56 protein-coding genes and 1 riboswitch (2 of these 57 running past the window's edge) are annotated in these 57,671 nt (G+C 39.1%); of the genes, 47 read left to right on the plus strand and 9 right to left on the minus strand.

Annotated features, from left to right (window positions below):
* Both JYB65_RS01735 and JYB65_RS01740 read right to left on the minus strand, forming a co-directional pair.
* A protein-coding gene (locus JYB65_RS01735; protein ID WP_206580847.1) for an ATP-binding protein crosses the window boundary here: on the minus strand, window positions 1-57 show its 5' portion. 381 nt of this gene lie to the left of the window's left edge; only the first 57 of its 438 coding nucleotides appear in the window; its start codon is at window positions 55-57; the stop codon falls past the left edge of the window.
* Window positions 50-403, minus strand: a complete 354-nt coding sequence (locus JYB65_RS01740) for a hypothetical protein (protein ID WP_206580848.1) — start codon at window positions 401-403, stop codon at window positions 50-52. The genes JYB65_RS01735 and JYB65_RS01740 overlap by 8 nt, the downstream gene beginning before the upstream one ends.
* 226 nt (window positions 404-629) lie before the next feature.
* Between JYB65_RS01740 and JYB65_RS01745 the strand changes: the two genes are divergently transcribed.
* From JYB65_RS01745 to JYB65_RS01805, 13 genes are all read left to right on the plus strand, one after another.
* Window positions 630-1,130, plus strand: coding sequence for an NADH-quinone oxidoreductase subunit NuoE family protein (locus JYB65_RS01745; RefSeq protein ID WP_206580849.1), 501 nt, complete (start codon window positions 630-632; stop codon window positions 1,128-1,130).
* 8 nt (window positions 1,131-1,138) lie between these two features.
* On the plus strand, window positions 1,139-1,696 hold the full coding sequence (locus tag JYB65_RS01750; RefSeq protein ID WP_206580850.1) for an ATP-binding protein: 558 nt from the start codon (window positions 1,139-1,141) through the stop codon (window positions 1,694-1,696).
* Window positions 1,697-1,721: 25 nt separating this feature from the next.
* Window positions 1,722-2,093 (plus strand): (2Fe-2S) ferredoxin domain-containing protein, encoded by a 372-nt coding sequence (locus JYB65_RS01755; protein WP_206580851.1) that lies wholly within the window; start codon window positions 1,722-1,724, stop codon window positions 2,091-2,093.
* Window positions 2,094-2,104: 11 nt separating this feature from the next.
* Window positions 2,105-3,895 carry an NADH-quinone oxidoreductase subunit NuoF gene (nuoF, locus tag JYB65_RS01760; RefSeq protein WP_206580852.1) on the plus strand — a complete coding sequence of 597 codons (1,791 nt, stop codon included), beginning with the start codon at window positions 2,105-2,107 and terminating at the stop codon, window positions 3,893-3,895.
* 10 nt (window positions 3,896-3,905) lie between these two features.
* Complete coding sequence (locus JYB65_RS01765) at window positions 3,906-5,651, plus strand: NADH-dependent [FeFe] hydrogenase, group A6 (RefSeq protein ID WP_206580853.1); 1,746 nt, start codon at window positions 3,906-3,908, stop codon at window positions 5,649-5,651.
* 117 nt (window positions 5,652-5,768) lie between these two features.
* Window positions 5,769-6,062, plus strand: a complete 294-nt coding sequence (locus JYB65_RS01770) for a putative signal transducing protein (RefSeq protein ID WP_206580854.1) — start codon at window positions 5,769-5,771, stop codon at window positions 6,060-6,062.
* A gap of 101 nt (window positions 6,063-6,163) precedes the next feature.
* Window positions 6,164-6,367, plus strand: a complete 204-nt coding sequence (locus tag JYB65_RS01775; RefSeq protein ID WP_206580855.1) for a putative motility protein — start codon at window positions 6,164-6,166, stop codon at window positions 6,365-6,367.
* Between the two features lie 142 nt (window positions 6,368-6,509).
* The gene (gene pdxR / locus JYB65_RS01780) at window positions 6,510-7,934 is read left to right on the plus strand and encodes a MocR-like pyridoxine biosynthesis transcription factor PdxR (protein WP_206580856.1); all 1,425 of its coding nucleotides are present in this window, start codon (window positions 6,510-6,512) and stop codon (window positions 7,932-7,934) included.
* 46 nt (window positions 7,935-7,980) lie between these two features.
* Window positions 7,981-9,279 (plus strand): aminoacetone oxidase family FAD-binding enzyme, encoded by a 1,299-nt coding sequence (locus JYB65_RS01785; protein WP_206580857.1) that lies wholly within the window; start codon window positions 7,981-7,983, stop codon window positions 9,277-9,279.
* 376 nt (window positions 9,280-9,655) lie between these two features.
* Window positions 9,656-9,739: riboswitch (cyclic di-GMP riboswitch) on the plus strand.
* Between the two features lie 36 nt (window positions 9,740-9,775).
* Window positions 9,776-11,515 carry a methyl-accepting chemotaxis protein gene (locus tag JYB65_RS01790; RefSeq protein ID WP_206580858.1) on the plus strand — a complete coding sequence of 580 codons (1,740 nt, stop codon included), beginning with the start codon at window positions 9,776-9,778 and terminating at the stop codon, window positions 11,513-11,515.
* Between the two features lie 352 nt (window positions 11,516-11,867).
* Window positions 11,868-12,764 (plus strand): LysR substrate-binding domain-containing protein, encoded by an 897-nt coding sequence (locus JYB65_RS01795; protein WP_206580859.1) that lies wholly within the window; start codon window positions 11,868-11,870, stop codon window positions 12,762-12,764.
* A 158-nt stretch (window positions 12,765-12,922) separates the two neighbouring features.
* Window positions 12,923-15,286: a glycyl radical protein gene (locus tag JYB65_RS01800; RefSeq protein WP_206580860.1), complete on the plus strand. Its 2,364-nt coding sequence runs from the start codon at window positions 12,923-12,925 to the stop codon at window positions 15,284-15,286.
* An 8-nt stretch (window positions 15,287-15,294) separates the two neighbouring features.
* The gene (locus JYB65_RS01805) at window positions 15,295-16,215 is read left to right on the plus strand and encodes a glycyl-radical enzyme activating protein (protein WP_206580861.1); all 921 of its coding nucleotides are present in this window, start codon (window positions 15,295-15,297) and stop codon (window positions 16,213-16,215) included.
* Window positions 16,216-16,334: 119 nt separating this feature from the next.
* On the opposite strand, the gene JYB65_RS01810 is transcribed toward JYB65_RS01805, so the two are convergent.
* The gene (locus JYB65_RS01810; protein WP_206580862.1) at window positions 16,335-17,339 is read right to left on the minus strand and encodes a YeiH family protein; all 1,005 of its coding nucleotides are present in this window, start codon (window positions 17,337-17,339) and stop codon (window positions 16,335-16,337) included.
* A gap of 148 nt (window positions 17,340-17,487) precedes the next feature.
* Between JYB65_RS01810 and JYB65_RS01815 the strand changes: the two genes are divergently transcribed.
* Complete coding sequence (locus JYB65_RS01815; protein WP_206580863.1) at window positions 17,488-18,378, plus strand: LysR family transcriptional regulator; 891 nt, start codon at window positions 17,488-17,490, stop codon at window positions 18,376-18,378.
* A 131-nt stretch (window positions 18,379-18,509) separates the two neighbouring features.
* Here the strand turns inward: JYB65_RS01815 and JYB65_RS01820 are convergent, their stop codons facing one another.
* From JYB65_RS01820 to JYB65_RS01830, 3 genes are read right to left on the minus strand one after another with little or no spacing between them, the layout of a single operon-like run.
* Complete coding sequence (locus tag JYB65_RS01820; RefSeq protein WP_206580864.1) at window positions 18,510-20,666, minus strand: AEC family transporter; 2,157 nt, start codon at window positions 20,664-20,666, stop codon at window positions 18,510-18,512.
* Entirely contained in the window at window positions 20,641-21,537 is an 897-nt protein-coding gene (locus JYB65_RS01825; protein ID WP_206580865.1) for an ABC transporter ATP-binding protein, read from the minus strand. Before JYB65_RS01825 ends, JYB65_RS01820 begins: the two co-directional genes overlap by 26 nt.
* Window positions 21,534-21,917 carry a GntR family transcriptional regulator gene (locus JYB65_RS01830; RefSeq protein WP_206580866.1) on the minus strand — a complete coding sequence of 128 codons (384 nt, stop codon included), beginning with the start codon at window positions 21,915-21,917 and terminating at the stop codon, window positions 21,534-21,536. Before JYB65_RS01830 ends, JYB65_RS01825 begins: the two co-directional genes overlap by 4 nt.
* Before the next feature lie 345 nt (window positions 21,918-22,262).
* Here JYB65_RS01830 and JYB65_RS01835 point away from each other — a divergent pair, with 345 nt between their 5' ends.
* The 16 genes from JYB65_RS01835 to JYB65_RS01910 all read left to right on the plus strand — a co-directional run bounded on the left by JYB65_RS01835 (window position 22,263) and on the right by JYB65_RS01910 (window position 36,353).
* Window positions 22,263-25,835 (plus strand): DEAD/DEAH box helicase, encoded by a 3,573-nt coding sequence (locus tag JYB65_RS01835; RefSeq protein WP_206580867.1) that lies wholly within the window; start codon window positions 22,263-22,265, stop codon window positions 25,833-25,835.
* A gap of 183 nt (window positions 25,836-26,018) precedes the next feature.
* Window positions 26,019-27,176 (plus strand): signal peptide peptidase SppA, encoded by a 1,158-nt coding sequence (gene sppA / locus JYB65_RS01840; protein WP_206580868.1) that lies wholly within the window; start codon window positions 26,019-26,021, stop codon window positions 27,174-27,176.
* Window positions 27,177-27,372: 196 nt separating this feature from the next.
* Entirely contained in the window at window positions 27,373-27,729 is a 357-nt protein-coding gene (ylxM, locus tag JYB65_RS01845; protein ID WP_206580869.1) for a YlxM family DNA-binding protein, read from the plus strand.
* Between the two features lie 20 nt (window positions 27,730-27,749).
* Window positions 27,750-29,087, plus strand: a complete 1,338-nt coding sequence (ffh, locus tag JYB65_RS01850) for a signal recognition particle protein (RefSeq protein ID WP_206580870.1) — start codon at window positions 27,750-27,752, stop codon at window positions 29,085-29,087.
* An 86-nt stretch (window positions 29,088-29,173) separates the two neighbouring features.
* Complete coding sequence (gene rpsP / locus JYB65_RS01855) at window positions 29,174-29,416, plus strand: 30S ribosomal protein S16 (RefSeq protein ID WP_206580871.1); 243 nt, start codon at window positions 29,174-29,176, stop codon at window positions 29,414-29,416.
* 22 nt (window positions 29,417-29,438) lie between these two features.
* On the plus strand, window positions 29,439-29,669 hold the full coding sequence (locus JYB65_RS01860) for a KH domain-containing protein (RefSeq protein ID WP_206580872.1): 231 nt from the start codon (window positions 29,439-29,441) through the stop codon (window positions 29,667-29,669).
* Between the two features lie 134 nt (window positions 29,670-29,803).
* A complete protein-coding gene (gene rimM, locus JYB65_RS01865) occupies window positions 29,804-30,301 on the plus strand; it encodes a ribosome maturation factor RimM (RefSeq protein WP_206580873.1) in 498 nt (165 codons plus the stop codon).
* A gap of 15 nt (window positions 30,302-30,316) precedes the next feature.
* Complete coding sequence (gene trmD / locus JYB65_RS01870; protein ID WP_206580874.1) at window positions 30,317-31,060, plus strand: tRNA (guanosine(37)-N1)-methyltransferase TrmD; 744 nt, start codon at window positions 30,317-30,319, stop codon at window positions 31,058-31,060.
* Window positions 31,061-31,130: 70 nt separating this feature from the next.
* Window positions 31,131-32,108: a biotin/lipoyl attachment domain-containing protein gene (locus JYB65_RS01875; protein WP_206580875.1), complete on the plus strand. Its 978-nt coding sequence runs from the start codon at window positions 31,131-31,133 to the stop codon at window positions 32,106-32,108.
* A 38-nt stretch (window positions 32,109-32,146) separates the two neighbouring features.
* On the plus strand, window positions 32,147-32,842 hold the full coding sequence (locus JYB65_RS01880) for a YggS family pyridoxal phosphate-dependent enzyme (RefSeq protein WP_206580876.1): 696 nt from the start codon (window positions 32,147-32,149) through the stop codon (window positions 32,840-32,842).
* A gap of 9 nt (window positions 32,843-32,851) precedes the next feature.
* A complete protein-coding gene (locus JYB65_RS01885; protein ID WP_245156554.1) occupies window positions 32,852-33,352 on the plus strand; it encodes a cell division protein SepF in 501 nt (166 codons plus the stop codon).
* 6 nt (window positions 33,353-33,358) lie between these two features.
* A complete protein-coding gene (locus tag JYB65_RS01890; protein ID WP_206580877.1) occupies window positions 33,359-33,640 on the plus strand; it encodes a YggT family protein in 282 nt (93 codons plus the stop codon).
* A gap of 30 nt (window positions 33,641-33,670) precedes the next feature.
* Window positions 33,671-34,282 (plus strand): DivIVA domain-containing protein, encoded by a 612-nt coding sequence (locus JYB65_RS01895; protein ID WP_206580878.1) that lies wholly within the window; start codon window positions 33,671-33,673, stop codon window positions 34,280-34,282.
* 53 nt (window positions 34,283-34,335) lie between these two features.
* Entirely contained in the window at window positions 34,336-34,809 is a 474-nt protein-coding gene (lspA, locus tag JYB65_RS01900) for a signal peptidase II (RefSeq protein WP_206580879.1), read from the plus strand.
* A complete protein-coding gene (locus JYB65_RS01905; protein WP_206580880.1) occupies window positions 34,799-35,728 on the plus strand; it encodes an RluA family pseudouridine synthase in 930 nt (309 codons plus the stop codon). The genes lspA and JYB65_RS01905 overlap by 11 nt, the downstream gene beginning before the upstream one ends.
* Before the next feature lies 1 nt (window position 35,729).
* Window positions 35,730-36,353: a flavin reductase family protein gene (locus tag JYB65_RS01910; protein ID WP_206580881.1), complete on the plus strand. Its 624-nt coding sequence runs from the start codon at window positions 35,730-35,732 to the stop codon at window positions 36,351-36,353.
* Between the two features lie 112 nt (window positions 36,354-36,465).
* Here the strand turns inward: JYB65_RS01910 and JYB65_RS01915 are convergent, their stop codons facing one another.
* Window positions 36,466-37,128, minus strand: coding sequence for a flavodoxin family protein (locus tag JYB65_RS01915; protein WP_206580882.1), 663 nt, complete (start codon window positions 37,126-37,128; stop codon window positions 36,466-36,468).
* An 846-nt stretch (window positions 37,129-37,974) separates the two neighbouring features.
* Entirely contained in the window at window positions 37,975-39,711 is a 1,737-nt protein-coding gene (locus JYB65_RS01920; protein WP_206580883.1) for an Rqc2 family fibronectin-binding protein, read from the minus strand.
* 213 nt (window positions 39,712-39,924) lie between these two features.
* Here JYB65_RS01920 and JYB65_RS01925 point away from each other — a divergent pair, with 213 nt between their 5' ends.
* The 8 genes from JYB65_RS01925 (at window position 39,925) to JYB65_RS01960 (ending at window position 46,261) form a co-directional block, all read left to right on the plus strand.
* Complete coding sequence (locus tag JYB65_RS01925; RefSeq protein WP_206580884.1) at window positions 39,925-40,809, plus strand: YicC/YloC family endoribonuclease; 885 nt, start codon at window positions 39,925-39,927, stop codon at window positions 40,807-40,809.
* 80 nt (window positions 40,810-40,889) lie between these two features.
* Window positions 40,890-41,498 carry a guanylate kinase gene (gene gmk, locus JYB65_RS01930; protein WP_206580885.1) on the plus strand — a complete coding sequence of 203 codons (609 nt, stop codon included), beginning with the start codon at window positions 40,890-40,892 and terminating at the stop codon, window positions 41,496-41,498.
* On the plus strand, window positions 41,499-41,693 hold the full coding sequence (gene rpoZ, locus JYB65_RS01935) for a DNA-directed RNA polymerase subunit omega (protein ID WP_206580886.1): 195 nt from the start codon (window positions 41,499-41,501) through the stop codon (window positions 41,691-41,693).
* A gap of 277 nt (window positions 41,694-41,970) precedes the next feature.
* Window positions 41,971-42,309 carry a LytTR family DNA-binding domain-containing protein gene (locus JYB65_RS01940; protein WP_206580887.1) on the plus strand — a complete coding sequence of 113 codons (339 nt, stop codon included), beginning with the start codon at window positions 41,971-41,973 and terminating at the stop codon, window positions 42,307-42,309.
* 358 nt (window positions 42,310-42,667) lie between these two features.
* Window positions 42,668-43,444, plus strand: coding sequence for a 30S ribosomal protein S2 (rpsB, locus tag JYB65_RS01945; protein WP_206580888.1), 777 nt, complete (start codon window positions 42,668-42,670; stop codon window positions 43,442-43,444).
* 45 nt (window positions 43,445-43,489) lie between these two features.
* Window positions 43,490-44,404 (plus strand): translation elongation factor Ts, encoded by a 915-nt coding sequence (gene tsf, locus JYB65_RS01950; RefSeq protein WP_206580889.1) that lies wholly within the window; start codon window positions 43,490-43,492, stop codon window positions 44,402-44,404.
* Window positions 44,405-44,560: 156 nt separating this feature from the next.
* The gene (cax, locus tag JYB65_RS01955) at window positions 44,561-45,604 is read left to right on the plus strand and encodes a calcium/proton exchanger (protein WP_206580890.1); all 1,044 of its coding nucleotides are present in this window, start codon (window positions 44,561-44,563) and stop codon (window positions 45,602-45,604) included.
* 162 nt (window positions 45,605-45,766) lie between these two features.
* Window positions 45,767-46,261, plus strand: coding sequence for a DUF6530 family protein (locus JYB65_RS01960; protein WP_206581746.1), 495 nt, complete (start codon window positions 45,767-45,769; stop codon window positions 46,259-46,261).
* A 68-nt stretch (window positions 46,262-46,329) separates the two neighbouring features.
* On the opposite strand, the gene JYB65_RS01965 is transcribed toward JYB65_RS01960, so the two are convergent.
* Complete coding sequence (locus JYB65_RS01965; RefSeq protein WP_245156555.1) at window positions 46,330-47,673, minus strand: FAD-binding oxidoreductase; 1,344 nt, start codon at window positions 47,671-47,673, stop codon at window positions 46,330-46,332.
* 223 nt (window positions 47,674-47,896) lie between these two features.
* Between JYB65_RS01965 and JYB65_RS01970 the strand changes: the two genes are divergently transcribed.
* The 9 genes from JYB65_RS01970 to pyrH form a co-directional block, all read left to right on the plus strand.
* Complete coding sequence (locus JYB65_RS01970) at window positions 47,897-48,259, plus strand: GIY-YIG nuclease family protein (RefSeq protein WP_206580892.1); 363 nt, start codon at window positions 47,897-47,899, stop codon at window positions 48,257-48,259.
* Between the two features lie 201 nt (window positions 48,260-48,460).
* Window positions 48,461-49,099 (plus strand): DUF4125 family protein, encoded by a 639-nt coding sequence (locus JYB65_RS01975; protein ID WP_206580893.1) that lies wholly within the window; start codon window positions 48,461-48,463, stop codon window positions 49,097-49,099.
* Window positions 49,100-49,123: 24 nt separating this feature from the next.
* Entirely contained in the window at window positions 49,124-50,920 is a 1,797-nt protein-coding gene (locus JYB65_RS01980; RefSeq protein ID WP_206580894.1) for a DUF4037 domain-containing protein, read from the plus strand.
* 229 nt (window positions 50,921-51,149) lie between these two features.
* Entirely contained in the window at window positions 51,150-51,827 is a 678-nt protein-coding gene (locus JYB65_RS01985) for a response regulator transcription factor (RefSeq protein WP_206580895.1), read from the plus strand.
* 29 nt (window positions 51,828-51,856) lie between these two features.
* A complete protein-coding gene (locus tag JYB65_RS01990) occupies window positions 51,857-52,897 on the plus strand; it encodes a sensor histidine kinase (RefSeq protein WP_206580896.1) in 1,041 nt (346 codons plus the stop codon).
* Window positions 52,898-52,968: 71 nt separating this feature from the next.
* Window positions 52,969-53,733: an ABC transporter ATP-binding protein gene (locus tag JYB65_RS01995; RefSeq protein WP_206580897.1), complete on the plus strand. Its 765-nt coding sequence runs from the start codon at window positions 52,969-52,971 to the stop codon at window positions 53,731-53,733.
* Window positions 53,730-55,712 (plus strand): FtsX-like permease family protein, encoded by a 1,983-nt coding sequence (locus JYB65_RS02000; RefSeq protein ID WP_206580898.1) that lies wholly within the window; start codon window positions 53,730-53,732, stop codon window positions 55,710-55,712. The genes JYB65_RS01995 and JYB65_RS02000 overlap by 4 nt, the downstream gene beginning before the upstream one ends.
* Before the next feature lie 225 nt (window positions 55,713-55,937).
* Window positions 55,938-57,143 carry a PAS domain-containing sensor histidine kinase gene (locus tag JYB65_RS02005; RefSeq protein WP_206580899.1) on the plus strand — a complete coding sequence of 402 codons (1,206 nt, stop codon included), beginning with the start codon at window positions 55,938-55,940 and terminating at the stop codon, window positions 57,141-57,143.
* Between the two features lie 174 nt (window positions 57,144-57,317).
* Window positions 57,318-57,671, plus strand: partial view of a UMP kinase gene (gene pyrH / locus JYB65_RS02010; protein WP_206580900.1) — the 5' portion only. The gene runs 351 nt beyond the window's last position; only the first 354 of its 705 coding nucleotides appear in the window; the start codon lies at window positions 57,318-57,320; its stop codon lies off the right edge, out of view.

Genomic DNA, 57,671 nt, shown 5'->3' on the forward strand with positions numbered 1-57,671 from the left:
TGAAAAGTCATCCGGAACGACGGTATAATGTAAGGTTAAAATGCTATCACTATTCATGGGCATGGTCTCCGTTGACACCATTTGAAAATAGTAAGCCACAAGAGTTAAACATCGTCTTTCCGGTGGATAGAAGACAAATGTTCTTTTGATTGGCCATTTGAATCATACTGGCATCCGGTTGTTTACCCCTCACCATAATAACGCAAAGCATATCCATCATTTCTGCCGTTCGGAGAACTTGTGTGTTGCAAAGCCCCGTAAGCAGAATTTTCTGATCTTTTACCAATGACAAAACATCACTCATCAGATCTGAGGCACAGGCTGAATGTATTTCTGTCTCAAGAAGATCTTCTCCACATAATAAAGTTGCGTCTAAGAGCAATTGAATGTCTTTCAGTTGCATGTTTACCTCCACATTTGTATAAAGCGTATGCTGCTGTTCTAAAAAATAAACTTGCCAATATATGCAAATAGAAATCTTTGGTTTCATGATTTGCATTTTTTTTATAGATTTTTGTGCAAGAAAGTGTTATAACTGTTTCTATAATTGTTTAATTATTATAATTATTTTAACAATTTAATTATCTCATGACAAAATAATTTTGTAAATAGTAAGGGGGAATTTTAATTTGGCTTCGGAAAAGAAAGAAGTGCCTTTTGACGGTACAAGGGAACAAGAGCAAGAGCTGATTAAAGTCATTGACGAGTTAAAGCATGAAAAAGGCTGTTTAATGCCGATCATGCAGAAAGCACAGAATATTTATGGATATCTTCCCATAGAAGTTCAAACGATCATTTCTGACGGGTTGGGCGTACCCTTGGAAAAGATTTATGGAGTAGCGACCTTTTACTCGCAATTTTCTTTAACACCGATGGGCAAACATAAAATTTCAGTCTGTCTAGGAACAGCATGTTACATAAAGGGTGCAGGTGATATCTACAATAAATTGATGGATATACTGGGTATTGTAGGCGGAGAATGTACCGCGGACGGTTTATTTTCATTGGAAGCATGCAGATGTGTGGGTGCCTGCGGATTGGCCCCGGTCATGATTATTGATGATGATGTACATGGACGAATTACTGTAGATGATGTGGAAGGTATAGTAAACAACTATCGGGAAGTATAGTAAAAAGTATGATGACAGAAATTTCTTTAAATATTTTAGATATTGCAGAAAACTCAATAAGAGCAGAGGCTTCATTGATCCAAATTAAAGTAGCAGCGGATGGTGAGGAAGATACCTTAACGGTAGAGATAAATGATAATGGGAAGGGCATGAATGAAGAACAGGTGAACCAATGTATGGATCCGTTCTTTACGACAAGAAACACCAGAAAGGTCGGACTTGGAATCTCATTTTTTAAGATGGCCGCTATAGCCACTGGAGGAAGTTTTGAGATTTCCTCAACAGAAGGAACAGGAACTGATGTCAAGGCAGTGTTTAAACTTTCGCATATAGACAGAATGCCGCTTGGAGATATCAACAGTACCATTTATACCCTAATCGCTTTTAATACAAATATAGATTTTATATTTACATATTCGTATGATGAAAGACAATTTATACTTGATACACGTGAATTTAAAGAGATTCTGGAAGGAATACCTTTAAATTCTTCGGATGTTTTAAAGTATTTGAAAGAATATTTAGACGAAAACAAACTAGAAGTTGATAGAAATTTGTTGCCATAAATAAAATAGAAAGGTAAGAGAAAGAATGAAATCACTGGAAGAATTACGGGCAATAAGAGATAAAATGAAAAGTCAGATTGAAGTGAGAAATGAAGGCGGCTCACAAATGCGAGTTGTAGTAGGAATGGCTACTTGCGGGATCGCAAGCGGTGCCAGACCTGTATTAAATACAATTGCAGATGCGGTGCGCGAGAAAAATTTAGATCATATTGTTGTTACTCAGACAGGCTGCATCGGACTATGTCAGTATGAGCCGATTGTCGAGATCTATGAAACCGGTAAAGAGAAAGTAACTTATGTAAAGATGAACTCGGAAAAAGCTAGAGAAGTGGTTGAACAGCATATAATCCGAGGTCTTATCGTAAGTAAATATACATTAGATTCAACAGAACTGTAAGGAGGAAAGGTATGTTTCGTTCACATGTATTGGTTTGCGGCGGTACCGGATGTGCATCCTCCAGCAGCATGAAAATTATTGAAGCTTTTGAAAGTGAAATTGAGCGGATTGGGTTGGAGAAAGAAGTAGCAGTGATTAAAACAGGCTGCTTCGGGCTTTGTGCGCTGGGTCCGGTCGTATTGATTTATCCGGATCAAGTTTTTTATTCCATGGTTAAAGTGGAAGATGTAAGAGAAATCGTAGCAGAGCACTTGGAAAAGGGCCGAATTGTAAAACGATTGGTTTATGATGAAACACTAACGTCTGAAGGTGTAAAAGGACTTGCGGATACCAACTTTTACAGAAAGCAGAAGCGAGTTGCTCTTAGAAACTGCGGTTACATAAATCCAGAGGATATAGAAGAATATATCGGCACTGGGGGATATGAAGCGTTGGGAAAAGTCCTGACCGAAATGACGCCTGATGAGGTGATTCAAATTATTTTGGACAGCGGAATTCGAGGCAGAGGGGGAGCCGGTTTCCCAACCGGAATGAAGTGGAGATTTGCCTCAGGCAACCGCGGAAATGTTCAAAAGTATGTATGTTGTAATGCAGACGAAGGAGACCCGGGAGCATTCATGGACCGTTCCATTCTGGAAGGAGATCCGCACGTGATTTTGGAAGCGATGGCGATTGCAGGGTATGCAATAGGCGCAGACAAGGGATATATTTATGTACGTGCAGAATATCCGATTGCGGTGGAGCGATTGCAGATTGCGATCAATCAGGCAAGAGAGTATGGTCTTCTTGGTAAAAATATTTTCAATTCCGGCTTTGATTTTAATATTGATTTAAGATTAGGTGCAGGTGCTTTCGTATGCGGTGAAGAAACGGCCTTGATGACTTCGATAGAAGGAAGCCGCGGAGAGCCGCGTCCGAGACCTCCGTTTCCTGCCGTGAAGGGACTTTTTGACTCTCCTACGATATTGAACAATGTAGAGACGTATGCGAACATTCCACAGATCATATTAAATGGTTCCGAATGGTTTTCTTCCATGGGCACAGAAAACTCAAAGGGAACAAAAGTATTTGCATTAGGAGGAAAGATTAAAAACACCGGATTGGTAGAAGTGCCTATGGGAACAACGCTGCGTACTGTTGTAGAAGAAATCGGCGGAGGTATTCCGGACGGAAAACAATTTAAGGCGGCACAAACCGGAGGCCCTTCGGGAGGTTGTATTCCTGCGGAACACTATGATATTCCGATCGACTATGATAACTTAATCCAAATCGGCTCCATGATGGGTTCAGGCGGCCTTATTGTGATGGATGAAGATAACTGCATGGTAGATATCGCAAAGTTCTTTCTTGATTTTACGGTAGAGGAATCCTGCGGAAAATGTACGCCATGCCGAGTAGGCACAAAAAGAATGCATGAGATTCTTGAAAAAATCACATCGGGTCACGGTGAGTTAAGTGATATCGAGAAACTGGAAGAATTGGCTTACTATATTAAAGACAGTGCTTTGTGCGGGCTGGGACAAACTGCTCCGAACCCGGTTCTCTCCACACTTCGATATTTTAAGGATGAATATATGGCTCATGTAGTAGATAAAGTCTGTCCGGCAAAAGTTTGTAAAGATTTATTGACCTTTAGCATTATTGCTGAAAAATGCAGAGGATGTACACTATGCCTGAAGATTTGTCCGGAAGGAGCAATCAGCGGAGCATCCAAAACTCCTCATGTGATTGATCCGATGAAGTGTGTAAAATGCGGTGTATGCATCAATAACTGCCACTTTGGGGCCATCATTAAAGAATAGGGGAGGAAAAATGGAGAATATTATAGTTAAAATAAATGGAAAAGAAATCAGTGCTCCTGCCGGTTCTACCATTCTTGAAGCGGCTAAACTGGCACATATTGAAATACCTACATTATGTTATTTGAAGGACATCAATGAGATCGGAGCCTGCAGAATGTGTGTGGTGGAGGTGAAGGGTGCAAAAACGTTGGTGGCATCTTGTGTACATCCGGTCGCACCGGGTATGGAAATCACCACAAACAGTAAAAGAGTGCTGGATTCCCGTAAAAAGACCCTTCAGCTGTTGATGTCCAACCATAAGATGGATTGCTTTTCTTGCGGCAGTGCCGGGGAATGCGAATTGATTACCTTATGCCATAAGCTGCATGTAGATGACTCCACGAAATATGAAGGGAGCATGCCGGAAAGAATGTATGACGATACGGCTATCCACATGGTCCGAGACAGCCATAAATGTATCCTTTGCAGAAGATGCGTTGCCATGTGTGAGAAGGTTCAGGGGATTGGAATCATCGGACCGAACAGAAGAGGGTTTGATACGGTTATTGACACGGCTTTCTTTCTTGCGCTTGGCGATACAAGCTGTGTGAATTGCGGTCAATGTTTAATTGCCTGTCCAACCGGAGCGATTTCTGAAAAGGACCAGACAGAAGAAGTGTTTGCAGCTATTAATGATCCGGATAAGTTCGTTATTGTACAGACTGCTCCGTCGGTGCGTGTTGCCTTGGGCGAATTATACGGTATTCATATAGGAAATGAAGTAGAAGGTAAGATGGTTACTGCGCTTCGAATGTTAGGCTTCGACAAAGTATTTGATACGGACTTTGCCGCAGACCTGACCATCATGGAAGAAGCAACGGAGTTCTTGCATCGTGTGAAGGAAGGCGGAAAACTGCCGTTAATTACGTCTTGCTCACCGGGTTGGGTAAAGTACTGCGAACACTACTATCCGGACATGATCGAGCACTTATCTTCCTGCAAATCTCCGCAGCAGATGTTCGGTGCAATTACGAAAACCTATTATGCGGAAAAGATGGGCATTGATCCTTCCCGGATTGTCAGCGTAAGTGTAATGCCATGTACGGCAAAGAAATTTGAAAAGACCAGACCGGATCAAGATGCATCCGGTTTCCCTGATGTAGATATTGCTATTACAACAAGAGAACTTTCCAGAATGATTAATAAGGTTGGCATTGACTTTGTTAATCTGCCGGATGAAGAATTTGACAATCCTCTGGGTGACTCCACGGGAGCCGGTGTCATCTTTGGAGCAACAGGGGGTGTAATGGAAGCTGCCCTTCGGACAGCGGTAGAAACCTTAACCGGTGAAGAATTAAAAACGGTTGACTTTAAAGAGGTGAGAGGAACGGACGGCGTGAAGGAGGCAACGTATCATGTGAATGATATGGACATTCATGTTGCAGTTGCTTCAGGTCTTGGCAATGCCAAAATCTTGATGGAACGAATTAAGTCCGGTGAAGCCAACTATCATTTTATTGAAATTATGGGCTGTCCGGGAGGCTGTGTAAACGGTGGAGGACAACCAAGACATTCTGCGAAAATAAGAAACCAGTTTGACATCAAAGCTCTCCGTGCAGGGGCATTGTATGGCTTAGATTCATCTAAATCACTTAGAAAATCCCATGAGAATCCATCTATAAAGAAGATTTATGAGGAATATTTAGGGGAACCGGGCAGCCATAAAGCGCATGATATTTTGCATACGACTTATATAGAGCGAAAAGTGAATAAATAGGTATTAAGTTAAAGCCTTTCTGTACGATAAAAATAGAAAGGCTTTATTTTATTGATTTTAATAGATTAAAATATGGTATAATATCAGATATAATCTTTAGAAGGTAAGGGGAGTTTGATGGGTATATTCAGTAATAAAAATGATAAAAAAGAAGAATGGCGTGACGGCGTCTTTCTTTGCACGGCGAATAACAGCTTTGAGGCCGACATCATTGAATCAAAGCTTAGAAGTGAAGGGATTCCTTGCCTCAAGAAATATGAGGGTGCAAGCAACTATCTAGAAATCTTTATGGGATCCAACAGCATGTTTCCAATTGATATTTATGTGCCGGAAGAAACACTGGAAGACGCAAAGAATATTATCGTTGCGGTTCCTTTAGAAGACTGCGAACCGGAAGAGTTTGAAGAATAAGAACAACCTTATTGATTTCAGCAGAATATTGGTATATTATGTATTTATCAATAAATGAGAACCTATTGTAAGCATTTTTGATTAGAAAGGACGTGAAACGAATGGATGTTACCTTATCGTCTTTCATGGCGCCAAATCTTCAATCACTCCAACAAACCTTATCGATGTCGGTTACTAAAATGGCGATGAATTCGCAAACAACTGTTGCAAGTGAAATGATTTCGGATTTTACTCAAGCTGAAGCTGCATCGACTGCTTCTGTTCCGGCAGGCGAGCTGGGACATCATTTAGACGTGTACGCTTAGTGTGAATTGCGAACAAGGCGGCTGCATTCGGAGATTTAAATATTTCTATGCGGTCGCCTTTCTTGGTTTATAGTGCACGAAATAGGGGCCGTGATAAACGATATAAACTGAAATAAAAACCTATTTTGAGGGGAGTGAAGCCATGAAGGCCATCATACCGGCTTTTGACGAGCAGTCTACAAGGCCGCTATATTTACAATTATATGATTATATCAAACAGCAAATATTGCTTGGAGAGATGACCAATGATGAGAAATTACCCTCATTAAGAATTTTATCCGAAAGTCTCAATCTGAGTATTACGACAATCAATTTAGCCTATAGCCAGCTTCACGTAGAAGGATATATTTACAGCAAACCTCAATCGGGCTATTATGTGAGTCCTATTTCTCATGCAATGGGATATGCGCTTAAGGCGGATATCGGGATGCGTGATGCCGCAAAGGAAGTCTATTCCCTTTTTCCTTTTGATGTGGGGAAAAAAGATGAATCAGCTACCATGCATTACGATTTGTCCTGCTTTGATTTTAATAAATGGAAGAAATGTTTGAACAAAGTGTTGACGGAATATCCGCATTTACTGATGTTTGAGAGTGAGCCTCAGGGGGAATTGGCTTTAAGATATGAGATTTCCAAGTATATCTATCGTTCAAGAGGTGTTATCTGTAATCCGGAACAAATTGTAATCGGAGCCGGTACCCAGCAGATCACCGGACATCTTTGCCTGATTTTATCCAAACTGGGTATTAATCACGTGGCAGTGGAAGAACCGGGGTATTTACCCGTAAAAAATATATTTCGTGACAGGGGTTTCGTCATGACACCTGTGGATGTAGATAAGGAAGGAATTCACATTTACAAGCTGCCTACCAACATTAAGTCTGCTGTATATGTCAGTCCTTCTAACCAGTTTCCTACAGGGGCGGTGATGCCGATAGGAAAACGATACGAGCTTCTGGATTGGGCAAATCGCAATGACAGTATTATCATTGAAGATGACTACGACAGCGAATTGCGTTATTTCGGAAAGCCGGTACCTGCGCTTCAGGGGCTGGATACAAACGAAAGGGTGGTCTATTTAGGCTCCTTTTCATCAACACTGTTTTCCTCCATAAAGATCAGTTATATGGTGCTGCCTGAAAAAATGGCCGGTCTATTCCAAAGCATCAGCCATGATTATACGCAGACTTGTTCTAAAACAGAACAATTGACATTGGCTTTGTTTATGGAGCAGGGCCTGTATCAAACCAACCTCAAGAAACTGCGAAATTTGTACTCACAAAAGCTGCAGAAAATTATCAGTGTCATTAATAAACACGGACAAGGGTTTATCAAACCGACCAATACAACTTCCGGCATCAATATGATTATTAACGTGAGAAGCAAAAAAACGGCGGAAGAACTCTGTCAAGAGGCAAGGGAGTTTGGGGTTTCCGCCATGCCGGTTTCTATTTACGCAGATGAACCGCTGGGAGATACGGCGGCGTTGATTTTTTATTACAATCAAATTCCGATGGAAGAAATTGAAAAGACCATAAAGCAGCTGATTGAAAAATGGATCGGATAGTGTTTAGCAAGAAGCTTTGGACAGAGAATGGGTGAAAGGAAAGAATGTGGAACAAGAAAATGTAGTTGATGTGATTGTCGTTGGCGGCGGTGCGGCCGGATTATTTTATGCCGCTGCACTTGGCAGAACTGTAAACGGAGTCCTATTGGAGAAAACAAAATCTGTAGGGAAAAAGCTGTTGATGTCAGGTGCCGGTCAATGCAATCTCACGCATGGGGGAAGTATCAAGGAGTTCTTAGGACATTATGGCGATAAAGGAAAGCAGCTTCGAACCGCCTTGTATAAATATAATAATCATTCCGTGATGAACTTCTTTGAAAGCAATGGCGTTCCATTGTTTGAAAGGGAGGACGGGAAAATCTTTCCGCGGTCGTTAGATGCAAGAGAAGTGTTGGATACCCTTGTGCGATGCGGTGAAAGAAATGGGTTTAAGATAGATTATCATTGCAATGTGGAAAGAATTGAATACGACGGACAGGTATATACACTTTTTTGCGGGTCCAACGGCACCGATAAGGGAAAATCGAATACGTACCGGTCTAAAAAAATCGTGATCGCCACAGGGGGCTGTTCCTATCCTACGACGGGTTCAGATGGAAGGATGTTTGACGTTCTCAAAAAAATGAGGCTGGATATCGTCTCTCCAAAACCTGCATTGGTGCCTGTCTCTGTGCAGAATTATCCTTACATGGAGTTGTCCGGTATTTCTTTTCCAGAGGTGAAAGTGACTGTTTATGAAGCCTCAGGAAAAGACTTGGGAGTTTCCAATACACCGAAGAAGCTGCTGGAATATGTGGATGATTTGTTATTGACCCATACGAATTTTTCCGGTCCGGCAATATTGAATATTTCCCGCGCAATATCGACGGGAAATAGTTTGTCCGTCAATTATTTGCCGGAGAAAAGACCTGAAGAACTGCTTGCTGAAATGAAGAAAGCGGTATCCGGCAATTCAAAGCAAGTCGGAACGTTCTTGGCGGAATATGTAAACGCTATCGATCCGAAAAGGCAATTGCCAAAGCGGTTCATCGAACTCCTTTGTCAGCGTGCAGGGATTGAACCGACACAGAAAGCTTCCTCCTTGACAGGAGATCAGATGAAAAAGATCGCCTCTTTGCTGACTAATGATAGGTTTTCTGTGAGCGGAACAGGCGGATTTCAGGTGGCAATGACAACAGCAGGCGGCGTTTCGCTGGAAGAAGTAGACCTGAAAACCATGGCGTGTAAAAAATATCCGGGATTATATATTATCGGCGAGGCATTGGATGTGGACGGCGATACCGGCGGATATAATCTACAATGGGCCTTTTCCAGTGCTTATGTGGCTGGGATGGGTGTAGAATAAAGAATAGACTTTTAATTAGAGAATTTGAAGAATTTTTTTAACTAGATTAAAGTTGATAATAGATAAGTATATTGAATAGTAAAATACGTTCTCAAGCAAAATTCCACATATTTCGTGTGGTCTTTTTTGTTTACATCCGCCCAAGCTGGGTAAATTTTCTATATCAACATGGTCAATTGACAGTGAATATCTTGGCAATTTTTTTAATTTATAATATTTAGTTTCAGCTAACGAAGCAATGAAAGCAACCTATCCGGCATCACAATAGTGTTGATATTTCAATTAAATGAGTTGATTGAGACCGAAATTTAAAACAAATAGACAAACTATATAGTTAAATATTGCCATAGAATTTTTTTAGTGTTAAGATAACTTTTAAGAATAAGGGGATAATGAAGTACATATTGTATTTGGGCATCTTAATATGTATGGAGTCAGTGATGCAACCCACCATATCTTATAATTTGACAGAATTTGAGTAAAGGGGAATGTACCAATGATCAAGAAAGCAACCATCAAGACAAAGCTAGTGTTTTTTTTCGGGTTCCTGATTCTGATAACGGTCCTTATACAAGGACTTGTATCATTTGTTGAACTGACGAAAGCCCATAACTCAGCAATTGCAGCAGAGCAGCAAAAGTTTGACGCGGTGATAAAAACTAGTGTTGAAAGCCTAATCAGTGTATTGGATGTAAACCACCAACGATATGTAGACGGTGAGATAACACACGATGAAGAAATGGCAGCCGCTAAAAAGATTGTACGTGATACCAGATATAACGGCGGAGACGGATATTTCTGGGCGGATTTAGAAGACGGCACTTGTATTGTACATATGAACGCCAAATATGAGGGTCAACAACGCTATAATGTAAAAGACTTAGAAGGAAACTATTATATTCAAAATGTAATCAAAGCCGGTAATCAAAAAGGCGGCGAGTTTACGGAATTTTATTTCACCAAACCCGACAAGGAAGGCAGCTTTAAGAAACGAGCATTTACGGAAAAATATGAGCCGTATGGGTGGTATATCAGTACCGGTAATTATTATGAGGATATCGAAAAAACGATCAGCCACTATCAGGTGGCCAAGCAGATTTCTTTAATCGGCATTCTGATATGTGGTATTGTTATGGGCGCATTGGGAATCGTAGCGATGACTATTATGGCTGGGCGAATGACAAAACGCTTAAAGATCACTACTCAACGCTTGGCCTTGCTCAGTCAGGGGGATTTACATTCGCCGGTTCCCGAGATAGCAAGCGGAGATGAACTGGAAACCTTGTCTTTGGCGACGAAACAAACGGTTGACAACTTAAGCAATATTCTTCATGATATCGATAACACGATGAAAAACTTTTCCGATGGGAATTTTATTTTACAATCCAAAGCGGATTATCAGGGTGATTTGTCTGGCATTAACGATTCTATTCATAAGTTTTCCGTTAATATTTCAAGCACCTTATCTCAAATCAATACTTCTTCGGATGAAGTAGCACGTGGATCTGATCAAGTGGCCGCAGGATCACAGACATTGGCACAAGGTGCTACGGAACAAACAGCGGCTATACAGGAATTGTCCAATTTTGTAAGTGATATGACGGTCAACATTCAACAGACTTCTAAAGATGCGGAACAAGCGAAGAAGATTGCGGATGAAGCCAGTGCCTCTTCTTCTCAAGGGAAACAGCAGATGCAGAAAATGATAGAAGCCATGGATAAGATCAGCTATGCTTCCAGTGAAATCGGAAAAATCATTAAAACCATTGATGACATAGCATTTCAAACCAATATTCTGGCTTTAAATGCAGCGGTTGAAGCAGCACGTGCCGGAGAAGCCGGCAAAGGCTTTGCCGTTGTAGCCGATGAAGTTCGAAATCTTGCGGGTAAATCGGCGGAAAGTGCAAAAAACACATCTGAACTGATCGAACACTCGATGACTGCAATTTCCAACGGTACGTCAATCGTTTCCGAAACAGCAGAGTCTTTAAATGATATCATTTCAAGTTCTGAAAAATCTTCGGAAGTGATTCAGCATATTGCAGATGCAGCTATTGTGCAGGAAAAGGCGATTGAAGAGGTCAACTCCAGACTTACACAAGTATCTGAAGTGATCCAGTTAAACAGTGCCACTGCGGAAGAAAGTGCCGCATTAAGCGAAGAGATGTCGGCTCAGGCTGCGATGTTAAAAGAACTGATCCAACATTTCAAATTTAATGAGGGAGAAGTAATGTAACCGTGGAGCATGGTTATAGATAATAAAAGCCCGCCGAGGAGTATAACCTCGGCGGGCTTTTATTCAAGTGGAGTGACGAAGCCACATTTATATATAAAATTTGTAATTTGTACGGCTATTCATTATAATGAAAAAAAGTTAGTGTAAAGCTTCATCCCATATGAAGCCAGGAACTATTAGAATTATTAAAACAGGCAGGGTTTTCTAAAGTAGAATTTTTTGGGAGCTTTAAAAAAGAAGAATTTAAGCCGTTAGAGTCGATGCCTTTAATAGTGATCGCAAGCAAATAAAGAGGTATCGTGTTGCTGTTTCTGCAAAATGGTGATAATTGCAGGGGAAGAAGGAGAAACGAATGGATACTAAAAAATATGAAGTTTTACTCCATACCATCGATAAAGGAAGCTTTATCAAGACCTGTGAGGACATGGGATATACCCAGTCCGGCATTACCCACATGATGAATAGCCTGGAGAATGAGATTGGGTTTTCGCTTTTGCAAAGAAGCAATAAAGGAGTGCAGCTGACGCCGGAAGGAAAGCAGGTACTCCCTACGATACGGGAACTGGTGAAACTCAACGATAAACTGAATCAGGAATTTGATCTAATTAAAGGACTGGAGACCGGTAAAGTTCGGATCGGCAGCTTTGTTACAGTGGCCAGTGTTTGGCTGCCGCGAGTGATTCAGACTTTTCAGGAAAGATATCCAGGTATTCAAATTGAACTTTTCGAAGAAAACAGTATATGGCGCTTGGAGGAATGGCTGCAGGAAGGTTTTATCGACATATGCTTTTTCAGCAAACAGCCTTATCATAATTTTGAATGGATTGACTTGAAAAAAGATCCGTATTTAGCGGTACTGCCGGCGAATCATCCTTTCGCAAAACTGAATCAGGTACCGGTAGAGGCTTTTGTGGGAGAATCCTTTCTCATGTTTCGGTCTTTAGATGGGCCGGACCGGGATATAAGCAGATATTTCGAGAGGAATGGAATACCGTTAAAATCTAAGTACTCTTGCAGTTCGGATTTTTCCGTTGTGTTTATGATCGAACATAATTTGGGAATCAGTATGATCCCCGAACTGATCTTGGAGAAAATTCTTCACAGCCAAATCATCAATGTGGTGACAAAACCGTTGTTTCCTCATGTATATCGTCAGCTGGGATTGGCCGTTCGTTCTTTTCAAAATATTTCTCCGGCTATGGAACGATTTATCAAATGTACCAAGGATGTTTTGCTGGGGGAGGAATAGAAACAGTTGAAAAAACGTTAGTATTAAAAATACTAATAATCAATATGAAGAAGACGCGTTTTACTAAGTAATCGAAATTTTAGTAATATTATGATAAAGAGAGCATCTGGAGAAACATATCTTAAATCCCGTGTTTAATTGAGAGGAGAATCTTTATTATGATGACAGAACGCGTTAGAAAGCTAAAGCAAATACAAAATAGTGTAAAGCCAAGCTTGAGTGCAGAAAGGGCAAGGCTTGCTACGGAAGCTATTGAACAATATGCAGCAGAGCCTCCGGTACTTCAAAAAGCCTATATGTTAGCGCATATTTTGAAAAATATGACGATCTTTATGCAGGAAGGCGAATTGATTGTAGCGAATCATACGGATAAGCCACGCTGTGCTCCGGTTTTCCCGGAATACAATTCAGAATGGATTATAGAACAAATTGATGATTTTGCAACTAGACCAAGTGACCCTCTTGTATTGCTGGAGGAAGACAAAAAAGAATTACTTCAGATTTTGCCTAAATGGAAAGACAGAAGCTTTGACCAAATAGTCGCACGGCATTTGCCTGAACACACAAAAAAATCGGAAACCAGCGGTGTCTTTACAATCGGCAATAGAGATTGCGGAACAGGGCATCTTACCCCAGACTACTACAATCTTTTAAGGAACGGATTAAATTACTATAAAGAAAAGTGCCGGAAAAAAATTGAAGAGACAGAAATTGACTCTCCTGAAACACAGGCGAAGGTGGATTTCTGGAACTCCGTTATTATTACCATTGATGCAGCAGGCGAATTGGCAAAACGTTACAGCGAATTAGCAGCTAAATTAGCGGCAGAAGAAACGGATTCAATCCGGAAACAAGAATTATTAGAAATCAGTGAAGTCTGTAAAAATGTACCGTTAAACCCAGCAAAGACCTTTATGGAAGCCGTACAGTTTGTATGGTTCGTACACATTATCATCAGCATTGAGGCAAACGGTCACGGTACTTCATTCCACCGATTTGACCAGTATATCAATGATTTTTATGTAAAAGATTCAGCCGAAGGACGTATCACAGAAGAAAAAGCGATAGAAATCTTACAATGCTTCTTTATCAAGGTGACAGATATCATCAAGCTTCGTGATAAGTTCTATAGTGAATCCTTTGCAGGATATCCGATTTGGCAGAATATTATTATCGGAGGACAAACAGCAGACGGAAAAGATGCAACCAATGAGACTTCTTTCTTAGTTCTGAAAGCGAACCGTGGTGTTCAGACTTCCCAGCCTACAGCTTCTGTACGTTACTTTGACGGCATTTCAGAAGAACTGATGGAAGAATCATTAAAAATGATTCAGGAAGGATTAGCTACACCGGCATTCTTCAATGATAACTTGGTTGTGCCGATGGTTATGGAGAAAATGGGAGCATCTATCGAGGAAGCAAGAAACTGGGGAATCCAGGGTTGCGTTCAGCCATGTGTAGCAGGATGCTCTGATGGTCGTCCGACTGTAGGATACGTAAATCTCTTGAAGTGTGTAGAACTGGCTCTACATAATGGTGTAAATCCAGTGGATGGTGAACAGCTTGGACCAAAAACAGGAGAACTTAGCACCTTAGATAGCTTAGAAAAATTGACAAAGGCATTTAATACACAAATTGATTATTTTGTAGATTTAATGCTAAAAGGCTTTAATGTAGTAGGTTCTATGCATGCAAATCGTGAACCGGTATCCTTTGCATCCATGACAATTAATGATTGTATTGCAAAAGGAAAATCGGTACAGCACGGCGGAGCCAGATATTCCGAATCCGGAGCATTTATTTGTGGTATCGGAAATGCAGCTGATGCATTGGCCGCCATTGATACTTTAGTATTTAAGAAGAAAGTATTTGATATGAATCAGTTGATGGATGCATTGCATTCAAACTTTGAAGGAAAAGAAGACATTCGTCTTACTCTTTTAAATAAGGCGCCAAAGTATGGAAACGATGATGACTACGTGGACGCGATTGCAGCCGGCATTGTTAAACACTATAGCGAAAGCTTATCCAGATACCGTGATTCCAGAGGCGGAAAGTATGTCGTTGTAGTAGAATCTCAGTCCATGAACGTATCTCAAGGAAAGTGTGTTTTAGCTTCTGCGGACGGAAGATTTGCCGGAGAAGCATTGAACGATAACTGCTCTCCTGTAATGGGAAGAGACGTAAGCGGTCCGACAGCAGCTGTTAAATCCGTTGCGAAACTGGATCAAAAGAATGCAAAGGATGGTTGCTTATTTAATATTCGATTTGAACCTAGAAGCATCCAAGGGGACAAAGGCCGAGAAATCTTAAGAAGCGTGGTGCAGACCTATTTTGATAATATGGGAGAACATATTCAAATTAACGTCGTAAACAATGAAACCCTTAGAGCGGCTCAGAAAGAACCCGAAAAATATCGTGACCTCTTAGTGCGTGTAGCTGGATACCTTGCTTACTTTACTGAACTGGATAAAAATGTACAGGATAATGTAATTTCAAGAACAGCGCATACACCAAATTAGTGGATAACATGAATAAGGTCAACTATATAGGAGGATTGCAACGTTTTTCTACGGAAGATGGCCCAGGCATACGCACAACGATATTTTTTAAAGGGTGTCCCTTATCTTGTGCGTGGTGCCATAATCCGGAATTGTTCAGTGCATCGTTTTATCTTCACTACAAAAAAAATAAATGTATTGTATGCGGTCATTGTATAGGAGTCTGTCCTGTGAATGCCATATCCGCAGGAGATCATGAAATTGTCATCGACAGAGAAAAGTGTATAGCATGTAGAAAATGTATTGAAATATGCTGCTCTGGCGCATTATATACAAAGTCCAATGAATACAGTTTGGAGGATTTAATCGCTGAAATTGAAAAGGATAAAGAATTCTTTGATCATTCAGGCGGTGGAATCACTTTAAGCGGTGGTGAAGTTTTAGCAAACAGCGAGTATGCAATTAACGTGGCGAAAGAAGTGAAGAAGAGAAAGATATCTGTAGCAGTTGAAACAAGTGGATTTGGCAAATACGAAGAGTTACATGCATTAGCAGAAATCTGTGACGATATTCTCTTTGATATAAAGCATATGGATTCAGAGCTGCATAAAAAGTATACAGGTGTTTCCACAGAAGTGATTCTGAATAACCTTGAAAAACTTGCTACAGATCTGAGTATCCGAAAGAAAATAACGATTCGAGTACCATTTATTCACAAGGTTAATGACAGTGAGGAAAATGTGGAACGGCTTTGCGATTTCATGATTGCACATGGACTAAAGAAAGTAAACGTTTTGCCTTATCATAATATGGGCATATCGAAAAGCAGAGAAATAGGGATTGAGCAGGAAGAATTTGAGACCCCGCCTGATGAGGTATTGATGAGGACAAAAGAACAATTCCTGAAAAGAGGCATACAGGTAGAAATTCTCGGCATGGCGGATGAATAACAAGGCCTGAATTTCAGAAAAGAACGGTATCAGAAATAAATAAGGCAGGAGAGAATACTCCCGACAAAGTATAGTTGAAGGGAGTATTTTCGTAATTCCGTAAAAAAGAGAAATGAGGATTACCACATACCCAATAGCTTTTGCATCCCTAAGCTGACCGCAGAAATACAGACCCAGCAGCACAGCCCCAGGAGTATCGGTTTGCCGCCTGTTCGGATGAGTTTAATGACATTCGTATTTAAACCGATGGCAGACATCGCGATAACGATAAAAAATTTACTGATCTCCTTGATGAGAGCCGTTGCTTCAGCGGAGAGCTGGAATACGGTTGTCAGAACAGAAGCCATCAGAAAGTATAAAATAAAACGAGGAAAGATTGTAAAAAGACGGATGCTTGAATCCGAAGTCTTTTCTTTTTTTGCTCGCCAACAGGCTAAACAAATCGTAATGGGCAGGATAGCGAGCGTTCTGGTCAGTTTTACAATTGTTGCAATATCCAGTGCATTGCTTTGATGCAGCTCGTCCCATGCACAGGCCGCAGCCGTTACGGAGGACGTGTCATTGATGGCTGTACCTGTAAACAAACCGAAGCCTTCGGTCGACATGCCTAGAATACCCCCCAGAGTTGGGAAGAGGAGAGCGGCGATGACATTAAAAAGAAAAACGACTGAAATCGACTGTGCGATTTGCTCCTCGGTTGCTCCAATCACGGGGGCGGTAGCTGCAATGGCAGAACCGCCGCAAATAGAAGAACCTACACCGATTAAAGTAGAGATAGTGGAATCGATTGCCAGCAATCGATAGAGCATGTGGGCGACAATCAGGGAAACTGCAATCGTAGACAGGATAATCGGAAGCGATTGCTTTCCTATTGTAAATATAACGGACAAATTCAGTCCAAAACCAAGCAGAATAATTGCAGATTGTAATATTTTGGTGGAAGCAAAAGAAATACCGAGTTGAAAAATTTGCTTTGATTTCAAAACTGGAGCGACCATCATACCGATGAGAATTGCAAAACCCGGTCCGCCGATAATAGGCAGGTGTTTTCCCAGTAGGGTAGCCGGTATTGCAATCCCTGTGCATAATAAAATTCCTACACTACTTTTCTTGATGCTTTTCATTGTTTTTTCATCCTTCTTATCAAATTTACCTCCTGAGTATAACAAATCCTATTGATAAAGTGAAATTATGATATATTATATTTATATAATAATTTTTTATAACGTAGGCTTTTTTATATTACGCTCGAAATGGTCAGGAGGAGAACAGATGTTGGATTTTCGAACAGAGACGTTTATAACAGTATGTGAAATGATGAACTTCACGAAAGCAGCGGAAAAATTGAATATTACCCAACCTGCGGTATCTCAGCATATTCGTTTTTTAGAGGAAAGCTATCAGGTGAAATTATTTGAGTTTTCCGGAAGGAAAATGAAATTAACCGAATCAGGGAAAATGCTGTTGAATGCTTTCATTACCATGAAGCACGATGAAAAGATATTGAAAGATCGGTTGTCAGATAGTCTGCATGAGAAAAAAATAAGATTTGGGGCCACGTTAACTGTCGGTGAATTTATTCTGCCGAAACAGATTACCAGATATTTAAAGTCGCATCAATCCGTTCAGTTAAAGATGCTCATTGCAAATACCGGTGAATTATTAACGGAATTGGAAGCTGGTAACATTGATTTTGCAATTGTAGAAGGATATTTTGCGAAAAGTGAGTATGATCACAGGCTTTACTCGAAGGAAAAGTATATTGCTGTTTGCGCCGCTTCTCATTCATTTCAAAATAAATCCTTGGAATTAAAAGATCTATTTGAGGAAACGTTGATTGTGCGGGAAGAAGGTTCCGGAACGAGAGAAATATTGGAAAGAGAAATGGAAAGGCAAAATTATACCTTACGGGATTTTAAGAACAGAATAGAAATCAGTAATCTAAACACGATAAAGTATCTCACGGCAGAGAATTGCGGTATTACGTTTCTATATGAAGCAGCAGCCGAAAAAGAGCTGGAAGAAGGGCGATTGAAGAAAATTGACTTAGAGGGTCTTGATATGATGCATGATATCACGTGTATTTGGAGAAAAAATAGCTACTTTTCTCCATATTACGAAGAGCTGCTTCATTTTTTAAGACAGGAAAGAGCAGTAAATTGATGAAGAATAAAGTAAAGCGCCTATCCCGCCGAAAAAGGGTTAAGCGCTTTATTTTTATTATATAGGAGCTATCGCTTGTGATATGGGCAGAGCTTCATCAGAAGCTGCGACTAAATACGAGCGAAGGAGAGTTAAAAGGCTTTTTTGATAAAAGCAGGCACAGTTTGATCGGTATAGTAAATATCTCCGAAAGAACTTTCCCCATAATTGCTATTGTTATCAAAAGAGTTATCCGGTTTATTTTCCCGTGCGAAGGTAATGAAACCATGATAATATTGATCGTAGTTTGTACGATCCGTACAATATGAACTCAAGATTTCTTGAATCTGAGCCTTATCAGTAATGACTACCTTTGGTTCGATAGACTCATCGAGACTTTTCGCTTGTTCTGCAGATAGATTTTTATAATATTTGTCTTGCTCTTCCTTATCATACTTATAGAAAGTAATGGATTTTACAGAGGAAGGGTTGATCACGAAGGTGGATTCATATCTATTCTCCTTCAGCCAACCAAGGGTATTTGTATCCGACTGCAATACTCTCAATTCAATGGAATTATTGACCAGTTTATCATCTTCAGAGATCATTTTATAAGAGATAGTTGCCGTTCCGTAAGCGTGTAAACAACTGATATGCTGCTCAAAGGTTCTTGCTTGGAAATCCTTATCGAAGCAGGACAGTAACTCGTTTATTTTAGACGGATTCGAAATATTGATTCCAGGACGGTCATATCCAATGCTGTAAAACTGATCTTGTAAATTGATCGAGACAATTCTTTCATAATTTAGATTGCTCATGGAGAAGAAGTCTTTAAATTCCTTGGATTCAAAGAGTTCTTTGCAATACGGATTGCTTGCAATAAGGCCATAATCTAAATGATACGAACGTTGCATCCCAAGAGGGAACCCATTGATATAATTGATAAATATGGTTTGAGAAAGTCCATTGTAATCGGAGTCTTTGAGTTGGACTTTGCTGTCAATAATACTGCTATGTAACTGTGTGATCGCCTTGATATTCTGCGGATCTTTATAATAAAATTGATCCGACGGATTCTGATCCTGCTTATCTTCTTTTGTTCTGGAATTGAAGACACTTGGACTCAATCTTCCCATATCATTGAAATCATTAAATGTAGTGGAATAAACGCCTTTCACTGTAGAAGATGCAGGGACTCTGTCCTCAAATCCGCTTAAATCCAATGTGATGGACGTTACAAAAATAATGGCCAGGATGGCATATATCCCAAAGTTTTTGAAGCTTTGTTTGTTGAAGACCCGGGGAGTCTTCATAACAATCATACGGCCCAGTATAAAGAATATTATGGCACCTGCAATCAGGCCGCTGTACATATAGCCCTTGCCTTGTTCGGAGTCAAGAGAGGTAAAATAAAATCCGACCAGCGACATTCCAAAGAAGGCAATGAGATAATTAATAATCGGAATCATAAAGCTAAATACAAGCGAATCCGATGTGCGTTCAAGTTTTCTTTTTTGATACAACATTCCCGACAAAGCGAAAAGGACTACCGCATTTAGAATGTAATAAATTTGCAGTCCAATCGGGAAATGATCTTTGAAGGAAAAAACCTGAAGATAAGGACTGATCGCAGTAAGTATCTCTTCCCAATTTCCGTTGCTGGCAAATCCAAAAAGGTATGTATAGCAATAGACAATGAACGTACCGTATAATGCCGGAACGAGAAAATTAAAGCCAAAGGCTGCTGCCAGATGCATGATAGAATTTCCCGTAACAAGTCCGGCGAAGACGGCAATGGCATAGATCACCAAGATGATAATGAGGGAATGCCAAAACCAGCTGAGCACATCAATCCTTGAAAAGACGTTTTCAGCATTAGCAGGAATGATATAGCCGTACGCGAAATAGGTTGGCTTTGCAATAAGCAGCAATATAATTTCATTGACCGCAATTGGAAGTATGGTTAATATCAGCCCGGAGACGACACTGCTGTTATACAGGGTTGCTCTTGTAAATGGCATGGCGTGCATCGCAGTAACAGAACTGGCTGCCTGTAAATATCGGAATACAATGACGGCCGTAATGATAGGCATTATCAGGTGTATTGCCATATAAAAAGGCTGCTGGTTCGTTAAACACATTTGAATATAGTCGGCCATATCGTTGATATGAGAATAAGACATGAGTATCGGTACGGCTCCGGAAAGAAAATACATCAGAAAACTAATGACCGGAATGGCCCAGAATCTTCTCAAGTTTTCTTTTACCAAAGGCAGCGATACATTAAAATAAGATGCCTTGAATTTCACTGTCTACACCTCCTAACTCATAAATAAATATTTCTTCAAGGGAGAGAGGAAGCATATCGAATACAACCGGATGGTTCTTTTCGATTACTTTCTCCACATCCTCTTTCTTGTTTCGGATGATTAGCAAATCTATCGTTCCTCTCGCTTCTTGATGGAGAACGTTTAACCCTTCGTATGGATTTTCAGGTCTTTCTTTATAAGCAACCTGTATTTTATGAATATCTGATTTCAGCTCATCCAAATCCCGTTCCATCACCATGTGGCCTTTCGACAGAATTCCGATGGAATCACAGATCCCTTCCAATTCTCTAAGGTTGTGAGAGGAAACCAGCACGGTCATTTCCTTTTCGGCCACATCTTCTACGATATATTTCCACACTAATTTTCGGATAATAGGGTCTAATCCGTCTATCGGTTCATCTAAAATCAGATAGTCGGGCATGGTAGACATCGTTAGGATAAAGGCAGCCTGTTTTTGCATCCCTTTGGAAAACCTAGCGAGCTTTCGCTGTTCATCCAGTTTGAATTGAGAGACCATGTGCGCATAACGCTCTTCGTTCCAATTCGGATAAAGCTGCTTATAAAACTTAGACATTTCCTTCAAATTATAGGTAGAGAAGAAAAACAAATCATCCGGGATAAATCCCATCTTTTCTTTGATTTTCTGATTATCAAAGACTGCTTCTCCTTCAACTGTAATCTGACCTGCATCTTGACGGATAATGCCCGTCAGGTGCTTTATAATGGTTGTTTTACCGGCACCGTTTGTACCGACCAAGCCATAGATGGAACCTTTGTTCACATGAATATCTAAATTGTCGAGTGCCTTAAACTGCTCAAAACTTTTCGTCACGTTTTGAATCAAAATCATTTTTTGTCACTCCTTTCTTCAAGCAATTGATTGAGTATTTTCTGGGTTTCTTCATAAGAAATACCTAGAAAATACAGTTCGCGAATGTCGTTGCGAATCCGCGATTTTATCTCTTCCAGTAAAGCTGGATTGATTGCGTTTTCTTTCGGTACTGCTACAAAAGTGCCAAGTCCTGTTACCGTATAAACATATCCTTGATATTCAAGCTCTCGATAAGCTTTTTGAATCGTGTTAGGGTTTACGGTCAGCATTTTAGATAAATCTCTAACTGAGGGGAGTTTTTCTTCCGGTTTCAAAATTTCTGCAATCATCAATTCCTTGAGGTTATCAACTACTTGCTCGTAGATGGTTTTTCTACTTTTTAAGTCGAGTTGAAACATATATCATACCTCCTTTATTCACTACTCTAATTGCATAGCAATATAGTGAGATGAGCCAACTGGCTGTATAATCGTACGATTAAAGGACCTGTTGCTTCCTGTTGACAGTGTACTATCTGAAATAGTACACTGTCAACACATTTTATCATAAAAAATAAAAACGGTTAATAATTTTTAAAATAATGGCATATAAAAACAGACAAAGGCATTCCTGCGCGCAATCCAATTTTTTGTAAGACAGGAGCCTGAAATTGAGTTATCGTTTTATGTATATTGGAATTTTCAAGGACGAGTGATATAATTATAAGATTAACCAATCTATCAAAGTAAGTTTGATGGGATGATATGAGAGGCTATTCAGTTTCATGGATAGCATTCTACAATCATATGCTAAAATTTAAAGATGAGATGACAGGATTAGAAAGTATGAATATAAGGGATATAGAGAAACTTGCATCCAGTGATAAGACCTTTGATAAAGGGAAGGCCTATTTTTTGACGAACAAAGTAAAGATTACTGAAAAATATAGGGATGAGGATGATGAAATGGAATGCTATTGTGCTTCAGTGGAGGGCAGTAAGAGCGAAGAGTACGTTGTCACCCTTGATTTGAACCGGGACGGAAAAATTATAGATTATTCCTGTAATTGTCCGGCAGCAGAGAACTATCCGGGAGCATGCAAGCATGCCGTGGCTACGCTGTTTAAGGTATGGGCTCTCAATGAGAATTCAGCCATTGCAAGTCTTGTGGACACAGCAGGTGACAGCTATAAAAGCAGTCCAAAATCAAAGCGTTCCGGTTTAAAGGGTTCACCGTCTCCTGCAAGAACCCTAAGTAAGCCTCTTTCGGATAGAAATACTCAACGGTTAATAGATCTTTATGCTGCCAGAAATATTTTAGCGCTGCAATCAGAGACAACAGCCGATGAAAAAGTGAAACTAATACCGAAGTTGACGGTTGGCAGGAACGATGTGGAATTATCGTTGACGGTCGGCAATGCTAAAATGTATGTGATTAAAAATATAAAAAACTTTTGTGAAAGCATGCAAAATGGGGAAGAGGTTGAGTATGGAAAAGAATTAACCTTGCTTCATCACCCAAGCTTGTTTGATGAAGAATCACAAGTGTTGCTTTCGTATGTCTTAGATCGATATGAGGAGATTGAAAGCTACAAGGGACAAGGGTATTATGACGTCAATTTTGGTTATGACAAGACCAAACGGTATATGCGGCTTGGTCAGGGAAATATAGATCTTCTTTTGAGCATTATGAAAGGAAACTGCCTCCAAATAGAGGGCGTTGAAAGCGTTGGATATCCTGCCTATAAAAGTCGGGAGAGCAGTAACAACGAAAAATGGAAAGAAAAAAGAGAACGTTCGTATAGAGTGATCGAATATACACCTAAAATTGATGTGGAGATCGAACGAAAAGAAACCGGTGAATATAATATCAAGGGACAGACCTATGATTATATTTTAGGAAAGAATCATCTCTATCTTTCTCATGGAGATGAACTGTGGTGCTGCGATAAAGAGTTTTCTTCACAAATGAAGGAATTTATTGAGATTTTACATGCAGGACAAGGGACGTTAAACGTGGTGGAGAACGATATGGCAGAGCTTTGTGCCAATGTGATTCCACAGATTCAGGGACATGTCAATATGCAGGGGAGTGAGGATATTCTAAATGATTTTATGCCTGCACAGGCGGTCATTAAAATATACCTGGACAGTCCAAGCAAGGATACTGTCACAGCGAAGGTTCATTGTGAATATGAAGAGGGAATTCTCTTTGATGTGATGACAGAGCAGCAGACGTTTCATGATTCGGGCGTAATTTTAGGGCAAGCGGCAAGTGTGGCACAGGCAGGGAAAATTATACGTGACAGGTTGCTTGAAAATAAGGCAAAAATATCGGTATGTAAATATTTTGATGGATACGATCAAAAATCAGGCCTGCTTTATTTTGCGGGGGAGGATGAACGCATTTACAACTTTGTAAATACAGCAGCGCAGGAATTCACTAAAATAGGAGAAGTATTCACGACAGAAAAATATAGAAGGATAGGAAATGCAACATCGCCTAAACTGTCTGTTGGTGTAAAATTAGAAAGCGAACTTCTTAAAATTGACTTTGACTTGGAGCAATTTGATATACCGGACCTGATGGAAGCATTACGCCAATATAAGCAGAAGAAAAAATACTATCGATTAAAAAATGGTTCTTTTATTGATTTGAATGAGGAAGGTTTTCGTGAGCTGCTTCATTTTGTGGACGAATTTGGGCTGACTAAAGCGGATTTGGAAAAAGGGCAGGTAAACATGCCGAAGTACCGGGCTCTGCTCTTGAATAGCGCGCTGAAAAATGCTGCAACCATAAAGTTTGAAAGGGATGGGCATTTTAAAAGCTTAATACGAGGAATGAACGCGATAGAAGATAGTGACTATGAGATTCCAGCGGTGTTGGTTTCTGTACTGAGAGATTACCAAAAGGATGGATTTCGATGGTTAAAAACGATGAGCAGCTACGGATTCTGTGGTATTTTAGCAGATGAAATGGGCCTAGGTAAAACCTTACAGATTATAGCGCTGCTTGAGGATGCACGATGTAACAGGAAGAATGAACTGCCGGAAATTCACATGGATCAGACTGCGACAAGTTTAAAACGATTTGCGATAGTCGTTTGCCCGGCATCGTTGGTTCTAAACTGGGAAAAGGAAATCATGCGCTTTGCGCCGGAGTTGTCCACTATTACGGTAATTGGAACTTCTCAGGAAAGAAAAAAGAGAATACATTCAATAAGCGATTTAGACGTAATCATCACTTCGTATGACTTACTGAGAAGAGATTTAGAACACTATCAGAACTGCAGTTTTGACTATTGCATTCTAGATGAGGCACAATATATCAAAAATCAATCTACCCAAAATGCCAGAGCGGTAAAGATGATTAACAGTACACACCGCTTTGCATTGACCGGAACACCTATTGAAAACCGATTAAGTGAGTTGTGGAGCATTTTTGACTTCCTCATACCGCATTATTTGAGTTCCTATAATAAGTTTAAGGCGGACTATGAAACAGCTATTGTAAGAGAAAAGGATTTGAGAACGACGGAACGCCTGAAGAGGCAAGTTTCGCCTTTTATGCTTAGAAGATTGAAGAAAAACGTTTTAAAAGAATTGCCGGAGAAAAATGAAACGGTTATTTATGCGAAGCTTGAGGGTGAACAAGAGAGACTGTATAAGGCAAATCTGGCAAAGGCTAAGACGGAAATAAGCAAGGAGGTGGCAGAAGGCGCATTACAGTCAAACAAACTAACTGTTTTGGCATTGCTTATGAGATTAAGGCAGATTTGCTGTCACCCAAGCCTTTGCTATGAGAACTATACGAAAGGGAGCAGTAAGTTAGAAGCATGCTTAGAATTGGTTGAAGAAGCACTATCAGGAGGACATAAAATCTTAGTGTTTTCTCAGTTTACGTCTATGCTAGAGATTCTTGAGGCGGAACTGAAAAAAGTGAATATTGATTACTATAAGCTGACAGGCAGCACGTCAAAAGAGAAGCGAGCGGAAATGGTTGAACAATTTAATCAGGAGGACGAAGAAGGTGTTTCTGTATTCTTGATCTCACTGAAGGCAGGCGGAACGGGACTGAACTTAGCTGCTGCCGATGTTGTTATCCATTATGATCCATGGTGGAATGTTGCGGCACAAAATCAGGCCACAGACCGGGCACATAGGATAGGCCAGAAGAAACATGTACAGGTTTATAAAATAATTGCAGAAGACAGTATCGAAGAAAAAATTCTAAAGCTTCAAGAAAGTAAAAAGGATTTAGCAGACGTAATCATTACTGAGAATGAAGCGCTGATAAGCAGGATGACGGGGAAAGATTTGTTAGAATTACTCTCCTAATGTTTATATAATGGCGGTATATTTAGAGGAATTTGAGGGGATGATTATGAGGAAATTGGAACATAACATTATAAATAAGCCGGCAGTCAATAGATGGACGATTGCAATCGTATGCTTCTGCATGGTATAATGCTAACATTGCGCGGCAGCACAATAACAACGGAAAGGGGATTTTTAGAGATAATGGATGAAGAAAAAAATATGGAAATAACAGGAGAATCGGCTTCTGAAAACGGGATAGAACAAGAGGAAACTTATGAAAAACAAGAACAGTCTTCAGAGATGCGAAAACCAAATAAGATGAAAGAGCCCATGATGGGGTCTCCGGATGCAAACGGAATCCGATATTATGCCGTTCAGCAGAAGAAGGGTCATAAACTTAGAAACAGCTTAATCGTTTTTGGGGTTATTATTGCAATTGTAGTTGTTCTTGGCGTTTCCTGCAAGAGTTTGGGATTCGGAAAAACCGCTGTAAGCTATCCGGACAGTCCATTCATTGCTAAAATTTTTGTTGAAGGAACGATTCAGGGGAGCGGAAATACCGATTACTTCGGAAATCCTACGGGCTATCAACATCAGTGGACATTAGGTACCATTGATGATTTAATAAATGATGAAAACAATAAGGGACTTATTTTATATGTAGATAGTCCCGGCGGCGGCGTTTATGAAAGTGATGAGCTTTATTTTAAAATAAAAGAATATCAGGAAAAGACAGGCAGACCGGTCTATTCGGCGATGGGGTCAATGGCTGCTTCAGGCGGATATTACATTTCTGCACCTTGTGATAAAATTATTGCCAACAGAAATTGCTGGACGGGGTCGATTGGAGTAACCATCGGTACGCTATATGATTTTTCTGAACTTTTGCAAAGATATGGTGTAAAAACCAATACCATGACTTCCGGGCCGAATAAGGCGATGGGAAGTTCTGTCAACCCGCTGACCGAGGAACAAAAACAGATTTTCCAGTCTTTAATAGACGATGCCTATGACCAGTTTGCCGGTATCGTAGCAGAAGGCCGACACATGGATATCAATACCGTTAGGAAAATCGGCGACGGAAGAATTTATACGGCAAAACAAGCTTTACAGTTAGGATTGATTGATAAAATCGGTACACTGGATGATGCGATTGCAGACATGAAGAAGACCTATAAGCTGGACGATTGTGAGGTGGTGGATTTGACTGATACGAACACGTCCGTATTAGGCTCCTTATTTGAAGGAATGACAATTCCTACGCACTTGGGAAGCAGTGATGTAGCGGCTATCATGGACTTGGTGGAGGAAAACAATAATCTCCCTGTAAGCTATATGTGTGAGGCGTTAAATAAATAAATGTGTAAAATAAGTGGTGACAAGAAAAATGCTTGACACCACTTTTTATTTGTGCTAAATTTAGTAGAGTGTCAAGCTTAATGACTGGACAGAAGGACGATGAAACTCTACAAATCAGAGATTTGTGACTTTCTAGCCTAAATTCTGTCGACAGCATTAAAATGCTGGACAGAATGTTAAGGAAGAGGCTGTAAGAATGTTTGATAAAATTGCAGAGGTAAGCTTGTTATATGATTTTTATGGACAGCTGCTTACAAAAAGGCAGCAAGATGTGATGCAGCTTTATCATGAAGAAAATTTATCTCTTTCCGAAATTGCACAAGAATTTTCAATAAGCAGACAAGGCGTCCATGATGCCGTAAAAAATGCTGAAAAATCATTATATGAATACGAACAAAAGTTAGGGCTGGTTAAAAAATTTGCAAAAACAAAAGAAGTACTGCTGCAAATTGATCAGAAACTAGACCTGGTTATAAAAGAAAACAAGAATAATAAAGAACTGAACGATAAATTACAGGACATCAAAGAAATCATCGATCAATTGGATGAATAGGATAAGAATTGGAGGTCCAAATGGCATTTGAAAGTTTATCAGATAAATTACAAGGCGTCTTTAAAAAGCTGCGGGGAAAAGGAGTTCTAACGGAAGCCGATATCGATGAGGCAATGCGTGAAGTCAAGCTCGCTTTGCTGGAAGCGGATGTAAACTTTAAGGTTGTTAAAGATTTTGTCGCTGCCGTAAAGGAAAAGTCATTGGGCAGTGATGTACTTCAAAGTTTAACCCCCGGACAGCAGGTCATTAAAATTGTAAACGATGAGTTGACGTCATTGATGGGCGGGGCAAACAGTAAACTGACGTATTCCCCAAGAGGATTCACCGTCCTTTTAATGGTTGGATTGCAGGGAACCGGTAAAACTACCACTTGCGGTAAATTAGCGAATTATTTAAAGAAGAATGGCAAAAAGCCTATGCTTTGCGCCTGCGACATATATAGACCGGCAGCGATTGATCAGCTGGAAGTAGTTGGTAGATCGGTTGATGTCCCGGTTTTCACCATGAGAGACTGCAATAAACCTGAACTCATTGCAGAAAGTGCAATGAAGGAAGCAGAGCTCAAGGGTTATAATGTATTGATTGTCGATACGGCCGGACGACTTCAAATCGATGAAGCCCTGATGGAAGAATTGGTTACCATCAAAAAGACAGTCAAACCACACGAAATTTTGCTTGTTGTGGATGCGATGACAGGTCAAGATGCGGTTAATGCAGCCAAGGGCTTTGATGACAGACTTGGAATAGACGGCGTGATCATGACAAAGCTGGATGGCGATGCAAGAGGCGGTGCGGCTTTATCCGTTAAACAGGTAACAGGGAAGCCAATCAAATTCATCGGTATAGGCGAAAAACTGGATGCATTGGAACCGTTCCATCCGGAAAGAATGGCAAGCAGAATCCTCGGCATGGGTGATATGCTTAGCTTGATTGAAAAGGCTCAGGAAAATTTCGACGAAGAAAAAGCAGAAGAAATAGAAAGAAAGTTAAAGAAAAATGAATTCACGCTGGAAGATTTTCTGGAACAAATGGGTCAGATTAAGAAAATGGGCGGAATTGCTAAAATCTTAGACATGATTCCCGGAGCGAACACAAAAGCCATGAAAGATGTCAATTTGGACGACAGTCAAAAAGAATTTGCACAGATGGAAGCCATCATTCTTTCGATGACAAAGGCTGAACGAAAAGATCCTTCCCTATTGAACGCAAGCCGAAGAAAAAGAATTGCGGCAGGGTCAGGACAGCCGATCAGCAGAATTAATACGCTGATTAAGCGGTATGAGGATGCGAGAAAGATGATGAAACAATTTACAAATGCACCGGGGCATCATAAAAAGAAAATGTTTAGAGGACTGTAGGTCATAAATTCAGAAACGACTGAGTTTAGATATATATTTTGAATAAAAAATAGTATTGCGGAAGACGCACACATAAGGAGGAAAATATGGTAAAGATTAGATTAAAGAGAATGGGTGCTAACAAGAAGCCTTTTTACAGAGTAGTAGTTGCAGATTCACGTTCTTCAAGAGACGGTAAGTTCATTGAAGAAATCGGATACTACAATCCTTTAGTAGAACCTGCTGAAATCAAAATCAATGGCGAATCAGCGAAGAAATGGTTAGGAAACGGAGCACAGCCTACAGAAACAGTAAGGGCTCTTTTCAAAAAATCAGGAATCATTGAATAAATAAGAAAGCGGTGAACTTTAAATGGTAAAACTCGTTGAAGCAATTGCAAAATCGCTTGTTGATGACCCTGATGCTGTTGAAGTAAAAGAGGTTGAGGGAAAACAAGCTATTGTAATAGAACTAAGAGTTGCACCCAACGATATGGGAAAGGTGATTGGCAAGCAGGGGAGAATAGCTAAGGCGCTTCGCACTGTGGTCAAGGCTGCCGCAACAAAAGCAAATAAAAAAGTAGTTGTAGAAATCGTACAATAGTACAATAACTGTACTAAAATAAAATTCTGCGATGCTAAATTATGAGAGGGCATTTCAACAGTTGAGATCCCCTCTTTTTTCAAATATTAGGGAAATATCGTTAGAGATTTTTTTAAGTGTTAGGGAAATACAATATGAAAAAAATTAAAATCGGACAAATCGTAAATGCTGTTGGGCTAAAGGGTGAGGTTAAACTATATCACTATACGGATTATAAAGAGCGGTTCGAAGAGCTCGGCACCATTTACGTTGATGATAAAAAAACAACGATTGAGCATGTACGGTATTTGAAGGACCTGCCTATTTTAAAGCTGGATGGCTGCAATGACAGAAATACGGCAGAGTCTTTAAAAGGGAAAACCGTTTATATCTCTGAAGATCAGCTCAGAGAACTTCCGGAAGACACCTATTATATTCGAGATTTGATCGGGCTTCCGGTCAAAGATGAGAAGGACATATTTTTCGGAACCCTGAAGGATGTGCTTCAAAACAGTGCTCAGGATTTATATGAGATTGAATTGGAACAGGAGAAAACGATTCTCTTGCCGGCTGTAAGCGAATTTGTTCTCGACATTAATCTGGAGGAGAAATATATCAAAGTTAAATTAATTGATGGGATTTTGGATGTATAAGGAATAGAACTGGATATGATGATAAATATACTAACCCTGTTCCCGGAAATGTTTGAGCCTGTATTGGGCGGCAGTATTTTGGGCAGAGCCAGGAAAAAAGGAATATTGGATATCAATCTGATCAACATCAGAGATTTTAGCTTGGATAAGCATAAGAAAGCGGATGACTATCCTTTTGGAGGCGGTGCCGGAATGGTGCTGTTGGCAGAACCCGTATTCCGGGCAATGGAATCCATAAAGGCGCAAGGCAAAAAAGCGTTATTCATGTCGCCGAGAGGGCAGGTCCTTAATCATCAAAAAATAAAAGAATTGGCCAATGAGGAAGAATTGATCCTCCTCTGCGGACACTATGAGGGAGTAGACGAAAGAATCCTTGATTATTGGAATATGGAGGAGGTTTCTATCGGAGATTATGTTTTGACCGGAGGAGAGCTTCCTACTATGGTGTTGATTGATGCAGTAGCAAGGTTGATTCCTGACGTGTTGGCCGGAGAAGAATCGGCGGAAGAAGAGTCCATTTATTCAGGATTATTGGAGTATCCTCAATATACCAAGCCAAGAGAATACAGGGGGTTAGAGGTTCCGGAGGTCCTTTTTAACGGGAATCATAAGCTGATTGCGTTATGGAAATTTGAGCAATCATTAATACTTACAAAAGAAAAACGGCCGGACTTATTCGAGAAATATATAAAAAGCGAAAAAGAATTCACAAAAGAAGAGCAGAAAATAGTACAGCGAATCGTTAAAAATGGAGAATAAGCTCGAAATATAGTATCGGTGTAAGTTGAAAATATATTTTAAAAGGTGTAAAATATTATAGGTGAGTGCTTTGATAAAATTAAAGAAAAAGGGGCTGCTGGTTTTTATTATTGCGGTGGTTATATTGGGGATTGTTACCGAAGTGGTTCCCCAGGTAACAGGAGCTCTGACACAGACTGAAATACTTCAATATGGCAATTTACAAATTACGGACAAGGTGACCTGTTATTTTGTCAGAAATGAGACCGTATACATGGCTCCTGATTCCGGCACCATAAATTACTATATTGAAGATGGGGTGAAGGTTCGAAAGAATTCTAAGATTTTAGATATTGTTCCGAAAAGTTCTAATGCAGAGGATTCAAAGTATACAGACATCATCACGCGCTTAAATGGAGACAAGGTGACGTTAAGTCAAATGTCCAGCAGTGTAAATGGCATTGTAAGTTATTATATTGATGGATATGAGGGCTATTTTACACCGGAATCGATGGACAAGCTGGATTATCAAAAGGTCCAGCAATTAAAAATAGACCCGATAAACTTAACCAGGCAGACGACGCTTTCGGGTGAGCCTCTCTTTAAAATTTGTGAAGGAAACTATTGGTATCTTGTTTTTTGGATTGATGCCGGAAATATTTCAAAATATGAAGTGGGCAATAAGGTAAAGGTGAATTTACCTTTAGGACAAATTAAAGCAAATGTCGAGAATCTCATCGATAAAGACGATAAATGGATGGTGGTATTAAAGACTGCTCGGTATTATCAGGATTTTGCTAAGATGAGAAGTGCAAATGCCACAGTAATTACACAAGATTATACCGGCATATTGATAAGGAATTCGAGCATTACAACCCGTCAAGGTATTCCGGGTGTATACATAAAATCGAAAAACGGAGAATTTATATTTAAACCGGTTAAGATTATTACCAGTGACGGAGATAATTCTTTGGTTACAGTCTCTACTTTCTATGATGCAGAGAAAAAAGAGGTAAAAACCGTTGAAATATACGATGAAATATTAAAAAATCCTACAAAAAAGCATTAACAATGTATAGAGTATGATGGAAAAAAGGAGGATTCTTTATGTCAATCAAGGAAAATATTGAGCAAATTAATACAATAAAGGATGAAGTCACTTTAAAAGCCGGAAGAAAAGCAGGAGATGTGCTTTTGGTAGCCGTCACAAAAACGAGAACGGCGGAAGAAATAAACGAGGCAATTGATGCAGGGATTACCGATATCGGTGAAAACAAGGTGCAGGAAATCCTGGACAAGTATGACCTTGTAAAAGATGTAAGATGGCATATGATCGGACATCTTCAGACGAATAAAGTGAAATATATTATCGATAAAGTATCTTTGATTCACTCTGTTGATTCCATAAAGCTGGCAGATGAGATCGATAAAAGAGCAGCGCAGAACGGTATCCATATGGATATTCTGATACAGGTGAATGCGGCGCAGGAAGAAAGTAAATTTGGTATTTCTACTGAAGAAACCGAGCAAATGATCCGATATATTCTAAATAGTTGTCCACATATCAATATCAAAGGACTGATGTGTATCGCTCCTTTTGAAGACAATCCGGATGATGTGAGAATTTTCTTTGCTCAAGTGAAAGAACAGTATGATCGATTTTCAACAATACAACATGAAAGACTTAATTTTAAGTACTTATCAATGGGTATGTCCCATGACTTTGAAGTTGCCATTATGGAAGGTTCGAATTTAATCCGTGTGGGAACAGCAATATTCGGGGAGAGAAACTACAATATTTAGGAGGTAAATATGGGAATTTTTGGAATGTTTAAAGATCTAGTAGGTATAGAGGATGTTGATGATGATATCCAAGAGGAAGAAATTAGGGCAGCAGCTGCTGAAATGGAAAGAAAATCAGTTGAAACAAGAAATTCCTTTACTACACCTAGACCTGAAGTGAAAGAGAGTAAGGTGGTTCCGATGCAGGTGCAGGGAAAATCAATGATAACAGCCAATACCGCCCCTTTTAAGCTGGTTGTGATTGAGCCGAAAGGATTTGATGAATGCCCTAAATTGGTTGACAATCTAAAAGCGAAAAAGCCGGTTATTATTAATTTAGAAAAAATAGAAACAGATATAGCCCGCAAGATTTTTGATTTTCTTAGCGGAGCAACATATGCACTGAATGGAACCGTGCAGAAAATAGCAAATAATATTTTTGTATTTGCTCCGGAGAATGTGGATATTGCGGCAAATGTAGAACATAAGGGTATCGATTTCAGCGGAAATCCTAAAAGCCCATGGAGGTAGTACTAGATGAAATACTTATTGATAAATGCGGTCAGTTGGTTTGGAGATATATTGATTCTCTTACTTTTTGCCCGTGCTATTTTAAGCTGGTTTGTTCAAGGTCCATATAACAATGCTTACAAAATATATATGGTCGTGTGCAACCTTACAGAACCTATCGTTGCACCATGCAGAAGACTGGCGATGAGATTGAATACAGGGATGCTTGACTTATCTGTTTTCTTTGCCTTTTTCCTTGTCTCTATCGCTCGTTCAGTGATTATTAAATTGTTAATTATATTTCTGTAGGTCATTTGTGAAAAGTGGAAAGGATTTAAAATGATTACTCCATTAGATATACAAAATAAAGAATTTTCAAAGAGTGTGAGAGGCTACAAAGAAGAAGAGGTGGACAGTTTCCTTGACCTTCTGACGGTAGATCTTGAAAAACTTGTTGGTGAAAATGCGGCATTAAAAGAAGAAGTGGCAAGACTCAATGCAGATATTCAGCGCTATCAGGGATCTGAAGGCGCAGTTGTAGAAACGTTGGAGGCGGCGAAATCTTTGATGAGAGATATTTCGGCAAGCGCTGAAAAGAGAGCCGAGATTCTTCTGAAAAATGCTCAGTTGGATGCAGAATTGATCACCAGAGAGGCGAAAGAGTCTATTGAAAAACTGACAGAAGAAAGTGCGTCGCTTAGAACTAGATTCATGACGTTTAAGTCGAGATACAAAAATTTACTGGAATCTGAATTGGAGAGATTTGATACACTAAGTACAGAATTGTTTTCGGACTTTGGTGATTTTGGAATGAACAATGATTCCGTTAAAAAAAATATAGTGAATCATGATGTAATCCCAGAAAAAAAGGAATCGCATAGCATCCATACGGAAACACCAAATGATACAAAAAAGACAATGGTAAATTTAAGAGTAGGAGATGGGGCTTAATTGCCCCATATCTTTTTTCATCTACGAGAAAAATCTAAGGAGAATATTAATCTATGTATTATTTCATCGCTATTCTTGCTGCTGTGATATTCGATCAAGCTGTAAAGTTTGCCATAAGGACGAATATGGATTTACACAGTTCCATCGCTGTTATTGATGGAATTTTTCATATTACCTATATACAAAATACAGGAGCTGCTTTCAGTATATTAAGCGGTCATACGTACGGTTTAATTATGATTACGCTTTTGATTACGGCCGGAATTTTGACCTACCTCTATAAGTTAAGGAAATCCGGGCATTGGCTGCTTATGAGTTCCCTTTCTTTGATTGTTGCCGGAGGCATTGGAAATATCATAGATCGATTAATGTTAGGATATGTGGTAGACTTTTTTGATTTAAGAGTGTGGCCTATTTTTAATGTAGCCGATGTTTATGTATGTACAGGCTGCGTCCTATTAATCCTATATGTGTTTGTTATAGAGCCAAAGCTAAACGAAAAAAAGGATTATAAGAATGTGCAATGAAAATATTTATGAACTTATAGTAAAAGATGAATTGGCGGGAAATCGAATTGATTCAGCACTTGTGTTAGCCTTTCAAAACAATTCCAGAAGTTTTTTTCAAAAACTATTAGAGACGGAAGCAATTGAGGTAAACGGACAAGTGAATAATTCGAAGAAATATAAAGTAAAAAAAGGGGATATCATTCGAGTTACATTACCGGAGCCGAAGCCATTAAACGTTGCCCCTGAAAATATACCCATTGATATTGTTTATGAAGATGACGATGTTCTTGTGGTAAATAAGCCGAAGGGAATGGTTGTACATCCTGCGAACGGAAATGAATCAGGCACTTTAGTCAATGCGATTTTATATCGCTGCGGGGAAAGTCTATCTTCTATAAATGGGGTGATTCGTCCGGGAATTGTGCATCGAATTGACAAAGATACCAGCGGTTTATTGATGATAGCGAAAAATGACCGTGCCCATAACTGCCTGGCAGAGCAACTAGCTGATCATAGTATCACAAGAGCTTACCGAGCAATCGTCTATAACAATTTTACCGAAGATGAGGGTACTGTTGATAAACCCATTGGAAGAGATCCAAAAGATAGACTGAAACAAGCTGTAACCGATTTGAATTCTAAACGAGCTGTAACACATTACAAAGTTTTAGAGCGATTTGGAAATTTTACGTTGATTGAGGCAAGACTGGAAACAGGCAGAACGCATCAAATCAGAGTGCATATGGCCTACATGAAGCATCCGCTGCTCGGAGATTTGGTTTATGGACCTAAGAAAAAAATGCTTGGTGCAGAGTCACAGATGCTTCATGCAAAGGTGCTTGGATTTAAGCATCCTGCAACGGGAGAATATATGGAATTTGACAGTCCGTTGCCGGAAGAATTTGAAGCAGTATTAGCGAAACTCAGAAAGGATTAATATGGAAAAAGTGACCTTTAAACCGGGTACGATGTTAAATCCGGTGCCGGTTGTAATGGTATCGTGCGGAAGCCAACCTGATGAGCATAATATTATTACGATTGCATGGACGGGCATCGTAAACTCAGAGCCCCCTATGACCTATATTTCCGTAAGAAAATCAAGGCATTCTCATGAGCTGATAAAAAACAGCAAAGAGTTTGTTATTAATCTTTGCACGGAAGATTTAGCGTTTGCCACGGATTATTGCGGCGTTAAATCAGGAAGAGATGTGAATAAGTTTAAGGAGCAGAAACTGACGGCTATTCCGGCAGAAGCGGTGAGTTGTCCGATGATTGGTGAAGCACCTGTTCATTTGGAGTGCAAGGTGACACAAATCATTGAGCTGCCTTCACATGATATGTTTCTAGCTGAAATTGTAAAAGTTCATGCGGATAAGAAGTTGCTGGATGAGAAAGGTAAAATTCTTTTAGAAGAAGCCCGATTGATTTGTTACAATCACGGTGAATATTTCGGAATAAAAAGAAAGCCTTTGGGAAAATTCGGCTATTCAATCATGAAACCGAAAACAAAAAAACGAATTAACAAGGAAAAGATAAAAAAGTCTTCTTCGAGGAGCTCTTAGCTCCCAGTCAGTCAAATTTTATAAAAAAAGCCAGAACAAATTGCGCTGGCTTTTTTATATAGAAACAGCGTATTAGACGCGAGATTCCGTTTTAATTGGTTGAAAAAAAGTGTCAAATTAATTGCTCCAATATATCTTTAGTTTCTGCCGAAAGCTTCCTATGAGATGCAATCTCTTTCCCCGCATCTTCAATGAGTTGAAGGTTTCTTAATAGTTTATTGTCTAATAATTCAGGTGAAGCGTTGTAAGCTTTTCCGTTCGTCGCATAGATTTCCCCTATTAATTTCATGTTCATTTTTTTTGCCACTTTGTTAATCCAAAGAGAGGTCACGTCAAATTCACTTTTATCCGAAAATCCACAACTTGATATCATCATTAATTGAGGCGCAGTTGATTCTGACGGCTCTAATTGCTGATTACTTTCTTTTACACTATTTTTTGTTGAATGTGGGCTTCCTATCATGGTCATGCGATCCATAAAAGTTTTTAGCATTCCGGATATATTACCAAAATAAACCGGAGATGCAAATGCAATGACATCCGCACTTCCCATAAGTGTCAAAATATCAAACATATCATCCGATATGACACATTGTCCGGGACCCCTTGTCCAACAGATGTGACAACCTTTACAATGCTCTATTTTTAGCTCATTTAAGAATATATTTCTTGTCTCAGCTCCACCTGCTTGGGCGCCTTTTACAAGACTTTTTACAAGTACATCTGTATTGCCGTCTTTTCCTTTTGAGCTACCGTTAATTATTACAATTTTCATATCACCATCTCCTATTATACTAATTTAGTAGTTTACTAAATTACTTATATTTTAACAATACAGCGGTGATAAGTCAATAAATAGATGCGATTAAGATATATTTGGCAATCTCCTACACTTAAGTGGTCGCCTAAGGGAACCTTTCCTTATTTGCCTAGCTTTTTTGAAGAGCAAAACGGACAGCAGAGAGAGCTGAGAGTAATAGGTATTGTTAATGGTTCCCTATCGGAGTGGCGAAGACACTTTTACAAATAAAGTCATGCCGTCTTTAATACCTGGGGGTAGAAAAAGTAAATGGCGTATTAGTAATAACTTCTTGTTGACACGAGTCAATAATGTAATGAAACATACCGCGACACTGCTTGTATGTTATAATGAACGCAATATATTGATACAGCGTTGCTGCAAGGAAGCGTTCATTGAAACATGCCACGACGTAGCTTGCATGTTATAATTCTATTTTATTTATAAAGCTAACGCAGTCCTTACATATGTATCCACCCATAAACGAAATACTGCTATAACTTTTCCCGCATAGGGAGCATTCTCTGTTTGTAATTTGTTTGTTCATATGGTTCACCTGCTTTTATTGTGTTAAACACTATTTGAAATAACGAATGGAAGAAATAACTTTATTTGTAAGAAAATTTTACAAAATTTTCTAATTTTTTTCAACTATAATATTGTAAAATGTAATAAAAAATGAAATAAATGTAATTTTTTAGTAAATTAAGCAGAAATAGTTTGATATATACTTTTGAAGTATAACTAAAACTGTTGTTTTGGGTTAACTGCAAGTGAGAAAACAGCTGTTTTTTGCACAAAAATAGGATGCATGACTGCATCCTATTTCGGTATCTGGGGATTGACATATACTGTTTTATTGTTTGTAAATATCACCATGCCCGGTTTTGCACCGGATGGTTTTTTTACATGTTTCACAGGGACATAGTCTACCGGCACATTTTCAGAAGATTTTCCTTTGCTGTAATAAGCTGCAGCAGAGGCCGCTTCGAATAGGGCTGTTTCAGTAATCTCACGACCTTCTGTAAACAAAATCACATGAGAACCGGGAATATCCTTCACGTGAAGCCATAAGTCACGTCCAGTGGCCATTTTAAAGGTCAGTAAATCATTTTCTTTATTGTTTCTTCCAATTAATAGTTTAAATCCGTCACTGGTTGTAAAGGAATAGGGTGACGGTTTTGTTTTTTGCGGTTTACCGAACTGTTTCCGCTTTTTTAAATAACCTGCTTCTACTAATTCATTTCGGATCTCCTCTATTTCTTCCAAGGATTCCGCATTGTTAATGTAGACGGCGATGGATTCTAAATAAGCAATGTCATTTTCCGTATCTTCCAGCTGTAATGCTTTTTCTTTGACAGCAGTCTTGGATTTTCCATACTTCTTAAAATAGGATTGAGCATTTTTTGAAGGGGAAATTTTATGATCCAGCGGGATGGAAATTTCACTTTCATCGTAATAATTGAAGACGGTTACGCTGCTGTCTCCCGTTTTAAACAAGTGCAGATTAGCGGTTAATAATTCCCCGAAGAGCCTGTAATTTTCCGAGTTCTCGGCTTTCATCAGATCTTCAGAAAGACGCTGCTTTTTTAAATACAATTTATCCAAGCTGTTTTTCACTGCTTTCTCTAAGTCCATACTTTTTTGCTTCACTCTGCTGGTTGAAGCTTTATGGGAGTAGAAATATTCTACAGCAGCTGACATGCTATCAAATTCGATAGACGGATAGACGCCTTCCAATGCTTGCAGAGGGATGGCATGAAAATCAATAGGAGCATTTTCTTCGTTCACATAAACTCTTGGATGAACAGCAGGGTTATGCAAGTCTGCTTTTAATTGATATAAATTTCTATAGACGATACCGGCCGTTTTATGGAAGTCATCATAACGATACGCTTCTTCTGCAATATCTTCCAATCCGCCTGCCAGCTGATCGGCAATAATCGGACTGATTCCTTGTATTCCATTCAATATGGATTTGGACAGCTTATCCGGGGAGCATTGGCAGATGGTAATCAGGTCTTCTTCCGTCACTTGATTAAACGGTATCTTATCTTGGGAAGGCGGATATTCATATAACTTGCCGGGAAGAATCTGCCGAACTCGGTTTACATCAATGGATATCCGTTTGATACTGTCGATGATTTTATTGCTTTCTGTATCGACTAATATAACGTTGCTGTGCTTTCCCATAATTTCAATAATTAGTTTTTTATTTACAGAGAATCCAAGCTCATTGACCGTTTCAAAGGGAATTTCGATGATCCTTTCACATTCCTTCTGTTCGATGGCAGTGATACGACCGCCTTGCAAATGCTTTCTCAGAAGCATACAAAAGGCCAGCGGAGCAGGGGGATTGGGGATGGACTCTGTAATCAAATGGATTCGAGCGCTGCTGCTGTTGCAGGAAAGAAACAGCTTGAAATTACCTTCTCTTGAATGTATGTGAAAAATGAGCTCTTCGCTTTCCGGTTGGTAGACTTTTTCAACCTTGCCTCCGGCGAGCTTGTTGTTTAATTCCTGTGCGATTGCATATACTGCAATACCGTCAAAAGCCATAGTGTTACCTCGTTTTCAAAAAATTAAATTACCCTTAGCAATAAGTGGTAATCTATTGTATAATTACTATAACGCTTAAGTAGAAAAATCATAAATCTTTGATTTGCAGATTTCTACTGCCATATGCGCGTTTCAATGAGGCGGGGGACATCTTCACCTCGTTATATTAGTATAAAGTAAAGATGTGTATAAATCAACCGAGGAGAGAAATCCATGATAAAAAGTATGACAGGCTTCGGAAGAAGCGAATACAATGACGGTAAAAGGAACATAATTGTAGAGATTAAATCAGTTAATCATAGATATGGTGATATCAGTATTAAGATGCCGAGACGTTACTCCTTTGCAGAGGACAAGGTCAAAAACGTCGTAAAAGAAATTGCACGACGAGGAAAGATCGATGTGTCTATCATCGTTGAGAATATTACGGAAGATGACACGACTGTAAAATTAAACAGCATGGTGGCGAAACAGTATTATAATAACTTAAAGGAATTGCAGCAAGAATTCGGTGTAAGCGGAGATATCACATTGCAGTTCTTGGCTACCTTACCGGATGTCATGAAGGTGATCCCGGATGTAGAGGATGAAGAAGCAATATGCAAAACTTTACTGATCCCTGTGAAGCAAGCTGCCGAAAAGCTGGATGAGATGCGTATCATAGAGGGAGAAAAACTGGCTGAAGATTTGATTATGCGTGCCGGATTGATCCGAGATTTCGTAAAAAAGATTGAGACCAGAGCCCCATCTGTGACGGTTGCTTATACGGAAAAACTCAGAGAAAGAATGAAAGAATTAATCGGTAATAATGTAACCGTACCGGAGGACCGAATTCTGCTGGAAGCGGCCATTTTTGCAGACAAGTGCAGTATCACGGAAGAACTCGTGCGGTTAGACAGTCATATGATTCAATTAAACAACATTATTTCTAAAAGCAATCAACCGGACGGAAAGAAGCTGGATTTTTTAGTTCAGGAAATGAATCGCGAGGCGAATACAATCGGTTCAAAGGCAAATGACATTGAGATTACCAATCAGATGCTGGAGATAAAAAGTGAAATTGAAAAAATCAGGGAGCAAGTACAAAATATTGAGTAATTCAAGAAATTTAGTTGAAGCAGAAAACAATCTATGGTACAATGGATACTCGAATATTATACGACAAGGAAGGAAGATGAATGGATAAGGGACATTTATTTGTTGTTTCCGGGCCCTCCGGTGCAGGAAAAGGAACAATATGCCAAAAAATAGTTGAACAAACTGATGTGGAACTGTCTATATCCATGACTACGAGAGATCCGAGATCCTTTGAGGAACATGGGGCGAATTACTATTTTGTTTCAAAGGAAGAATTTTTAGAAACCATTGAGAATAATGGTTTGCTTGAGTATGCTGAGGTGTACGGTAATTTTTACGGCACACCAAAGAAACTGGTTATGGAAAAGCTTAATGCAGGAAGAGATGTAATTCTTGAGATAGATATTCAAGGAGCTATGAAAGTAAAGCAATCTTATCCGGGAGGTGTATTTATTTTTATCCTTCCTCCATCTATGACGGAGCTTCGTAAGCGCATTACAGGAAGAGGATCGGAGTCAGAGGATGCCATCAATATGAGATTAGGTGAGACGTTAAAAGAAGTATCTTATATTGACAAGTATGATTATTGTGTTGTGAATGGTGAACTGGATGAGGCAGTAAACAGAGTGCAAGCTATCATAATAGCGGAACATTCGAAGGTATCTGAAAGTATTTACCATCTGATAAAGAAATACGAGGAGGAAATCTAAATGTTATACCCATCAATTAACGATATTAAGAAAAAAGCGGATAGCCGTTATACTTTAGTAATTCTGGCGGCAAAGAGGGCGAGAGACATTATAGATGGAAAGCCTAAGCTTACAGAAGCAAAAACAGAGAAGCCGGTATCCATTGCTGCAAATGAAATTGCAGAAGATTTAATTACTTACAAGAGAAATAATTAATCAGAATTAAAGCGGGTGTTATGCCCGCTTTTGCGTTACGTACCTAACCTCATTTGCACAAGTAAAGGTCTGGTAGGTGCTATACGGGAAGCCCCCAGCTTTAGCTGGAGGGGAATTCTTCCGTTAATATACAGGAAATATTCGTGTGGTATTGGTATTCATAAAGATAGTGAAAGGCAATTTGTGTATCAACTATTTATTCATAGTTTTACAATTTTCTTTAGAGTGGAAGACTTAAGTTATTGATTAAGACTTCGCATTATTTAAGGAGAGAACTATGAATAGTAGTGCAATTCATGATGCAGTTGTAGTGAAAAACAAGGGCGAAATTAGAAGAATAGCGTTTCAAGACATCATTTATATTGAGAAAAGTCTCAGAAAAATATTTTTTCATCTATCCTCAGAGGTGTTTTGTACTTATGGCAAATTTGATATGTATGTAGTCGATTTACCAGAGGAATTTTATCTGTGCAGCAGAAGTTATATTATCAATCTTAGCAAAGTTATCATCATGAAAGATCAAACGATTTATTTTGTGGACGGTAAAGATATCAGAATAGGCAGAGATAAGTTTTATGGTGCACGAAAGGCCTATTCGGCTTTTATAGCTGAATAAACGTGTAAAATTAATGAACTAGGTATGTTGTAAAGCTATTGAAAAATAGTTGATATACTGCAATAAAAAACTTCGTATTTTGCGAAGTTTTTTATTATGAAGGAAGACTTTTTTATTTGTAAAGGAAATAGAAATTTAAATTTCATCATTTGCACTTTTTTTATTGCAATTATAAGAGATTTGTAGTATAGTGTTTGATGGTTCTTTATGTAAAAAGAAATAGAAATAATTTCTGAACGATATAAAGAAACTAAATTTTATTATTTTGCACACCGGATGACTCAAAAGTAGGTGCCTTGCATGAAAGGTTATTTTTGGGATAAATCGCGGTGGAAGAAAAACCAGGAGGAAAATAAAAATGGCAGTAATTTCAATGAAACAATTACTAGAAGCTGGTGTACATTTTGGACACCAAACAAGAAGATGGAACCCTAAGATGGCTCCTTATATCTTCACAGAAAGAAACGGAATCTACATTATCGACCTTCAGAAGACAGTTCGAAAGATTGATGAAGCGTACGAATTCATGAAGGAAGTTGGAACTTCCGGAAAGCCGGTTCTTTTCGTTGGAACAAAGAAGCAGGCTCAGGCTGCTATCGCTGACGAAGCAAAGAGATGCGGTATGTATTTTGTAAACGAAAGATGGTTGGGCGGTATGCTTACAAATCATAAGACTATCGCAGGACGAATCAAAAGATTATATGAAATCCAGGCTATGGAAGCAGACGGAACTTTCGAAAAGCTTTCCAAAAAGGAAGTTTACAAGCTTAAGTTAGAATTAGAAAAGCTTGAAAAATTCTTAGGCGGTATCAAGGAAATGAAGGGAATGCCTGGTGCATTATTCATTGTAGACCCTAAGAAGGAAAGAATCGCTGTTAAAGAAGCAAGAATTCTTGGAATTCCAATCATTGGTATCGTAGATACAAACTGCGATCCGGATGATGTTGACTATATTATCCCGGCAAATGATGATGCAATCAGAGCAGTAAAATTAATCGCAGGAAGAATGGCTGATGCTATTATTGAAGCAAATCAGGGAGAAAGCTTCGATGAAGGACCTGCTGCAGAAGCTGTAGTAGAAGAAGATGCTGCACCAACTTCAATTGAAGAAGTCGTTGCTGCTGAAGAAGCATAAAAACAGGATTGCTCCGTCCTAGCGAGCAAGAAGGAGGAAAAGATTATGGCTGTAACAGCACAAATGGTAAAAGAACTGCGTGAAATGACAGGCGCAGGTATGATGGATTGTAAGAAGGTTTTAGTTGAAACCGATGGAGATATGGATAAGGCTGTAGAGCTTCTAAGAGAAAAGGGACTTGCGAAGGCAGCAAAGAAGGCTGGAAGAGTTGCTGCAGAAGGTCTTGTTAAATTCGCTTTCTCTTCTGATGCGAAGAAGGCTGCGATTGTTGAAGTAAATTCTGAAACAGACTTCGTTGCAAAGAATGACGAGTTTGTTGACTTTGTTGCAAATCTTGCAGCAATGGCTTTAGATGCATCAGATACGTCGATGGAACACTTTATGGCTCAGGCTTATGAAGGCGAAGGAACCGTTCAGGACGCTCTTAACAACAAGATCGCTAAGATCGGCGAAAATATGAACGTAAGAAGATTTGAACAACTGGCAGCTCCTGGCTGTGTATATGTTGGATATAGCCACAATGGCGGACAGATTGGCGTTGTAATTGGTCTTGAAACAGAAGCAACTGCTGAAGAAGTAGCTGTAGTTGGTAAGGACCTTGCAATGCAGGTTGCTTCCATGAATCCTAAGTTCGTGGATGAAACGGGTGTTGATCCTGCTTGGTTAGAAGAAGAAAAGAAGATCGCTATTCAGTTACTTCTAAACGAAGGAAAGCCTGAAGCAATGATGGATAAGATTATTCCAGGTAAGATTAAGGCAATCTTAAAGGAAGTATGCTTAGTAGATCAGAAGTTCGTAAAGAATGGTGATTTAACAGTAAAACAGTATGTTGACGAAGTTGGCAAGCAAATCGGCAAGTCCATCAAGGTGGCATCCATGGTTCGTTACGAAGTAGGCGAAGGTATCGAAAAGAAAGAAGAGAACTTTGCTGAAGAAGTAGCTAAGCAGATTCAGGGCTAGTTTAAACGAATTTAAATGAATAATTCATAATTAATATAGTAGCAAGGCTTTCGAGTCTTGCTACTTTTTATGAGAGCAGGATTCAGAAGTTATTTTTTATGAAATATAGGCAATAATACTATTTAACTTATGGACAATTAAAATAGGAGATACGAAATGAACATACTCAGGATTTTACTTATATTTATTCCGGTGAGCTTCATTGCAGAATACATGGGCGCACCTCAGACAGCAATGTTTATTCTTTCTGCTTTGGCCATTATCCCATTAGCAGGATTAATGGGTGAAGCGACGGAGGAAATATCCTTTTATTCAGGCCCGCGCGTTGGTGGATTTCTGAATGCAACGTTTGGAAATGCTACCGAATTAATCATCTCGTTTTTTGCGATGAAGGCGGGGCTTTTCGATGTGGTAAAAGCCTCGATCGCAGGTTCTGTCATTGGTAACATTTTATTGGTTCTCGGAGCCAGTATGTTGATAGGAGGATTGAAATTTAAGAGGCAAACCTTCAATCAGCAGGCCACAGAGATATCATCCAGTATGCTTCTATTTGCAGTGATCGGATTAACCATACCCGCCATTTTTACTCATACGGTTGCGCCGGAATTGCTTACGACACGCTATGAAGGCTTAAGCATATTGGTGGCTGTGATTATGTTTTCCATTTATTTATTAAGTTTGGTATTTTCCTTTTTCACACATAGAGATATCTATTCTGTAGATCATAGTCAGGAAAGTGCCGCCAAATGGTCGCTGTCTAGGGGTATCCTCGTTTTAGTCATTGCCACGATTTTTATCGGGGTGGAAAGTGAGATTTTTGTAGGTGCAGTTGAACCGATGTCGGAGGCTTTTGGACTGAGTGAACTTTTTGTGGGAATTATCTTGGTACCAATCATCGGTAATGCGGCAGAACACAGTACGGCCATCGTGATGGCGGTTAAAAATCAGATGGATGTGGCTGTAGAGATAGCGGTGGGCTCCAGCCTGCAAATTATTCTTTTCGTGACACCGGTTCTGATCTTCTTAAGCTTATTGTTCTCACCGATGAGCATTATTTTTAATGAATTTGAGCTGATTGCTCTTATATTCTCTGTTTTAATTGCCAATCGTGTGGCAAATGACGGCGAATCCAACTGGATGGAAGGCATTCAGCTTATTGCCGTATATGCGATCATAGCAGGATCGTTCTTTATCCTCTAATACAGATATATCATGGAATGAACTTAAATAATGAAATCCGTCTTTATAGATCGAAACAATTATATGCCTGCTCTTGATACGGGTTATCTAAATTGACAGGATAAAAATTATATGTTACAATCAATTTAGTAATTTAGTAAATCAGTAAAAAGAGGTGAAATGATGAAAATTCCAACAACCCTTAAACATAAACCTGTTATTGTCGTTGAAAACTATGAAAATGTAGATGGCAGACAGGCGTATGAATCCGATGCAAAAGGCCTTTCACTGGGGCTTGCCCAATGGAATGATCGGGGCAAAGTCGATGTGTCTGCAAAAGTTTGGCGCCATACAGGCGAAAAATGGTCTCGTCAATCCGAGGAACTGCCGATGCACCGAGTGATCGATATGGCCATTTTGGTATGCAAAGGGAAGGAGCATTTTATGAATGCTTATCGATATCCAAAATTGTATGATGAAAATAATCCGATTATAGACCGAGTTGGATTGCAGGGAGATGCGATGACTGTTGAGATTTGCAAGGATAATCCAATGATTGATGAAGATATCAAATTATTTTCTCAAACGTTAAGCAGAGACGATGAATTGCTTTCTGAGCGCTTGCATGCACTTGCGAACTTATTAATTGAAATGGGTTATGGACGCCGTAGCCTTTAAAAAATGCTCTCCAGATTGAAGAATCATGGGGAGCATTTATCATTTGCCATTCTGTGATATTCTTAAGCTCACCGTATGGATTGAGGAAAATGAAAAACATCCATCGGATCATAGTGCTTATTTATCTGCTGCAATCTGCAGGTATTCTCACCGTAATAGTTCGTTTCATAATCTATTAAATAGCTATACGGAAAATTAATATAAGATCCGTTCGTTATACCTTTTAAATACTCAAATTTCTGATACAGCCAATTTCTGTTAAGGAAGGCATATTGATTGTCTTCCCATACAGATTGAATACTGATGATGTAAGCGGCATCTCTATAATAATAGGCCGTATCCATTTTATTCACTGCCCTTATTTTTCCGCCGAGAGCAGAGACGCTCACTGTAGCAAAAACCGAACCTTCTGCCCTTTGATCAATCAGTTCAACAATATTTTTAATCTCCTCCATGTTATACTGTCTATCCACAAATCTACCCGTAGATTGAAATTTTTCGGAATCAGGATATACTTCCTGAATTTTATGAACAGCTTCGAGGAATGTCATTTCCTGAACATTTATAGTGGCTCCTTGTATCTGTTCAAATGGTTGCAAAATTTGCGCTGCCTCTACGGAGGAACCGTAAAACAATCCTTTTCCGAAGATTCCTATACCGCGGTCAGGAGAGTTATATATGCTGGCATTGATGGTTATTCTATCATCCAGATTCACTAACCAGTTTTGCCAAATATCAAGGAACTGCATTCTGGTACTGAGAGACGTGTTTACATATTGCAAACCGATGAGTGTAACCTGATCTGTTTTTGGAGGCAATTGAAACGTCATAGACGTCACGATGCCGAAGTTACCTCCGCCTGCACCTTTGCATGCCCAGAACAAGTTCGGATTGCATTTCTCATTGACTTTGAGAACGTTGCCCTGATCATTTACCATTTCCAATTCCAATAAATTGTCACAGCCTAGGCCCATGTACCTGCTGGAATATCCCCATCCGCCTCCAAGGACGTATCCTGCAACACCTACTGTAGGGCAGGTTCCTCCTGGGAAAGGATATCCTCTTGATCCCACGTAATTATAAAGTTGCTCGTTGGTGACTCCACTTTGGACCATCAACGTATTGTCGGCTTCGTTAAGACGTATAAGCTTCATTTGACTGACATCTATAACAAGAATATTATCTCCTGTGGAGTATCCCTCGTAATGATGACCTCCGGACCTTATCCGGATACCGATCCCATGGCATCTTGCCCAGCAAACAGCATTGCTGACATCTTCAATCGTATAGCAATATACGATAACAATGGGAAATTTCTGTATTGCCCAATTCCACTCTTGCCGGGCTTCCTCATATTCTTGACTACAGGGAGTAACTACTTTACCTGTTAAACCTTCATAACATAATCTCATTATCATCACCTATAAATATCCTTTTTAAATTTTATCTTACATAATACTGCAGACATTTATGGTGTGACACATCGTACGCCTTGTTATTAAAAGTAAACTGCTATTTTAAATTAGTAATTTACTGAGTTAGTGATTTGACATGGAAATTAAAATATGATATATTATTAGTAAATTACTAAATTACTGAAATAAATTTAAATATAAAGTAGAAAGAGGAAATAACATGGATAAAAACAGACGAAAGGAATTGGTTGAACAATATAAACAAATAAAAATTTATATGGGGATATTTCAAATCAAAAATGAAAAAAATGGGAAGATTTATATAGGTACTTGTTCGAATCTTAAAAATCGCTGGTTAACATTACGTGGCCAATTAGAAATCGGCCGGTTCGCCAATGCGGAATTGCAAAAAGAATGGAAGCAGCAGGGACCAGAAGTATTTGACTATGAGGTTCTGGAGCAAAAAGAAGTAAAGCCGGAAACCGATGTTAAATGGGAGTTAAAGCAGATGGAGAAAATGTGGCTGGTGAAATTACAGCCATACGACGAAAAAGGATATAATAAAAGAAAAGAAGAACAGTGACGAAATAATGCACATTTTACAAGTAATATTGTAATAAAGAAATATATTGGGAATGAGTAAAAGGGAAGATTTAACAATCCAGAAGCTTGCCAAAAAAACATATACAAAAAGAGGAAGGATGGATATAATATACCTATATTAAACGGAAGCTCATGCAAATATAAGGTTGAGCAATATAGCATTACAGAAAAGGAGACGCTTATGTTTGGATATTCAAGCGAAGAAGAACGAAGACAAGCTGTAGATAGAATTATAAAGACGGAATGGGAGATGTTTCAAAAAGTAAACAACATAGGCGGAAGGGCGGACTGTCAGAACGACTGGAACACATTTCATGTCATGAGGTGCAGTCAGTATAGTGCGTGGACGGACCGAATGCTGATGAGCTATGAAAAGGATTTAAATGCGGCTGTTTTGCAAGGCAGAAACCTAGTGATGGAGAAATACGCCTATATGATGGAATTTACTGCTCCCGACTACTATAGAACTGAGCTTGCACCATTTTTGCCAAAGGTGGATACGGAATCAATGTTGATTATTCGTGAGATAACCGATTATTTGATAGAATGTGAAAAGGAAATTGCATTAAAGTACCCAACATTGAGCAAAGCAGGGAGAACGATTGCATTTGAAGAAGACAACGACGGTTTTACCTCAGTAGAAACCTATACAATAGGAGAACTGAAAACTTATTCTAAAGATACCTTGGAACTGTATCTGGAACACATTCGGGTGAATAGAGCAGCGGACAAAAACATCGTGCTGGTGGTAAAAAGCACCATGGTAAAATTGTATGGATATGTCTCGATGGAAGATGCAGAAAGTAAAATGCAGTTGTAATAAACATAAATTGGGGTAAGAACAATGGATTTAAATAAATTTTTTCAAGAACTCGACTCGATGTTTAAAACAAGAGGGATTAAAGAGGTCGAACAGTTTGTAACGGATGCTTTAGTGCAAGCACAGCAAAATGCAGATTTTGCAGCTGTAATTGCTATCGCCAATGAACTCGGCGGTATCTATAGAGTGACAAACAGGACGGAAGATGGTAAACGAATCTATCAGGTTGCAATAGAGGCATTGAAGCTGGTAGGATTGGACAATACCCTTCAACACGGTACTACATTATTAAATTTGGCCAGTGTATATTCGGAAGAAAAAGATTTTTCGGAAGCCCTTTATCTGTATTTACAAGTTTCTAAAATCTTTGAAGCGGAAGGCTTAAGCAACGATTACAGGATGGCAGCTTTATATAACAACATAAGCCATGTATATGAGCAGCTGCACCAAGAAGATAAAGCCATAGAACATGCTGAAAAGGCTTTGGAAATAATTAAAAGAATACCGAATTCCGAGACAGAATTAGCGACGACCCATACCACACTGGCATGCAGATATATGAAGAACCAACGCTATAAAGAGGCGGAAGAACATCTGTTGACCGCAGAAAGAATTTTTCTGGGTCAAGGCGGAAAAGTGGATGTTCATTATGCGGCCACCATAACGGCTATGGGTGAGTTATACTATCACCAGGGAAACTACACACTTTCTGCAAAATATTTCGAACAAGCATTGAATCTGATTAAACAGAACTATGGCGAGAATACAGCGTATGAGACAGTACGCAAAAATCTTGAGCAGGTCTACCAGAAATTGACCAATCCTTCCATACATGCGAACACGGAAAGCAATTTTACAGGAAATAGGAATAAGTCAAATGGAAACAGAATGTCGGGATTAGAGTTATCCGAAGCCTATTATCATGCCTATGGTAAAGCGATTTTGGCGGATCAATTCCCTCAATATCAACAATATGCGGCAGTAGGCTTAGTAGGGGAAGGCTCCGAATGCCTTGGATTTGATGATGAGTTTTCGGAAGACCATGATTTCGGACCTGGTTTCTGCATTTGGCTTCCGGAAGATATTTTTCAAAAAGTAGGAGCGCAGATGCAGCAAGCCTATGATTCGCTTCCCAAAAGCTTTGAAAACAAACAGCGTATCGAGACACCGGAAGGCAAAGGAAGAATCGGCGTTTTCAGCATTCCTGAATTCTATAAGAAATATATTGGGAAAATACCGCAAACGAATGTGGATTGGCTCATGCTTCCTGAAACAACTCTTTGCACGGTTACAAGCGGAAAAGTTTTTACGGATTCATTAGGACAGTTTACTTCTTTTAGAAATGAACTTCTTCAATTTTATCCGAAGGATATTTTCTTAAAGAAATTGGTTGCTCGATTGGCGACGATGGCGCAATCCGGTCAATACAATTATGAACGCTGCATGAAAAGGGGAGAACAGGCAGCGGCTTATATGGCATGCAGTGAATTTGTAAAGGCGACAGTTTCCGCGGTGTATCTCTTGAATAAAAAATATATGCCTTTTTATAAGTGGATGTTCAGAGGAATGGAACAACTTTCGGTTCTTCCCGAAATAAAGCGGATGCTTGAGCGCCTCGTCAACATGCCGGATATTACCGAAAATACGGCGAAAAAGGTGCAATTAATCGAAGAGATTTGTGTTTTAGTTCGAAAAGAACTGAACCACCAAGGAATATCCATGGGGACGGAGGACTTCCTTCATAATCACTGTACTTCTATCATGACTACGATTTCCGATCCACAGATTAGAAATTTACCGGTCTTATACGATGTGAAATAATAACAAAGGGTGTCTGAAGACAATCATATAGGCAGACAAAATCTGCAGGTCCTATATGAAGGTTTTGAGACACTCTTTTTTTTTGACTATATGTCAGAATACATCGGTAAAAATCAGGAAAAGGTTAGCCTAATCGATAAAAATAAAATTTCTATGCTTATTTATATTTTGTTAATTTTTAATTTTCAATAGGCTATGATATACTTTTTTATAGGTGAAAGGGGACAAGATGAATTATAAAGTGTTGATTGTAGAAGATGATGCTGTGATAAGCTCAGAGATAAAAAAATATTTATTAACATGGGGATATCAAGTGGAATGTGTTTCGGATTTTCACCAAGTGACTACACAATTTGCTGCCTTTAATCCGCATTTGGTTTTGATGGATGTGACCCTCCCGTTTTATAATGGATACCATTGGTGCAGTGAAATAAGGAAGCTGTCACAGGTACCTATTATGTTTATCTCTTCTGCAAATGATAAAATGAACATTGTGATGGCAATGAATATGGGCGGGGATGACTTTATTGCAAAACCATTTAGCTTTGAAGTTTTGCTCGCTAAGATACAAGCCATGCTGCGCAGAACCTATTCTTTTTATGAACGTGCTAATCTTGTGGAACACCGAGGAGTTGTTTTGAATCTTTCTAATGCGAGCTTAGAAATAGAAGGGCAAAAGGTGGAACTGACAAAAAATGAATTTCGAATATTACAATTGCTGTTTGAAAATAAAGGACGGATCGTATCAAGAGAAATCATTATGAAAAGTCTTTGGGACAGTGATTGTTTTATCGATGACAATACTTTGGCGGTCAACTTTACCAGGCTCCGTAAAAAATTGGATGAGTGTGGCTTGAAGGATTTTATTACCACGAAGAAAGGAATCGGTTATATTCTGGAAGGATAAAGAAACGAACCGAACCGTAGGCGTTTGTTATGGAAATAGTGTCAAATCTAAAATTGTTTATAAGCTGGCTGACAGATCAATTAAAATATATTGGATTGTTTGTTTTGTTTGCCTTTATAACGCTGTCAGTAGGTCTGTTGTCCCATAGTGATTTAGATCCTATCCTTTATAGTATAGAAATCTGCCTTTTTTTAGGTACGATTGCTCTTTGCAGCAGTTTCTTAACCTATAGGCGTTGTTATAAGGCCTTATACGAACAATATATAAATCTTGATGTTTCAATCAACCAAATACCGAAGACAAATAGCTTTATTGAAAAATCCTATGCAGAATTATTACAAGAGCTATTTGACCGCCGCAATAGTTTGTATGATCAAATGAGGAAACAGGAGGCGGAAAGCACGGATTATTATACGTTATGGATTCATCAGATAAAAACACCGATAGCGGCTATGAGACTGCTTTTGCAGTCCAGAGAAGAGAAGTTCAATAGGCTGCTGCTGGAGCAGGAGCTTTTTAAAGTGGAACATTATGCGGAAATGGCGCTCCATTATTTCCGATTAAATAATATGTCCTCTGATTTATTGTTGAAGGAATGCGATCTGAACGAAATCGTGAAACAGATTGTGAAAAAATATTCTATCAGCTTTATTGAAAAAAGGCTAGCACTAAACCTTGAAGAGTTTCATGCACTCTTGGTTTCTGATGAACGGTGGCTGAGCTTTGTGATAGAGCAGATTCTTTCGAATTGCATTAAATATACTTTCACGGGAGGAATTTCGATTCGATATGAGGAAAGTCCTGAGCCTGTCTTAATGATTTCAGACACCGGAATCGGTATTCAGCAGGAAGATTTGCCTCGGATATTCGAAAAAGGATTTACCGGATTTAACGGCAGAATGGATAAAAAGTCCACCGGAATCGGATTTTATCTATGCAAACAAGCACTTGATAAATTAGGCTATCGTATTTCTGTAAGCTCCGAAGTCGGAAAAGGAAGTCAATTTTATCTTTACTTCGATACCTCGTATCAACCTTACAATAATGAAAGATTCAAAGAAGAAATGTAAGCTAATATAAAGGCGTTATGTTTCTTTTTTTGTTAAGATAACTAAAGACATAATCAAAGGGGGTAAAAATTATGACTTTATTGGAAGTAAAAAATGTCAAAAAAATTTATACAATGCGTTTTGGGGGAAATCAGGTAGAGGCATTAGAAGATATCAGCTTTTCAGTTGAAAAGGGGGAATATGTTGCTATTATGGGGGAATCCGGTTCCGGGAAGACAACACTTTTGAATTTACTTGCCTCGTTGGATAAACCGACAAAGGGAGAAATTTTACTGGACGGAGAGTCACTTCATGCGATTAAAAACAAGGAATTGTGCGCATTCAGAAGAGATAACTTAGGTTTTGTATTCCAAGACTTTAATTTGTTAGATACCCTTTCTTTGCAGGACAATATCTTGTTGCCCTTAGTGTTACAGGGGAAAAAGTTTGATGAAATGAATGAAAGATTGCTGCCGTTAGCAAGACAATTGGGAATTAGTGAATTGTTGCAGAAATATCCCTATGAGGTATCCGGAGGACAAAAACAACGAACCGCAGCAGCGAGGGCGCTCATTACAGAACCGAAGCTTATCTTGGCAGATGAACCGACGGGGGCTCTTGATTCGAAGGCAGCCACGGGATTGTTACATTTATTTGCCGAAGTCAATAAACTGGGGCAGACCATTTTGATGGTGACACATAGCATTCAAGCCGCCAAATGCGCGGGCAGAATATTGTTTATTAAAGACGGGAATTTGTTTCATCAAATTTATAGAGGAAATTCTACAGATGACGAAATGTATCGGAAAATAGCGGATACATTGACGGTTATTCAAGCAGGAGGGGAAGTACTATGAATACGGGAACTCTTCTGCCAAAGCTTGCACTGACCGGTATTTGGAAGAATCGAATGGTATATCTGCCCTATATTTTAACGACATCTTTTTCTGTATGTGTATTTTTTATATTCAATTGCATTCTGCACAATAAAGTGATGGAAAATATACCGCATGCCATGTATGTGATGGTATTATTGCAGATCGGTATTTTTTTGCTTGGCTTGATATTAGCACCTTTTCTGTTTTATACTAATAGCTTTTTGATCAAACGAAGGAAAAAAGAGCTTGGATTATACAGTATTTTGGGTTTGGAGAAAAAGCATATCAGCATGATGCTGCTGATTGAAACGCTGCTCATCTATGCCCTCTCATTACTTCTGGGAATCGTGACGGCTATCATCTTTTCGAAGCTGGTATTTCTGATACTGCTCAATGTGTCGGGACTGCCCATTGATACCGAATTTACGGTTTCGATGTCCAGCTTCAAAGCAACGATGATTTTTTTTGGTATCGTTTCGCTTCTGAATGTACTGACCAACTTGTTTCAGGTGACCAGAGCCAATCCGGCAGAACTGTTGCGCAGTCCCAAGCAGGGAGAAAAGGAGCCAAAACATTTATGGATTTTTAGCATCCTTGGCGTGTTGTTTTTAGGCAGTGGATATGCGATAGCCGCTGTGGCAAAGCTAAACGGAATGATTTTTCTGTTTTTCTTTCTTGCTGTTCTCTTTGTCGTGATAGGAACCTATTATTTGTTTACTGCCGGAAGTATTGTATTTTTGAGAATATTAAAGAGAAACAAAAAATTTTATTACAAAAAAGAAAACTATATCACCGTTTCCGGAATGATTTACCGCATGAAGAAGAGTGCCGCCAGCTTGGTGAATATCTGTATATTCAGCACCATGATCATCATCACGCTGCTGTGCACGATCTCTCTTTCACTGGGGGAAGAGGACGTAATCAAGTTCCGATTTCCGTATGATGTAGTGTATGTTTTCGATGCCGCTGCAACGGAGGACATTCATCAATTCGGTGATGAGATGAACGCATTGGCATTCAAAAACGATGTAAATATATCGGATAAAAAAGAATGGAACTATTATCAGGTAATTGCTTTGGAAAATGACAACCATTTTTCAGCAGATATAGAACCCGGCTATCAGGAGAACCAGCAAAAACTTGTTATTTTAACGGTGGAGGCATACAACCGTATTGAAGGAAAAAAAGAGATACTTCAAGAGAATGAGGTGTTGATTTATTCCACTGCAAAGAATTTCGGCTATGACCGTATCTTATTGAATGATCAAGCTTACCGCATCAAGTCCGAATTAAAAGCCTTTACGCTAGATCCGAAAGAGCCAAACAGCTATTCGAATCGTACCTATTATATTATAACAAGTGATCTTGCAGGAGCACAACATATCGCTGCAGTGCTTTCCAAAAAGGAGCCTATGCTATATGATAATATACGGTTCAATATGGAAGGTGAAAAATCGGACAAAGAAGAATTCTTATCGGAGCTATTCAAACAAACCTCCCGATTCGAAGGATGGATAAGCAGTGAGAATGCGATAGAATGGGGGGCCATGACGAAATCAATGAACGGAGGGCTTTTATTCATCGGCGTATTCTTCGGATTGATTTTTACAATATGCTTGGTACTGATTATGTATTATAAGCAAATTGCTGAAGGTTTCGAAGATCGGAACAATTTTGAAATTATGCAGCAAGTGGGCATGAGTGATGAGGATGTAAAAGTGACGATAAGAAAACAAATTTTACTCGTCTTTTCGTTCCCTTTGATTGGTGCAATTATCCATACTTTTATGGGCCTGCATATGATTATAAATTTGTTGTATGCATTGAACCTCTATAATACAAGTCTCATTGTGACGAATACTTTTGTCATTATTGCTGTGTTCGCTGTTTTTTACGGTCTCAGCTACTTATTTACGGCAAAGAGCTATTATAGGATTGTAAGACAATCGGAAAAATAACAGCTTTTTTACTTCAATCCGGGCTTCGGAGGCGGGAACGATTGAACTTCATAGATAAACATAATGCACCCAATAAAGCGGCAGGTTTTAAGGGTGCATTTTGAATTTTGACAGTCAAAACATTAAGTGATAAAATATGAACATATTTTATTGTTCACTTTGTATTTTACAATTAAATATTATTTTAATGAACCGTTTTTTCGGTAGTATGTGAGGGAAAAATGAATGAAAAAAAGTAGGAGTGTTGTAAACACGATAAGGGAAAAACATACTCTTCAGGGAAACGTGATCAACGAATTGAATCAGTATGACGGTAAACAATCCGTTGAGAACTCCATGTCGTATTCTTCTGACAGAAAGACAGAAGGTGAGATAAAAAGGAGCGAAATACATTATAAATTTTTAAATAATCTTTTTCAGACGATCCCCTGTGCAATTACGCATTTCTCTTGCAATCCTATGCCGAAAATGAAATATTGCAATAAAGCAGCTATTGTTTTTTGCGGTTTTGAAGACAGCAGTGGCTATGAACGTTTACTGGGAGTAGGATTTAATCGATTTATTCCGACTGAATGGACGAATTACGTCAATCATTTATTTGCACAAGCTCTTGAACAAACGGAGCCGATTGATTTCGAGTATCAGATGTGCAGAGTAGATGGCTCCGTATTTTGGATTAGAGGTATCTTACAGAAAATTGTTACGGAAGAAGAATCGGTTCTTCAGAGCGTTTATATGGATATAACCAAGAGAAAGAGTTTATTGAATGAACAAGAACATACAGCGTCGCAGCTGCAGGAGCTGGTTGAAAATATACCGGCGGGTATTGTCATTCTTGAAGTGACTGACAGAATAAGAGGGGTTTATGCGAATGACGGTTTCTGTCAGTTAGCAGGATATAAAAAGGAAGAATACAAAAAGTTGATGCAGAACGATGCTTTCTTTTGTATTCATCTGGATGATGTAGAAATTATCACGACGGCACTGCAGCGAAGTATGCTTGGAAACAAGCCTATTGACGTAAATTTTAGGATGATTCACAGACAGCAAGGCTTTAGATGGGTGAATGTAAAGGCAAAAATTATAGAACACAATGAGGAACGAGTTGTTTATTATGCTGTTTTTACGGATGTAAAGAGTTTAAATGAGACGCAGCAGAAAGCTGATCAAACAAAGGAAGAAAAGCAGATCAAAGAAAACTTAGGGACGGTGTTGGATTATGCAAAAAAGCTTCAGGAAGCAAAGCAAGAATTTTTCTTACATATATCCCAGGAAATTTATACTCCGTTAAATGGGATTATCGAAATGCTGGATCTGCTTGAACAGCAGGAACATCTCGACGAAAATAAGTACTTAAAAAGTGCAAAATGGTCTGCACGTGATTTAGCTGCAGTGATCCGCAATATATTAACTGTTTTTCAATCCTCTTAATCTATATGCTATTTTTTGGTGATTTGTACGTGTCTCAAGCCGTATAAAACCAATTATAAAAAAGATGACACTTATTGAAGAAAAAAACGTAAAATAGGTGAACGCTAAACTATTCTATGTTATAATGAACGCTAGGAATTAAATCCTATCGAGCTTAAATATAAGGAGAATTTTATGAAACCTAGGTATAAACGAGTTCTGATTAAGGTAAGTGGTGAAGCACTTGCCGGACCGGACAAATTTGGAATCAGCGATGAAATGCTTTCAGGTATTGCTGCTCAAATTAAAGAAATTCATGAGTTGGGCGTACAGATTGCAATTGTAGTAGGCGGAGGAAATTTTTGGAGGGGCAGAACTGGACAAAGTATAGATCGAGCTACCGCAGATTATATGGGGATGCTTGCAACGACAATGAATGCAATGGCATTACAAGATGCATTTGAAAAACAAGGATTACCGGCTGCTGTACAAACGGCCATTTCGATGACACAGATTGCAGAGCCATACAATAGAAAGAAAGCGATTTCA

It is taken from the genome of Clostridium aminobutyricum, from assembly GCF_017255415.1.
In the GTDB taxonomy this organism is placed as follows: Bacteria; Bacillota; Clostridia; order Peptostreptococcales; family Anaerovoracaceae; genus Aminipila; species Aminipila aminobutyrica.

Coding starts and splice junctions, on each gene's coding strand:
- JYB65_RS01980 (WP_206580894.1), top strand. CDS start 49,124: ATGGATTTAAATAAATTTTTTCAAGAACTCGACTCGATGTTTAAAACA.
- rpsB (WP_206580888.1), top strand. CDS start 42,668: ATGGCAGTAATTTCAATGAAACAATTACTAGAAGCTGGTGTACATTTT.
- JYB65_RS01860 (WP_206580872.1), top strand. CDS start 29,439: ATGGTAAAACTCGTTGAAGCAATTGCAAAATCGCTTGTTGATGACCCT.
- cax (WP_206580890.1), top strand. CDS start 44,561: ATGAACATACTCAGGATTTTACTTATATTTATTCCGGTGAGCTTCATT.
- pdxR (WP_206580856.1), top strand. CDS start 6,510: ATGAAGGCCATCATACCGGCTTTTGACGAGCAGTCTACAAGGCCGCTA.
- tsf (WP_206580889.1), top strand. CDS start 43,490: ATGGCTGTAACAGCACAAATGGTAAAAGAACTGCGTGAAATGACAGGC.
- JYB65_RS01990 (WP_206580896.1), top strand. CDS start 51,857: ATGGAAATAGTGTCAAATCTAAAATTGTTTATAAGCTGGCTGACAGAT.
- JYB65_RS01825 (WP_206580865.1), bottom strand. CDS start 21,537: ATGATTTTGATTCAAAACGTGACGAAAAGTTTTGAGCAGTTTAAGGCA.
- JYB65_RS01970 (WP_206580892.1), top strand. CDS start 47,897: ATGGATAAAAACAGACGAAAGGAATTGGTTGAACAATATAAACAAATA.
- JYB65_RS01920 (WP_206580883.1), bottom strand. CDS start 39,711: ATGGCTTTTGACGGTATTGCAGTATATGCAATCGCACAGGAATTAAAC.
- JYB65_RS01795 (WP_206580859.1), top strand. CDS start 11,868: ATGGATACTAAAAAATATGAAGTTTTACTCCATACCATCGATAAAGGA.
- JYB65_RS01985 (WP_206580895.1), top strand. CDS start 51,150: ATGAATTATAAAGTGTTGATTGTAGAAGATGATGCTGTGATAAGCTCA.
- nuoF (WP_206580852.1), top strand. CDS start 2,105: ATGTTTCGTTCACATGTATTGGTTTGCGGCGGTACCGGATGTGCATCC.
- JYB65_RS01960 (WP_206581746.1), top strand. CDS start 45,767: ATGAAAATTCCAACAACCCTTAAACATAAACCTGTTATTGTCGTTGAA.
- JYB65_RS01770 (WP_206580854.1), top strand. CDS start 5,769: ATGGGTATATTCAGTAATAAAAATGATAAAAAAGAAGAATGGCGTGAC.
- JYB65_RS01880 (WP_206580876.1), top strand. CDS start 32,147: ATGTCAATCAAGGAAAATATTGAGCAAATTAATACAATAAAGGATGAA.
- JYB65_RS01830 (WP_206580866.1), bottom strand. CDS start 21,917: ATGTTTCAACTCGACTTAAAAAGTAGAAAAACCATCTACGAGCAAGTA.
- gmk (WP_206580885.1), top strand. CDS start 40,890: ATGGATAAGGGACATTTATTTGTTGTTTCCGGGCCCTCCGGTGCAGGA.
- JYB65_RS01910 (WP_206580881.1), top strand. CDS start 35,730: ATGGAAAAAGTGACCTTTAAACCGGGTACGATGTTAAATCCGGTGCCG.
- JYB65_RS01885 (WP_245156554.1), top strand. CDS start 32,852: ATGGGAATTTTTGGAATGTTTAAAGATCTAGTAGGTATAGAGGATGTT.
- JYB65_RS01895 (WP_206580878.1), top strand. CDS start 33,671: ATGATTACTCCATTAGATATACAAAATAAAGAATTTTCAAAGAGTGTG.
- trmD (WP_206580874.1), top strand. CDS start 30,317: ATGATGATAAATATACTAACCCTGTTCCCGGAAATGTTTGAGCCTGTA.
- JYB65_RS01965 (WP_245156555.1), bottom strand. CDS start 47,673: ATGAGATTATGTTATGAAGGTTTAACAGGTAAAGTAGTTACTCCCTGT.
- JYB65_RS01810 (WP_206580862.1), bottom strand. CDS start 17,339: ATGAAAAGCATCAAGAAAAGTAGTGTAGGAATTTTATTATGCACAGGG.
- JYB65_RS01790 (WP_206580858.1), top strand. CDS start 9,776: ATGATCAAGAAAGCAACCATCAAGACAAAGCTAGTGTTTTTTTTCGGG.
- JYB65_RS02005 (WP_206580899.1), top strand. CDS start 55,938: ATGAAAAAAAGTAGGAGTGTTGTAAACACGATAAGGGAAAAACATACT.
- JYB65_RS01940 (WP_206580887.1), top strand. CDS start 41,971: ATGAATAGTAGTGCAATTCATGATGCAGTTGTAGTGAAAAACAAGGGC.
- JYB65_RS01915 (WP_206580882.1), bottom strand. CDS start 37,128: ATGAAAATTGTAATAATTAACGGTAGCTCAAAAGGAAAAGACGGCAAT.
- rpsP (WP_206580871.1), top strand. CDS start 29,174: ATGGTAAAGATTAGATTAAAGAGAATGGGTGCTAACAAGAAGCCTTTT.
- JYB65_RS01750 (WP_206580850.1), top strand. CDS start 1,139: ATGATGACAGAAATTTCTTTAAATATTTTAGATATTGCAGAAAACTCA.
- rimM (WP_206580873.1), top strand. CDS start 29,804: ATGAAAAAAATTAAAATCGGACAAATCGTAAATGCTGTTGGGCTAAAG.
- rpoZ (WP_206580886.1), top strand. CDS start 41,499: ATGTTATACCCATCAATTAACGATATTAAGAAAAAAGCGGATAGCCGT.
- JYB65_RS01995 (WP_206580897.1), top strand. CDS start 52,969: ATGACTTTATTGGAAGTAAAAAATGTCAAAAAAATTTATACAATGCGT.
- JYB65_RS01800 (WP_206580860.1), top strand. CDS start 12,923: ATGATGACAGAACGCGTTAGAAAGCTAAAGCAAATACAAAATAGTGTA.
- JYB65_RS01755 (WP_206580851.1), top strand. CDS start 1,722: ATGAAATCACTGGAAGAATTACGGGCAATAAGAGATAAAATGAAAAGT.
- JYB65_RS01975 (WP_206580893.1), top strand. CDS start 48,461: ATGTTTGGATATTCAAGCGAAGAAGAACGAAGACAAGCTGTAGATAGA.
- ylxM (WP_206580869.1), top strand. CDS start 27,373: ATGTTTGATAAAATTGCAGAGGTAAGCTTGTTATATGATTTTTATGGA.
- JYB65_RS01815 (WP_206580863.1), top strand. CDS start 17,488: ATGTTGGATTTTCGAACAGAGACGTTTATAACAGTATGTGAAATGATG.
- JYB65_RS01905 (WP_206580880.1), top strand. CDS start 34,799: ATGTGCAATGAAAATATTTATGAACTTATAGTAAAAGATGAATTGGCG.
- JYB65_RS01805 (WP_206580861.1), top strand. CDS start 15,295: ATGAATAAGGTCAACTATATAGGAGGATTGCAACGTTTTTCTACGGAA.
- JYB65_RS01925 (WP_206580884.1), top strand. CDS start 39,925: ATGATAAAAAGTATGACAGGCTTCGGAAGAAGCGAATACAATGACGGT.
- JYB65_RS01765 (WP_206580853.1), top strand. CDS start 3,906: ATGGAGAATATTATAGTTAAAATAAATGGAAAAGAAATCAGTGCTCCT.
- JYB65_RS01835 (WP_206580867.1), top strand. CDS start 22,263: ATGAGAGGCTATTCAGTTTCATGGATAGCATTCTACAATCATATGCTA.
- ffh (WP_206580870.1), top strand. CDS start 27,750: ATGGCATTTGAAAGTTTATCAGATAAATTACAAGGCGTCTTTAAAAAG.
- lspA (WP_206580879.1), top strand. CDS start 34,336: ATGTATTATTTCATCGCTATTCTTGCTGCTGTGATATTCGATCAAGCT.
- JYB65_RS01775 (WP_206580855.1), top strand. CDS start 6,164: ATGGATGTTACCTTATCGTCTTTCATGGCGCCAAATCTTCAATCACTC.
- JYB65_RS01890 (WP_206580877.1), top strand. CDS start 33,359: ATGAAATACTTATTGATAAATGCGGTCAGTTGGTTTGGAGATATATTG.
- sppA (WP_206580868.1), top strand. CDS start 26,019: ATGGATGAAGAAAAAAATATGGAAATAACAGGAGAATCGGCTTCTGAA.
- JYB65_RS02000 (WP_206580898.1), top strand. CDS start 53,730: ATGAATACGGGAACTCTTCTGCCAAAGCTTGCACTGACCGGTATTTGG.
- JYB65_RS01740 (WP_206580848.1), bottom strand. CDS start 403: ATGCAACTGAAAGACATTCAATTGCTCTTAGACGCAACTTTATTATGT.